The 57,241-nt window shown below is 63.9% G+C and carries 47 protein-coding genes, 1 tRNA gene and 11 pseudogenes (1 of these 59 cut by a window edge); 31 read left to right on the top strand and 28 right to left on the bottom strand.

All coding sequences use genetic code 11. From position 1 onward, the window contains the following. Both NI18_RS22785 and NI18_RS00270 read left to right on the top strand, forming a co-directional pair. On the top strand, positions 1–212 hold the 3' portion of the coding sequence (locus tag NI18_RS22785) for a hypothetical protein (RefSeq protein WP_084214899.1). It extends 4 nt beyond the left edge of the window; the window shows 212 of its 216 coding nt (coding positions 5–216); its start codon lies beyond the left edge, outside the window; its stop codon occupies positions 210–212. A 26-nt stretch (positions 213–238) separates the two neighbouring features. Continuing rightward, a complete protein-coding gene (locus NI18_RS00270) occupies positions 239–688 on the top strand; it encodes a four-helix bundle copper-binding protein (RefSeq protein WP_052148873.1) in 450 nt (149 codons plus the stop codon). Between the two features lies 1 nt (position 689). On the opposite strand, the gene NI18_RS00265 is transcribed toward NI18_RS00270, so the two are convergent. From NI18_RS00265 to NI18_RS00245, 8 genes are all read right to left on the bottom strand, one after another. Next, on the bottom strand, positions 690–989 hold the full coding sequence (locus NI18_RS00265) for a DUF1622 domain-containing protein (RefSeq protein WP_052148885.1): 300 nt from the start codon (positions 987–989) through the stop codon (positions 690–692). Between the two features lie 105 nt (positions 990–1,094). After that, positions 1,095–1,790 carry a class III cytochrome C family protein gene (locus tag NI18_RS00260; RefSeq protein WP_037527320.1) on the bottom strand — a complete coding sequence of 232 codons (696 nt, stop codon included), beginning with the start codon at positions 1,788–1,790 and terminating at the stop codon, positions 1,095–1,097. Continuing rightward, positions 1,787–2,455 (bottom strand): iron reductase, encoded by a 669-nt coding sequence (locus tag NI18_RS00255; RefSeq protein ID WP_037527189.1) that lies wholly within the window; start codon positions 2,453–2,455, stop codon positions 1,787–1,789. The genes NI18_RS00260 and NI18_RS00255 overlap by 4 nt, the downstream gene beginning before the upstream one ends. Beyond that, positions 2,456–3,025 carry a 2Fe-2S iron-sulfur cluster-binding protein gene (locus NI18_RS21885; protein WP_052148871.1) on the bottom strand — a complete coding sequence of 190 codons (570 nt, stop codon included), beginning with the start codon at positions 3,023–3,025 and terminating at the stop codon, positions 2,456–2,458. Then, positions 2,986–3,171, bottom strand: coding sequence for a hypothetical protein (locus tag NI18_RS22780; RefSeq protein ID WP_198526909.1), 186 nt, complete (start codon positions 3,169–3,171; stop codon positions 2,986–2,988). Before NI18_RS22780 ends, NI18_RS21885 begins: the two co-directional genes overlap by 40 nt. Further along, positions 3,146–3,346, bottom strand: coding sequence for an FAD-binding oxidoreductase (locus NI18_RS22775; RefSeq protein ID WP_306286136.1), 201 nt, complete (start codon positions 3,344–3,346; stop codon positions 3,146–3,148). The genes NI18_RS22780 and NI18_RS22775 overlap by 26 nt, the downstream gene beginning before the upstream one ends. Further along, the gene (locus NI18_RS21880; protein WP_052148870.1) at positions 3,309–4,181 is read right to left on the bottom strand and encodes a hypothetical protein; all 873 of its coding nucleotides are present in this window, start codon (positions 4,179–4,181) and stop codon (positions 3,309–3,311) included. Before NI18_RS21880 ends, NI18_RS22775 begins: the two co-directional genes overlap by 38 nt. A 224-nt stretch (positions 4,182–4,405) precedes the next feature. After that, positions 4,406–4,750 carry a hypothetical protein gene (locus tag NI18_RS00245; protein ID WP_128081994.1) on the bottom strand — a complete coding sequence of 115 codons (345 nt, stop codon included), beginning with the start codon at positions 4,748–4,750 and terminating at the stop codon, positions 4,406–4,408. 338 nt (positions 4,751–5,088) lie between these two features. Here NI18_RS00245 and NI18_RS00240 point away from each other — a divergent pair, with 338 nt between their 5' ends. The 6 genes and pseudogenes from NI18_RS00240 to NI18_RS00215 all read left to right on the top strand — a co-directional run bounded on the left by NI18_RS00240 (position 5,089) and on the right by NI18_RS00215 (position 10,532). Beyond that, positions 5,089–6,648, top strand: coding sequence for a PAS domain S-box protein (locus tag NI18_RS00240; RefSeq protein WP_306286114.1), 1,560 nt, complete (start codon positions 5,089–5,091; stop codon positions 6,646–6,648). Continuing rightward, a pseudogene (locus NI18_RS00235) lies at positions 6,644–7,263 on the top strand (response regulator). The gene NI18_RS00240 and the pseudogene NI18_RS00235 overlap by 5 nt, the downstream one beginning before the upstream one ends. Positions 7,264–7,431: 168 nt before the next feature. Beyond that, complete coding sequence (locus NI18_RS00230; protein WP_198526908.1) at positions 7,432–7,749, top strand: hypothetical protein; 318 nt, start codon at positions 7,432–7,434, stop codon at positions 7,747–7,749. A gap of 97 nt (positions 7,750–7,846) precedes the next feature. After that, complete coding sequence (locus NI18_RS00225) at positions 7,847–9,160, top strand: hypothetical protein (RefSeq protein WP_037527185.1); 1,314 nt, start codon at positions 7,847–7,849, stop codon at positions 9,158–9,160. A gap of 68 nt (positions 9,161–9,228) precedes the next feature. Next, on the top strand, positions 9,229–10,110 hold the full coding sequence (locus NI18_RS00220; RefSeq protein ID WP_037527313.1) for a DUF4396 domain-containing protein: 882 nt from the start codon (positions 9,229–9,231) through the stop codon (positions 10,108–10,110). An 89-nt stretch (positions 10,111–10,199) separates the two neighbouring features. Further along, positions 10,200–10,532, top strand: a complete 333-nt coding sequence (locus NI18_RS00215) for a four-helix bundle copper-binding protein (RefSeq protein WP_037527184.1) — start codon at positions 10,200–10,202, stop codon at positions 10,530–10,532. Positions 10,533–10,580: 48 nt separating this feature from the next. Here NI18_RS00215 and NI18_RS00210 read toward each other — a convergent pair whose 3' ends face one another. The 4 genes and pseudogenes from NI18_RS00210 to NI18_RS00195 all read right to left on the bottom strand — a co-directional run. Beyond that, on the bottom strand, positions 10,581–10,850 hold the full coding sequence (locus tag NI18_RS00210) for a flagellar biosynthetic protein FliQ (protein ID WP_037527183.1): 270 nt from the start codon (positions 10,848–10,850) through the stop codon (positions 10,581–10,583). A 43-nt stretch (positions 10,851–10,893) separates the two neighbouring features. Then, on the bottom strand, positions 10,894–11,820 hold the full coding sequence (gene copD, locus NI18_RS00205) for a copper homeostasis membrane protein CopD (RefSeq protein WP_037527182.1): 927 nt from the start codon (positions 11,818–11,820) through the stop codon (positions 10,894–10,896). A 4-nt stretch (positions 11,821–11,824) separates the two neighbouring features. Then, a complete protein-coding gene (gene copC / locus NI18_RS00200; RefSeq protein WP_037527181.1) occupies positions 11,825–12,193 on the bottom strand; it encodes a copper homeostasis periplasmic binding protein CopC in 369 nt (122 codons plus the stop codon). 117 nt (positions 12,194–12,310) lie between these two features. After that, positions 12,311–12,523, bottom strand: a pseudogene (locus tag NI18_RS00195) (flagellar hook-basal body complex protein FliE); the annotation flags it as partial. A gap of 155 nt (positions 12,524–12,678) precedes the next feature. Between NI18_RS00195 and NI18_RS24870 the strand changes: the two are divergent. From NI18_RS24870 to NI18_RS00170, 6 genes are all read left to right on the top strand, one after another. Continuing rightward, on the top strand, positions 12,679–12,828 hold the full coding sequence (locus NI18_RS24870; protein WP_157840459.1) for a hypothetical protein: 150 nt from the start codon (positions 12,679–12,681) through the stop codon (positions 12,826–12,828). A 437-nt stretch (positions 12,829–13,265) separates the two neighbouring features. Beyond that, complete coding sequence (locus NI18_RS00185) at positions 13,266–13,706, top strand: periplasmic heavy metal sensor (protein WP_037527177.1); 441 nt, start codon at positions 13,266–13,268, stop codon at positions 13,704–13,706. Between the two features lie 9 nt (positions 13,707–13,715). Further along, positions 13,716–14,291 (top strand): RNA polymerase sigma factor, encoded by a 576-nt coding sequence (locus NI18_RS00180; RefSeq protein ID WP_037527173.1) that lies wholly within the window; start codon positions 13,716–13,718, stop codon positions 14,289–14,291. A 271-nt stretch (positions 14,292–14,562) separates the two neighbouring features. Then, positions 14,563–15,189, top strand: a complete 627-nt coding sequence (locus NI18_RS21875) for a multicopper oxidase domain-containing protein (RefSeq protein WP_052148868.1) — start codon at positions 14,563–14,565, stop codon at positions 15,187–15,189. A gap of 12 nt (positions 15,190–15,201) precedes the next feature. Further along, positions 15,202–16,887: a multicopper oxidase domain-containing protein gene (locus NI18_RS00175; RefSeq protein ID WP_198526907.1), complete on the top strand. Its 1,686-nt coding sequence runs from the start codon at positions 15,202–15,204 to the stop codon at positions 16,885–16,887. A gap of 11 nt (positions 16,888–16,898) precedes the next feature. Beyond that, positions 16,899–17,657: a copper resistance protein B gene (locus NI18_RS00170; RefSeq protein WP_198526906.1), complete on the top strand. Its 759-nt coding sequence runs from the start codon at positions 16,899–16,901 to the stop codon at positions 17,655–17,657. A 307-nt stretch (positions 17,658–17,964) separates the two neighbouring features. Here NI18_RS00170 and NI18_RS00165 read toward each other — a convergent pair whose 3' ends face one another. The 4 genes from NI18_RS00165 to NI18_RS00150 all read right to left on the bottom strand — a co-directional run bounded on the left by NI18_RS00165 (position 17,965) and on the right by NI18_RS00150 (position 20,404). After that, a complete protein-coding gene (locus NI18_RS00165) occupies positions 17,965–18,435 on the bottom strand; it encodes a nuclear transport factor 2 family protein (protein WP_037527171.1) in 471 nt (156 codons plus the stop codon). Between the two features lie 10 nt (positions 18,436–18,445). Next, on the bottom strand, positions 18,446–19,135 hold the full coding sequence (locus tag NI18_RS00160; protein ID WP_306286113.1) for a DUF2231 domain-containing protein: 690 nt from the start codon (positions 19,133–19,135) through the stop codon (positions 18,446–18,448). A 78-nt stretch (positions 19,136–19,213) separates the two neighbouring features. Then, positions 19,214–19,981, bottom strand: coding sequence for a glutaredoxin (locus NI18_RS00155; RefSeq protein WP_037527169.1), 768 nt, complete (start codon positions 19,979–19,981; stop codon positions 19,214–19,216). A gap of 201 nt (positions 19,982–20,182) precedes the next feature. Further along, positions 20,183–20,404, bottom strand: coding sequence for a hypothetical protein (locus NI18_RS00150; RefSeq protein WP_037527167.1), 222 nt, complete (start codon positions 20,402–20,404; stop codon positions 20,183–20,185). Between the two features lie 192 nt (positions 20,405–20,596). On the opposite strand from NI18_RS00150, the gene NI18_RS00145 reads away from it, so the two are divergent. Both NI18_RS00145 and NI18_RS24005 read left to right on the top strand, forming a co-directional pair. Next, positions 20,597–20,974 (top strand): DUF305 domain-containing protein, encoded by a 378-nt coding sequence (locus tag NI18_RS00145; RefSeq protein ID WP_037527165.1) that lies wholly within the window; start codon positions 20,597–20,599, stop codon positions 20,972–20,974. 185 nt (positions 20,975–21,159) lie between these two features. Continuing rightward, positions 21,160–21,495 (top strand): hypothetical protein, encoded by a 336-nt coding sequence (locus NI18_RS24005; RefSeq protein WP_157840457.1) that lies wholly within the window; start codon positions 21,160–21,162, stop codon positions 21,493–21,495. An 80-nt stretch (positions 21,496–21,575) separates the two neighbouring features. Here the strand turns inward: NI18_RS24005 and NI18_RS00135 are convergent, their stop codons facing one another. Beyond that, positions 21,576–22,511, bottom strand: coding sequence for an NAD(P)/FAD-dependent oxidoreductase (locus NI18_RS00135; RefSeq protein ID WP_037527163.1), 936 nt, complete (start codon positions 22,509–22,511; stop codon positions 21,576–21,578). Between the two features lie 168 nt (positions 22,512–22,679). On the opposite strand from NI18_RS00135, the gene NI18_RS25395 reads away from it, so the two are divergent. Next, the gene (locus NI18_RS25395; protein WP_183937220.1) at positions 22,680–22,859 is read left to right on the top strand and encodes a hypothetical protein; all 180 of its coding nucleotides are present in this window, start codon (positions 22,680–22,682) and stop codon (positions 22,857–22,859) included. Between the two features lie 495 nt (positions 22,860–23,354). Here NI18_RS25395 and NI18_RS00125 read toward each other — a convergent pair whose 3' ends face one another. Both NI18_RS00125 and NI18_RS00120 read right to left on the bottom strand, forming a co-directional pair. Beyond that, the gene (locus tag NI18_RS00125) at positions 23,355–24,638 is read right to left on the bottom strand and encodes a glycoside hydrolase family 130 protein (protein WP_037527161.1); all 1,284 of its coding nucleotides are present in this window, start codon (positions 24,636–24,638) and stop codon (positions 23,355–23,357) included. A 78-nt stretch (positions 24,639–24,716) separates the two neighbouring features. Next, positions 24,717–25,550, bottom strand: coding sequence for an acyltransferase family protein (locus NI18_RS00120; protein ID WP_037527158.1), 834 nt, complete (start codon positions 25,548–25,550; stop codon positions 24,717–24,719). A gap of 336 nt (positions 25,551–25,886) precedes the next feature. Here NI18_RS00120 and NI18_RS00115 point away from each other — a divergent pair, with 336 nt between their 5' ends. The 3 genes from NI18_RS00115 to NI18_RS00105 all read left to right on the top strand — a co-directional run bounded on the left by NI18_RS00115 (position 25,887) and on the right by NI18_RS00105 (position 28,837). After that, positions 25,887–26,708 (top strand): IS110 family transposase, encoded by an 822-nt coding sequence (locus NI18_RS00115; RefSeq protein WP_306286112.1) that lies wholly within the window; start codon positions 25,887–25,889, stop codon positions 26,706–26,708. Between the two features lie 361 nt (positions 26,709–27,069). Then, positions 27,070–27,933, top strand: coding sequence for a flagellar motor stator protein MotA (gene motA, locus NI18_RS00110; protein WP_031394196.1), 864 nt, complete (start codon positions 27,070–27,072; stop codon positions 27,931–27,933). 1 nt (position 27,934) lies between these two features. After that, positions 27,935–28,837, top strand: coding sequence for a flagellar motor protein MotB (locus NI18_RS00105; protein ID WP_031441540.1), 903 nt, complete (start codon positions 27,935–27,937; stop codon positions 28,835–28,837). A 137-nt stretch (positions 28,838–28,974) separates the two neighbouring features. Here NI18_RS00105 and NI18_RS00100 read toward each other — a convergent pair. Both NI18_RS00100 and NI18_RS00095 read right to left on the bottom strand, forming a co-directional pair. Then, positions 28,975–29,465: pseudogene (locus NI18_RS00100) on the bottom strand (MucR family transcriptional regulator). 585 nt (positions 29,466–30,050) lie between these two features. Continuing rightward, positions 30,051–30,137 (bottom strand) — tRNA-Leu (locus tag NI18_RS00095). Between the two features lie 102 nt (positions 30,138–30,239). On the opposite strand from NI18_RS00095, the pseudogene NI18_RS00090 reads away from it, so the two are divergent. From NI18_RS00090 to NI18_RS00060, 7 genes and pseudogenes are all read left to right on the top strand, one after another. After that, positions 30,240–31,216 (top strand): annotated as a pseudogene (locus NI18_RS00090) (complex I NDUFA9 subunit family protein). A 72-nt stretch (positions 31,217–31,288) separates the two neighbouring features. After that, positions 31,289–32,097, top strand: a pseudogene (locus NI18_RS00085) (undecaprenyl-diphosphate phosphatase). A gap of 152 nt (positions 32,098–32,249) precedes the next feature. Next, complete coding sequence (locus NI18_RS00080; protein WP_037527153.1) at positions 32,250–33,692, top strand: NAD(P)-dependent oxidoreductase; 1,443 nt, start codon at positions 32,250–32,252, stop codon at positions 33,690–33,692. Next, positions 33,689–34,270: a DUF2059 domain-containing protein gene (locus NI18_RS00075; RefSeq protein WP_037527151.1), complete on the top strand. Its 582-nt coding sequence runs from the start codon at positions 33,689–33,691 to the stop codon at positions 34,268–34,270. Before NI18_RS00080 ends, NI18_RS00075 begins: the two co-directional genes overlap by 4 nt. Before the next feature lie 2 nt (positions 34,271–34,272). Further along, positions 34,273–38,786 (top strand): annotated as a pseudogene (gene gltB / locus NI18_RS00070) (glutamate synthase large subunit). Between the two features lie 325 nt (positions 38,787–39,111). After that, entirely contained in the window at positions 39,112–39,786 is a 675-nt protein-coding gene (locus NI18_RS00065; protein ID WP_031396481.1) for a glutathione S-transferase family protein, read from the top strand. Positions 39,787–39,788: 2 nt separating this feature from the next. Continuing rightward, positions 39,789–40,133, top strand: a complete 345-nt coding sequence (locus NI18_RS00060) for a tRNA-binding protein (protein ID WP_031441545.1) — start codon at positions 39,789–39,791, stop codon at positions 40,131–40,133. A 34-nt stretch (positions 40,134–40,167) separates the two neighbouring features. Here the strand turns inward: NI18_RS00060 and pepN are convergent, their stop codons facing one another. After that, complete coding sequence (gene pepN, locus NI18_RS00055) at positions 40,168–42,780, bottom strand: aminopeptidase N (RefSeq protein ID WP_037527147.1); 2,613 nt, start codon at positions 42,778–42,780, stop codon at positions 40,168–40,170. A gap of 119 nt (positions 42,781–42,899) precedes the next feature. On the opposite strand from pepN, the gene NI18_RS00050 reads away from it, so the two are divergent. Together NI18_RS00050 and NI18_RS00045 are read left to right on the top strand one after the other, a co-directional pair. Then, complete coding sequence (locus NI18_RS00050; protein ID WP_037527145.1) at positions 42,900–44,654, top strand: M28 family metallopeptidase; 1,755 nt, start codon at positions 42,900–42,902, stop codon at positions 44,652–44,654. Continuing rightward, a complete protein-coding gene (locus NI18_RS00045) occupies positions 44,651–45,487 on the top strand; it encodes an epimerase (RefSeq protein WP_031441547.1) in 837 nt (278 codons plus the stop codon). Before NI18_RS00050 ends, NI18_RS00045 begins: the two co-directional genes overlap by 4 nt. Here NI18_RS00045 and NI18_RS00040 read toward each other — a convergent pair. The 3 genes and pseudogenes from NI18_RS00040 to NI18_RS00030 form a co-directional block, all read right to left on the bottom strand. Continuing rightward, positions 45,400–46,331 (bottom strand): annotated as a pseudogene (locus NI18_RS00040) (EamA family transporter). The gene NI18_RS00045 and the pseudogene NI18_RS00040 sit on opposite strands and share 88 nt — an antisense overlap. Further along, positions 46,328–47,329 (bottom strand): beta-eliminating lyase-related protein, encoded by a 1,002-nt coding sequence (locus NI18_RS00035; RefSeq protein WP_031441549.1) that lies wholly within the window; start codon positions 47,327–47,329, stop codon positions 46,328–46,330. The pseudogene NI18_RS00040 and the gene NI18_RS00035 overlap by 4 nt, the downstream one beginning before the upstream one ends. A gap of 116 nt (positions 47,330–47,445) precedes the next feature. After that, positions 47,446–49,633 (bottom strand): annotated as a pseudogene (locus tag NI18_RS00030) (PBP1A family penicillin-binding protein). Between the two features lie 121 nt (positions 49,634–49,754). Between NI18_RS00030 and NI18_RS00025 the strand changes: the two are divergent. After that, positions 49,755–50,378 (top strand): NAD(P)H-dependent oxidoreductase, encoded by a 624-nt coding sequence (locus NI18_RS00025; RefSeq protein ID WP_052148883.1) that lies wholly within the window; start codon positions 49,755–49,757, stop codon positions 50,376–50,378. Positions 50,379–50,446: 68 nt separating this feature from the next. Here the strand turns inward: NI18_RS00025 and NI18_RS00020 are convergent. The 3 pseudogenes from NI18_RS00020 to NI18_RS00010 form a co-directional block, all read right to left on the bottom strand. After that, positions 50,447–51,932: pseudogene (locus NI18_RS00020) on the bottom strand (efflux transporter outer membrane subunit). A gap of 4 nt (positions 51,933–51,936) precedes the next feature. Further along, positions 51,937–55,121, bottom strand: a pseudogene (locus NI18_RS00015) (efflux RND transporter permease subunit). Between the two features lie 6 nt (positions 55,122–55,127). Further along, positions 55,128–56,329: pseudogene (locus NI18_RS00010) on the bottom strand (efflux RND transporter periplasmic adaptor subunit). A gap of 128 nt (positions 56,330–56,457) precedes the next feature. Between NI18_RS00010 and NI18_RS00005 the strand changes: the two are divergent. Then, a complete protein-coding gene (locus NI18_RS00005; protein ID WP_320481913.1) occupies positions 56,458–57,033 on the top strand; it encodes a helix-turn-helix domain-containing protein in 576 nt (191 codons plus the stop codon). Positions 57,034–57,241 lie beyond the last annotated feature (208 nt).

Here is a 57,241-nt window from a genome sequence, read left to right as displayed (position 1 = left end):
AACGTCTCTTTCTCGCCAGCACCCTGCCGTTTGTCTTGCTTGGAGGCTGCGTCACGACTTCGACCGCAGAACAACGTGCGAGTTGCGAAAAGATGGAAAGCGGGATGGGAACGGCTGACCGTCACGATCACAGCGAGCAAAAGGGAATGGGCAGGAGTTCCATGAACTTGACGCATGACCAATGTCGTCAGATTCTCGCTAAAAGCCGCTGATTGGCTTGCCTCGCTAAGGAGAGATCATGGCAATTGTGTCGACACCCCACCCGGACCGCCGGGCGGTCATGGTCGGTCTCACCGCTATGGTGGCGATGGCGAGCGAAACCGTAGCGCGCGCGGCGAAGCCGAGCGCGCTGTCCCCGATGGCAGCAGCGATGCGCGCCTGTATCGACGAATGCCAGAAGTGCCATACGGTGTGTCTTACCACTGCGACCGAGCTTAGCCGCGCTCCGGCGCTTCACCGGTCATCTCCCGCGCAGATCCTCGCGATGCTCGACGCTGCGCAGATTTGCGCCACAACCGCCGATTTCATGACGCGCGGGTCGGCGCATCACGCGGCGATGTGCCGTTTATGCGCCGACATATGCGAGGCTTGTATCCGCGCCTGTACCGGTATGCCCGGTATGGAGACATGCTTGGCGGCGTGCGTGAGCTGCGCGAAAAGCTGCCGGGCCATGGCAGCCATGGGCTAGGTTAGTTTGGGGGCCTGGTCCGGCGCCATGGCAGTGTCCCTTCGATCTCGACTGAGAGCGAGGCACTGAGGAACGTCCGGATCGCGATGATCAGCGCCAGAATGCCGAGGCTACGGAACGTCGGGGTCACGGCGATCGTCCCGATGATGTCAGCGGCAACCAGCAATTCAAGGCCGAGCAGCACTCCTCTTCCGATGGTTGTGCGAAACGACAGCATCGCGTCGGTCCAGTCTGCACCGCGCCGCAAAGCCCGGCCCAGCACCATTACGGCACCCAGCGCGACCGCGACGATCGTCGCCACGGCAGCAACCTCAAAGCCTACCGAAACCCCGTGAGCAACGGAGCTGACGGCAGCGGTCGTATGGTCAAGTGTCATTGCCGGAACCAAATCGTCGCGCCTTTCGTGTCAATGCATCTTCACCCAGCCGACCCCTTTGATGTTATTGAACGAGTCGGTCTGATGACATGCGAAGCATTGCTCGACACGAGCCTTGCCCTGCCCGGCGATCGTTTTGTCCATCATCGAAAAATGCATCATGTAGTGGCTTGGGGGTGCCTTGTGGCACTGGGTGCAATTGGTCGACCGAGGACTGGGATGAAGATATCCCTCGATCTTCCAGGTCTTAACGACGTGGCAAGACGCGCAATCCTGTCCAAAATATCCTTGGTGCTTGTCGCGTGTCGCGTGACAGGAGAAGCAGTTGAGCGAGCCTTCGTGACCCGTGGTCTTAGCGGCCACCTGATCCAAGATCGCATGATCCATCTTGATCGGTCGCGCAGCAGCGGGGTTGTGCTCGACGTGACAACCCCTGCATTCGCCGATGTTCGCGTGAAATGCCGTTGCAGGTTGGCTTAGAAGCTCAGGGGCAGAGGCATGGCAGGTGATACACTTGCTGGCCGCAATCCCGCCAGCCGGCACGTGGCAACTCTCGCATTTGTCGCCGATGAATGCGTGCGCCTTTGACAATGGCCCTGGACTGACGGCGGCTGTCCAACCGGGAACAGCGTTGCTGCCGAAGCGACCGACCGCTAGCGGCACCGCAATGGCGGCGAACAACGCCAAAGCCGCCAGGACGAGGTAAAAGGCACCGGGGAGCTTCAAGCGAGCCACCGCAGGCCGTAATAGATTCCGCTCCAGATGTGCAGGATCAGCAGGGCATACATCAGGATCGCCGAAACGATGTGGAGTATTACCCACCTCGCCAGAACGCGTTTGAGGGTTTCTCGCTCGCTGAGCTGAAATTCAAGGTCCGATATCGCGCCGAGCAATTCGTCGATATCGCCTGCATCCGACCGAGCGATCGGCTGCTCGCCACGGACCAACGCGTCATACCGGGTGCGAAGAGCGCCGAGCGCCTTTTGCTGGTCGCGTAGCTCCTCGCCGATCTGGGCGAGATAGTAGCGGCCAATGAAGCCGGTCCCGACCACGACCAGCATCGAGACGACCAGGGCGATGCCAAGCGGGCTTACGAACTTATGACCTGAATGCACGATGCCGAGCAGCGCGCCGATGGCGCCCGCGTAAACGTGGAACGTCAGCAGGACACCGACCGAAACGGTGTTCTTGGTGCGCTCTTTTACCCAAGGGATGCGCTTGGCGATCCAATAGCTGAGCAGGCTCACAAAAAGCAATGCGGCTGCTATTCCGGTAACGCCGCCAGCAAGGCTGCCGGGGAATCGGGGAGCGACGTGGAACAGAAACGCAGGAACGATCAGCACAAGGGCGGTCATGATTCCGCCGACGGTTACTTTTTCAGCTTCCGTCACTCAGGCCGCCACGACCAAATTGCCGGGCGACTTCGCTTGGCAGGCCAGAATCGTTCCGCCGGCCTTCTCCTCGGCGGTCAGGGCGTCCTCGACTTCCATCGTTACGGAGCCCTTGCTTAGCGGCACCTTGCAGCGCCCACAGGTTCCCACTCGACATTCAAAGTCGATGACGACGCCGATCGCTTCGGCCGCTTCGAGCACAGACTGGTCGGGAGCCAATGTTCCCGATTTGCCTGACGTGGAAAACTCGACGGTAGCCTGAGCCGAAGGTGCGCTAACCGCTGCGGCGCCAGCTCCGGTCGGTGCCGCAGCGACTGCGCTTGCCGGCGTCGGCTCTTCCGGTTCGTCCGCGGGAACCGGACCGCCCTTTGGCGGCGCAAAGTCTTCCGTCTTGATTTGATCGGGCGGGACTTTGAGTTGGGCCAGCGCATATTTGACCGCATCCATCATTGCCGGCGGTCCGCAGAGATGAACCCGGCGTTCCGCAATGTCCGGCGCGCATTTGACGATGAAATCGGGTGTGATGAACCCTACCGGACCCGTCCAGTCCGTCCCATCCGCCTTCGACACGATCGAGGCGATCGTAACATTTGGATGCGCCGCGCCAGATAAGCGATCTCCTCTCGGAAGATCAGATCTTGGGGTGAATTGGCAGCGCAGATGAGGTGAACTCGGTGCTCATACGATCGGTCAGTTAGGTCGCGCAGCACGCTCATCATGGGCGTGATGCCCACCCCCCCCGGCAATCAGCACGATACCTTTGGCTTCCGCGCCGGTAAAAAAGAATTTGCCCGACGGAGCAGTGATTTCAAGCAGATCGCCGGTTTTTGCGTGATCGTGGAGGTGTCTCGATTCAAGGCCGTGTTGTTCGCGCTTCACCGTCAGTTCGATGTACTCCCGCTGCGTCGGTGCCGAGGAGATCGTGTAGGAGCGCCGGACCTTTTTGACCGTCGATTTCGGAGGTGATCGTGGCGTACTGACCGGGCAGGAACACGAAAGGGAACGGGCCTAGATTGGCCTCCATCAACCGAAAGGTTTTGACCGTTGGTGTCTCGTCGAAGATCGCTTTGATCCTCAGCACCCCCTTCCACGGCCTTTGTACCGCGGGAGGTGCGGAAGGCGGAGGAGCGACGCCTTGACCGCCAAGCGGCCCACTCGCCACGCCCGCTGTTTGTTTGCTATCGCCATTCGGAGTGAGCCGATCAGCCAGCGCGCCAATGCGTCGCAAGCGCTGCCAGCGCAGGAACAGCATCGTTCCCAGCGCGGCTGCCAGGATCAGCATTGCGGCGACGTGGAGCCATGAAAGATCGCGAAAGCCGCCGTCCATTATCATGTCTCCGTTGGGGGCTATGGCGGTCTCGTTCTTGAACCAGGTCAATGCGATCCGTCGTGGCGGCCACGACTGGTTGAGCGCCTGCAATGCGCTTATGCCACTCTCGGCCAGCGATAGACCTTCGCGGGTTGTAGCGACCGCGCTTTGCGCGCTGGCGAGGTCGTTCTTCGATTGGGCATGATGCAGGTCGAGTTGCCCTGCCGAAAGCATCTGACCGCCGGAACCTAAACGCGCGATTGCCTCAGTACGAATGGCCTGTCGGGCTTCGCGCGTGAGTGCCGGCAAGTCCATCATCGCTGGATAGAATGGCTTGCCGCCCCTGGCACCGCAGCATCCTCCAACCGTCGCCGGTGCGCCAATCGCCGCCGGCGACGGCTTCATCATGTCCATCATTCCGGCAGGACCAGCAGGCGGCGCGGATGCAGCGACATAGGGGCATTGCTGGGCCGGGCCGGGGCTCGCGGCGCCGGATGGTGCGCGCGTGCTCCGACGGCGCCACTTGCGCCAACGCCGCCGACGACCCGGTGGTCATCAGCAGCGCAGCTAATCCCAGCAGAAAAGAACTTTTCGCTCGGTTTATCGGAGCCCTACCGGTCTTCATGCCAGTCCTACTAGGATCACATGTCGTCGGACATCGGCTTTGCCATCGGCGCCTTCGGAGCGGGCTTCGCCGCTGTCGGCTTCGCCTTGGCACGATGGCTATGCGGCTTAGCCTTCATCGGCATCGGCGCTGGCTTGGCGGCCATGCCTCCCATGCCGCAACAACCGGGCTTCTTCGCGGGCATCTTCATGCCACCCTCCATCTGTCCGTCGCCCATCGGCATCATCTTGTCATCACCCATCGGTGCAGGGGTCGATGACGGTGCCGGCGCCATTTGCGCAGCGGCAAGCGCTGGAGTGAACAACATCGCGGTAAATGCTAGGCCGATGGTCGATGCGCGAGCGCTGAAGTGTTGTTTCATTGCGATATCCTTAGTCTCGAGGAGCCCAGTGCGGCGGCAACTACATGCTCCGCCAAAAGGCGGCGCTGCGGGTCGCGAACCAAACTCCATCAAAGATGGACCGCTAGGAATGACACCGCCATCATCGGATAATACGCAGGCCACGCACCGACCCCTCGTTGAGTGCGACATTTATTCGGCATCCCGAGAGCTTGCCGCCTGGTAGGGGATTAAGTGGCCTAGCCTGTGATTTGCGCTTAGTGTCGGATAGGCCGGAGCTGAACGGCGACCTTCAAGACCATCGGAGGTGCGGCGTTGATCGACTTTGCCTACGCATTGAATTGGGCTGCGCGCCTCGCATGACGGAGGCGCTGCCCCCGAATGACGCGAACGCCGTTGCGGCAATGGCGCGGAGCAACTCCGCCATGGCCGAGGAACTTGGCCTGCTCATCGACGGCGCGACCGGCTACGCGATCTATATGCTAGACCCGCAGGGTCGCGTGACGATCTGGAATCTTGGCGCCGAGCGCATCAAAGGATGGGCCGAGGCAGAGATCCTAGGCCGCGACTTTTCAATTTTCTATCCCCCGGAAGACGTGGCTCTAGGAAAACCACAGGCCGACCTCGCGCTCGCCAGCGCTCTCGGTCGTGTAGAGGAAGAAAGCTGGCGGGTGCGCAAGGACGGCTCGGAGTTCCTCGCCAGCGTAACGATAACAGCACTCCGCGACGATGCAGGCGCGCTTCGCGGCTTTGGCAAGGTGATCCGGGAGATCACGGATCAAAAGGCGTCGGAAGCGGCGATCCTGCGGCGCGAACAGCATCTTCGCTCGATTCTCGCGACCGTGCCCGATGCCATGATCGTCATCGACGAAAGCGGGATCGTCTCCTCATTCAGCGCCGCTGCCGAACAGTTGTTCGGCTACGTCGAGGCCGAGGTTGTGGGACGCAACGTCGCCATGTTGATGCCCGATGCGGAGAAGCACGATCATGACACCCATCTCCGGACCTACCAGGAAACCGGGATAAAACATGTGATTGGCCATGTGAGGCCGCAAACGGCCATCCGCAAAAATGGCGAAACTTTCCCGATCGAACTCGCGGTAGGCGAGGCATCCATCGCCGGCGAACGCATCTTCACTGGGTTCATTCGAGATCTGACCAAACGACACGAAACCGAGCGACGCTTGAAAGAGCTTCAGTCCGAATTGGTCCATGTGTCCCGTGTCAGCGCGATGGGCACAATGGCCTCGACGCTCGCACACGAAATCAACCAGCCCTTAACTGCGATCGCGAACTACCTTGAGGCGGGTCGCGATATGATCGGCGTTACCGACGACGCCATGCTCAACGAGCTTGCTGAGGCACTCGATCTGGCGACCGCTCAATCACTCAGAGCCGGCACCATCGTTAAGCGGCTAAGGGCATTTGTGGAGGGCGGCGACACCGGATTCCAGATCGAGCAACTCGACGCGCTTGTGGAAGAGGCGACTAGCCTTGGCCTGCTCGGTGCGCACGAAGCCGGGATCACGGTTACGATGACGATCGCCGCCGGCCGCGATCGCGTCATGGTCGATCGCGTGCAGATCCAGCAGGTGCTGGTGAACCTGATCCGCAATGCGATACAATCAATGGCCGCCACGACCTGTAAGAATTTGACCATCGCGACCGCGCCCGACCGGAAGGGGTGGATGAAAATAACGGTCGCTGACACGGGTGCCGGCATCGACGAAGACGTCCGGGAGCGACTTTTTGAAGCGTTCGCGACCACCAAGGAGGACGGTATGGGGCTCGGCCTATCGATCTGCCGGACCATCATCGAAGCGCATGGCGGTCGTATTTGGGCGGACGCTGTCGTCACTGGCGGCACGGCGTTCCATTTTTGCGTGCCGCTAGCCGCCGATGGCGACGCCAATGATTGATGACCCACGAACCGTGCATGTCGTCGATGACGACGAAGCGATCCGGCAATCCATCAGCTTCTTGTTACGCAAGGCCGGATATACCGTGGAAACGTACCCCGCCGGTACGGCTTTTCTCAAAGCCGTCACCCGGAAAAGCCAAGGTTGCGTCCTGCTGGCGTCCGGATGCCAGATATCGACGGCCTGGAGGTTCAGGCCAGGCTTTCACAGCAAGGTATTGCGATGCCGGTCGTCATGCTCACCGGGCATGGCAACGTGACCCTGGCGGTTCGAGCGATCAAGGCAGGAGCTATCGAATTTCTCGAGAAGCCCTTTGAGCGACTAGTGCTGATCGACGCCATTGAAGCAGCCCTCAGACACGCTGCACGGACTGGACGTGACCATTTGGCGGCTGGCGATGCGGTCGTTAGAATCGCGGCGTTGACGGCGCGAGAGCGAGACGTCCTCGATGGCATGGTGCTCGGCAGGCCGAACAAGCTGATCGCATTCGAGCTGGGTATCGCAACACGCACGGTCGAGGTCCACCGGGCAAGCCTTATGGAAAAACTTTCCGCCCGCAGCTTGTCGGACGTGCTGCGCATTGCGTTCGCTGCGGGGCTGGGCGAGGCGGTGTAGCCTCGCCTTCTACGTACATACGCAGTCACTCGGACATGCAATCGCTTATTCCAACAAGGAATTTGCATGCCCGCTCGGACCGCCCTGAACCCCAACGCCAGTGTCGGTGTCTCGCTCGTTAACGGTGATTCCGCGACCAGGCATGCCCGCCAGATTATGCTGCGATCCTTGGGTTACAACGTCCGATCCTATGCCACATGCGTCGCCCTTCTCACCGATCCCCGCCCGCGCGATCAACAATGCATCATCATCGACATCGATACCCCGAAGGTTGACGGAATTGATCTCCTGCGCGCGATGCGGGCAGGCGGCTGGCGAGGTAAGGGCATCCTGTTGGCCCGTATCCCCCCGGAGAGCGAGGTTTTGCGCGAGGCCGAGCGCCATGGTGATAAGGTATTGGACCACGCCATTGGCGATGGTCGGCTGATCGCGGCGATTGCCACTTCTATAGGAAGCGGGCTGGAGGAGTGGAGCGCCGGAGTGTGAACGCCCGGATCAGCTTTGCCCTTCCCGCGGAAAAAGATATCTACCCGTCGGACTAAAACCGCAGGTGACAGCGCAGCGGCGAGCGCACGGGGGAATAATGGCGGCTCAACTCAGCTTGCGGACCATTGATGAAGATCACGACGGCCTCGTTCGACGCCTCATTGCACGATGGCGCGATGATCCGAGCGCAACCTATCGGAGCTGGTTCCTTTGGAATGAGCGACTGAAGAACTTCCGCTCGATCGGGCGCGGCATAGGCCAGGTGGTGGCGGAGATCGAACGCGGTACGTTCGGTGTCGCCTACCGTGGATCGTCGCTCGAAACTGTCGTCCATTCCGTTGCCGAGCAGCGCCAAATCTTCAAAGGCGCCGATCACGCCTTCCTGTGGAAGCCCAAGCTCCGCATCCCCGATATTTACGAGAGCCCGGAAAACCAGCGCGCGTTCGGCCGCTTGCTCGACGCCTGTTCGTGCTGCGATACGGCCGAGGAGATTATCGGCCATATCCACACGATCGACCGCTTGAAGATCAAGGGGCTTGGGCCAGCGGTGGCAAACCTGCTCTACTTCCTTCACCCGACGCTGGTGCCGCCCTTCAACACGGCGATCGTGAAGGGATACAACGCGCTGACCGGCGCGAACGTGAAGCTCGGGAGCTGGGAGCATTTTCTGGCAATGAGGTCCGGCGTTCTCGACTTGAACGATCGGCACCGCGACCTGCTATCGAACGACCTGGGCGCGATCGGCGGGTTGCTGTTCGACATCGGCTCCGATCGGTACCCGGCCCCTCCCCTCGACGGCAGCGGCGCGGCGCTGGCGAGCTGGGGGGAAAGGCTTGAAGCAGCGCGCGAGGAAGCGCGTACGCTCAGCAAGGCGGCGCTGCGCGAAGGCGAGAACGAGCGCACCCATACCGAAATCCAGGCTTGGCTTCGCGATCTAGGGCTGGCGCTCGGTTATGACGTGTGGATCGCATCGAACGATCGCAGCCGACCCTTTAACGGTTCGCCGTTGGGGCATGGGTGCCTTGAGCGCCTGCCCACCTCGATCGCAACCTCAAAAGGGGCGGACTCCATCCGCCTGATCGACGTGCTGTGGCTTGAGCGGGGTGGCGATCATGTCGCAGCGGCGTTCGAGGTGGAGCACTCGACCTCGATCTATTCGGGGATCGTGCGGATGCTCGACCTTGCGCTCAGCGGTAGCGACCTTCACGCGACCGCGGGGCTGTTCCTCGTCGCACCCGACGCCCGCGAGGCGGACGTTCGCGCACAGTTGCAGCGGCCAGCGTTCAGTCGCGTCGCCGACCTCGACATATCCTACCTGCCCTACAGCGAGTTGGAGAAGAACCGCGAGGCCATAGCCCGGTTCGGATCGGGACTGAAAGCGATCAAGGCGGTGTCGAGCAAGCTCGCATGACATCCTCCGGCGAGGGTTAGGAACGGAAGCCGCGTATCCTCTTAGAGTGGAGGAGAGCTGCCGTGACGATGATGCCTTCCCCGGTCCCCTGGCTCGATACGGTGCTGGTCGTATGGTTCGCGCTGACTGCGCTTTCCGTCGCTTACGTCGCCTGGGATGCCTTCATGCACAACCCCGAGCTTAAGGTGATGAAATGGGGTTGGCTGTTGGTCACGCTCTATGGCGGACCGATCATGGCCGCAGCCTATGTCCTGTCCTGCCAGGAGCCGGCGACAGAGCGGCATGAAGACTTCATTCGGCCGCTTTGGAAACAGGCGTTCGGCTCGGCTATTCATTGCATGGCTGGGGACGCGACCGGCGTCATCGCCGCTGCGGCGATCACGACGGCGCTCGGCTTGCCGATGTGGCAGGACGTGATCGCGGAGTATGTGTTCGGCTTCGCGTTCGGGCTGCTTATCTTCCAGGCGCTGTTCATGCGCGACATGGCGGGCGGCTCCTATGCCCGAGCGCTCCGAATGTCGTTCATCCCCGAATGGCTGTCGATGAATGCCGTGATGGCCGGCATGATCCCGACGATGGTGGTGTTGATGAGTCGGGACATGGCCGCGATGCACGCCAGCTCGCTTCGCTTTTGGGGCGTCATGTCGCTGGCGACGCTCGTCGGCTTCGCCGTCGCCTATCCGATCAATCTATGGCTTGTCGGCGTCCGGTTGAAGCACGGCATGGGGACGGTGCGAGCACTTGGGCATGGCGGGCACGAGGTCGCGGCGGAGCCGCGATCGACGCCACCCATGCCCGGCATGGAACACGATACCATGCAGGGGATGAGCGACATGGCGATAGGTTCGCGCGCGACCAGGCCGCAGATCATCGCGATGACGGTGCTGACACTCGTCATGCTCGGCGCGGGGGTCATCATTGCGACGCTGTTCGGCCGCTGGGCCATGTAGCTTTGCCGCGATCGACGAAATTGCGGCAAGGGATGATCGCGCGGGGCGCGTATCTATGAGCAGGCGGGGGCTCACACGGAGATAGACCGATGCACCAGATCGACCTCGCCATGAAGGCGTGTATGGACGCCTGCCACGACTGCCATGTGACCTGTCTTCAAATGGCGATGAACCATTGCCTCGAGATGGGCGGCCAGCACGCGGCGCCCGAGCATATCAAGATCATGGCCGACTGCGCGCAGATTTGCGCGGTCGCGATCGACTTCATGGCGCGCAAATCGGCGCATCACCAGCATATCTGCCGCGAGTGCGCCGAGATCTGCCGGGCGTGCGCGGCTAGCTGCGAAGGGCTCGAGGGCATGGAGGATTGCGTAGCGGCGTGCCGCAAGTGTGCTGACGCCTGCGACAAGATGGCGGGCTAATCCCCGCTCGCGCGGGCGGCTCGCCGCCCGCGCGCAAGGACCGATTTGCTAATGCCCGATCCGAGCGATCACGTCGAAAAGCTCGACGGTAAATTCCGTCAGCAGTTCGATCGCCGCGCCTCCAAATACCAGCAGGCAGACCCCCAGGGCGATGAGCTTTGGCACGAAGCTCAGCGATTGTTCGCTGATCGAGGTAGCGGCCTGAATCATGCTGATGATCAAGCCGACGATCATCATGGGCACGAGCAGGACGACGCAGATGAGCGCCAAGACCGCCAGCATCCTGCCCGACTCGTCGAAGAGGATCGACTGATCCATCAGTGCGAAAGGCCGGGAGTCGGGAAGACCACCCGGCCAATCATCACATCGCCGAGGCAGGTGGGGCGAGCGTCCCAAGCCAGGCGACCAGCCCAAGGATGACGACGACACAGGCGGTTTCGGCTGCCAGGCTCCCCCGTAGCGCGCCGAGCGCGCCACGATGATCGGCATTGGCGATCGACTGCTCGAACGCTGGTGTCAGCCGAAAGCGATTGAGCGAGGCAAGGCCCAGCATTAAGACAAACAGCGCCAGTTTGGCGAGCAAGAGTTGACCGTAGAGCGTCGTGGCAAGTGCTGCGACGTTGTCAATCCCGACCAGCATCCATGCGTTGACCAGACCGGTAACTACGACCGTGGCGACCACAATCGTCCCGACCGTGCCGAAACCGTGCAGCGCCCGGTGCGTCAGGCCGAGATGCGCTGCGTCGACCTCAGCAGCCGGACGTGACACGAGCAAAAGCAGGCCGAGCAGCGCGCCGACCCAGGCACCCGAGGCGATCAGGTGGAGAATGTCGGCGATGAGGTGGACCCAGCCCATCGCGGCTTCGTCCATCGCCCCGTGTCCGGTCCATGGCAGCGTTCCAAGGGCAATGCCTGAGGCAAGCATAACGCCCGACAGCCACAGACTACGCTGAGCGGCGAACATCGCAGCAAAAGCAGCCACAACGAGCGCAACCATCCGAAGCTTCCAGGCGGCACCGATAGCGGAACCCGTGAGCAGCCCGCCAATCGCTTCCTGGTCGAGCGGCCAAAGCGGCGTTCCGGCCATCGAGGAAGCCATGAGGACGAGCCAGCCGATTGAAAGCAGCAGGCTCAAGATCGCACTGCCAACCAACCATAGGGGCAGCGCGAGCGCGTTGCTGCGCTCGCGTGCCCGTAGCCCATAAAGGCTGAATGCGGATAAACCGAACAGCGCCGCCATCGCAAAATAGAGCGCAAAGCGGACGCCGATCAGCGACCAATCAGACATCGGCTCACTTTACCGTAAAGGCGTAATTGCCAGCGACCTTGTGCGTGTCGGTCGAGACGATGTGCCAGTCGACGGTGTACCGCCCAGCGGCCAGCCGCCCCTTGGGCGTAACCACCAGCGTACGACCATCCGCCGCAAGCGCCGCAGTGCTCGGCATCTTCATTGCTGCCATTCCGGGCATCGCCGCCATCGTGAGGTCAGCTTTGGAGAACGCTGGCATCAGCTTCTCGCTGAACTGGAGTTTGATCTGTGCGGGCTTCGCTACGGTCGCATTGGCGGCCGGGCTGGCGGAGAGCAGCTTGGGATGGGCATTGGCTGCGCCTGCAAAAGCGACGAGTGCGGTAGCAGCGATCAGGAATGGTAGGCGACGCATGGAGGTCTCTTTCGTGTTGGTTGTCCTTCTCCTTCATACGCGGCTTCGTCGGCTACCCCTCAGATCGCTTCATCGCAGAGCGTCTCGCTCGAAAATTGGTCGTGAGATGCGATGGCATCAAATCGGCATGCTCATGATATCCTTGTAGGCAGAAAGCAGCTTGTTGCGCACTTGCAACGTCGCCTCGAAGCCGATCGAGGCTTCCTGGCGAGCGAGCATCACCTTGGCGATGTCGGTTTCCTCCCCCCGCTCATATGCTACCGTCAGAGCGCCGGCCCGCGCATTCACCGCATTCATTTTTTGCAACTGGGACTGGAATGTCGACGCGAAGCCGCCCTGCTGCGCCGTTCCGACCGGCGCCACTCCCCCCGGGGCCATTGTCGTTCCGGATGGAGTTCGGATCCGCGACTTTCTGAAGCGCAGTGTTCATTGCGGCTTCAAAGGTTGGCTTGCCCGCGGCACCGGGACCGGTCAACGAGAGCGGGGTGCTCGCGACGTTGCGAAGCGCAGCGTTCTTTTCGAGAACCGCGCTGCGGATGGCCATGATGTTGTTGATCGACATGCTGCTCACGATCGCCTCTGTGGGTGGAGACAGATCGGGCACGGTAGCGACGCATAAATTAGAAATTGGTTAATACCGGTTATTCTCAATTGAAAAATTATTAAAGGGTACATTTCCTCATTGGGTTCGGCCAGCAAGCGTCTCGCTCGTACGTCCCGCGGCTCGCTAGCACCGGCTGGGCACCATGAGGGGTTAGGGCTTCGCTCGCGTAACCTATGCTAGAGGGTGGAGTGAACGACATGGACGACCTCGACGCGATGTTGACCAGGCTGGCGCAGGCGCCCTTGCCGAGTAGCATTGACGGAATAGAAGCAGGGTGCTCGCGCGTATCGCTGCGCGGCCTGTAGCGAGCGCCAGCATGGGGATGGGGGCGATAACGGTTGCTGCGGCGCTCGTGTTTGGCATTGTTGGCGCAGGCATTCCCGCACGCGAGGCTCGTGCAATGACACCCCTGTCACCCTTGGGACCGACGTCGCCACTTGCACCCTCGACCTTACTTGTCGGAACTCCATGAACGGGCGCGCCCGGCTGGCGGTAGGTGTGATTGCGTGCTTCATCGCCGCGATCAGCGGTGTGTTCGTCGGGCGGGCGCTGCTCCCTTCGCAGATTCAGCCCGGAAATGAACTGCATGAGGTGCTGCATCACAAACTGGCGCTAAACGCGAACCAGCAGGCCCGCGTCGAAGCGTTGGAGCAACGGTTCTCGGTGCAGCGGCGGGCCTTTGAGCTTGAACTGAGGGCCGATAATGCGCGGCTGGCCGAGGCGATCGAGACAGAGCATGGTAACGGCCCCCGCGTCGCCGCGGCGGTCGATCGGAGCCACGCCGCTATGGGCGAGTTACAAAAGGCGACGCTCGCCCACGTATTCGCCATGCGGCAGCTTCTCCGGTCCGACCAGACCGGCCAGTTCGACCAGGCGGTGGTCAAGGCGCTCACCGACGATCATCATTAAGCCTGGGCGGTGAGCCTCGACTGGAAAACGCTGTCCGAAGCGGAGCTTGCGACACTTTGTATTGCCGGCCGAGAGACAGCGTTCGCTGAAATCATGCGCCGAAACCGGCGGCCGGTGTTCCGGGTGATCCGCGCTTGTGTGGGTGACACGGACGAGGCGCTCGACCTGTTGCAGGAGACGTTCATCGCCGCGCACCAGGCAATGCACCGCTACGACGGTGAGCGATCAATGCGCACCTGGCTATCGACGATCGCGATCAATAAATGCCGTGACTGGGGACGGAAGCGAACTGTTCGGCGCTTTCTGTCATTGGCTACGCCGATCGGCGCCGAAGCGGAGGCCGTGGGGGACAATCAGGTGGCACCCGATGACGCGGTCGGCGATCGGCAGGAGTTGAATCGAGTAGCAAGGGCTATTGCCGCCTTGCCTATCACATTGAAGGAGCCCTTGGTGCTTCGCACAATCGAAGGGCTCAGTCAGGCCGAGACGGCCGCCATATTGTCGATCAGCGAAAAGGCGGTGGAGACCCGGCTATATCGCGCCCGCACAAAGCTCCTGGAGAGTTTGGGCGGGCGCACCAGGTGACGCGCTGCCAAGCTTGCCAAAGGGCAGCTCCATCGGGCAGCTAGCCCGCTTCGCCCGCGCAATTCAGGTTTCCGAAATTCGATTATCCGGTCACCTTCGCGCACCAGTGCGAAACGTGGATGAGGGGTCAGGCTGCGTCGCACGTAATAGAATGTGAAGCGCCCTTTGGGGTGCTCGCGTCGTTTATGCATGAGCCCGAACTGACCATTAAACTCAGCGACGGCAGGACTTTCTAACATACGGCAGGACTTTCTAACATAAAGGCATCGATATGCGTCGGACAGCTGTTTTCCTCCTGGCCACCACCATCCTTTTTGCCGGCACGGCAGAAGCGCGGACGTATGACCTCGTCCTCGACCGGCAGAAAGTTGAGGTCGAACCAGGTCGAAAAGATATGGCCATCACGGTCAATGGCGGAATTACGGCACCGGTGTTGCGGTTCACCGACGGTGAGACTGCGACTATTCGGGTCACCAACCACCTGAAGGAAACGACCTCGATCCACTGGCATGGCCTGCTGGTGCCAGGATCGAAGGACGGTGCGCCCGGGTTCAATGGCTTTGCCGGCATCAAGCCCGGCGAGACCTACACCTACACCTTCAATCTCCGGCAGACCGGGACCTATTGGTATCACGCGCACTCGGCGACCCAGGAGCAGGAAGGCCAATACGGGGCGTTCATCATCGATCCCAAAGCCGGCAGCGATATCGCGGTCAAAGCGGACCGCGATGAAGTCGTGCTGCTTTCAGAGCATACGCGCACCGCGCCGGAGCGGATATTGCGCAACCTGAAGGGTGATTCGGGATATTACAATTTCTCCAAGCGAACCACGCCCGAGCTGTTTCGCGATGTTGCGAAATTCGGCTTGAAGAAGACCTTGGCGGACCGTGCGGCCTAGAACAAGATGCGGATGGATCCGACCGATATCGCCGACGTTGGCAACTACACGCTGCTCGTGAACGGGCAGCCGAGCAGCCGCAAACCTTACCTTCCGTTCACGCCCGGTGAGAAGGTGCGGCTTCGGATCATCAACGGCTCGGCGATGAGCTTCATGGATGTTCGAATCCCCGGATTGACGATGACCGTCGTTGCGGCCGACGGTCGGGCCGTCGAGCCCGTCACGGTCGATGAGTTCCGCATTGGTGTTGCCGAGACGTACGACGTGATTGTCGAGCCCAAGGCAGGCCAGGCCTATCCGCTGTGGGTGGAGACGCTTGACCGCAGAGCGTCCGTGCTGGCGGCGATTGCGCCTCGGGAAGGGATGGCCGTGACGGCACCGGCGCCGCGTCCGCGCCAGGTCTTGTTGATGAGTGAGATGGGCAGCATGGGCATGTCGATGGGCGGCGATGGCAAGCCGATGGCAGGCATGGATCATTCCAGCGGCTCGATGCCCGGCATGGACATGAGCGGCGGGAAATCGATGGACATGGCTGGAATGAACCAATCTGGAGGCTCGATGCCGGGCATGAACATGAGCGGCAATGCGGGCGCTTCGGCGAAGTCTTCAGCCAGTTCGAAGGCAGGGTCGAGCCATTCCACCTCGGGCGCCATGGCCGGAATGGACATGGGCGATAGCAAGTCGATGGCTATGGCTGGAATGGACCACTCGGGCGGCTCGATGCAGGGCATGGACATGAGTAGTAAAGCTCCTGCGTCGTCAGACCACACGAAGATGCCAGGAATGGCTAGTGCATCGATGATGGCCAGCAACACCCCTGCGCGATCGGGGAGTGCGGTCCAGGCGACCTCATCCGGCAAGAAGGAGACGCCGTTCCCCCGCGTCGATTACGGCATGGGGTCCGATACGACGGCTGGCATGGACGGGATGGCGATGACCGATGGCGGCATGCCGGGGATGACCGGCAATAGTCAGGCAATGGCCGGCGTGGACATGGGCAGCGGCAAGATGGCCATGCCCATGCAGCATACCGGGATGGCCGGGATGGCCGGCGGTAGCGGGTCTATGGCTGGAATGGATATGAGCGGTGGCGGAGGCAGCATGGCTGGCATGGCGGGCATGTCGATGACATCGCTTGCCGACGAGGGCGACACTGACGGATCGGGGCGAGTCTTCGGCTGGGCCACAGGCGCTCCTTATGGAGCGCGCGTGCTTTCGGTAAAAGACTTGCGAGCACTGGCCCCGCAGCGTGACACCCGCGCACCGACCCGGACGATCGTCATCAAGGTGTCGGGCAACATGGAGCGCTATATCTGGACGCTTAACGGCGCCAAGTTCGGCGAGGCACCGCCGATGAAGGTTGCATTTGGTGAGCGGGTTCGCATTACCTTCGTCAACGAGACGATGATGGCGCATCCGATGCACCTGCACGGGATGTTCTTCCAGGTCGAAAACGGGCAGTCGGCAGATCGGCTGCCCGACAAGAACGTCGTGACGATCGCTCCCGGCAAAACGCAGTCGATCCTGCTTACCGCAGACGAAGCCGGGGAATGGCCGCTTCACTGCCACCTGCTCTACCATATGGAGAGCGGCATGATGCAGAAGCTTATCGTGGCGTCGGTCAGTCAGCCAAACGGGATGCCCACGCCTGCAATGCAGTCGATGCCTGGGATGGATCACGGGACGGGAACGAATTGATGTGGTTCATCATGGCTGCCGCAGCTGCGGCAGCGGCAAGCACGCCGGCCGCACCTCAGACCGTGGAGGTCCCGGCGGGTCCGCCTGCACCGCAGGAAAAAGACGTCATGGAACGCCAGATCGAGATGGGCGGAATGGGTCATGAGGAGCGGACCTTTACCTACAATCGCATCGAGGCGGACTATTCACGCCAGCGCGGCAAGAACGTCGGCAATTATGATGCCGAGGGCTGGGTCGGAGGCGACCGGGACAAGTTCTGGTACAAGAGCGAAGGGGAGAAGAATGGCCCGCGGACCGAGCAGCTGGAGTTTCAGGCGCTCTACAGCCGCAACGTCTTCACCTATTTCGATGTCCAGGGCGGCGTGCGCTACGACGTCGAGCCCGATAGCCGGGGGTATGCGGTCTTTGGTATACAGGGTCTGTCGCCGTACCGGCTCGAAACCCAGGTGCATGCTTTCGTCGGCTTCAAGGGCGACGTCAGCATCAGGTATAAGCAGAGTTTCGATCTGCTCATGACCAACCGACTGATCGTGGCACCCACGCTGGAGACCGACTTCTATCTGAACGACGCGCCTAGACGCCGGGTGAAGTCCGGATTTTCGGTCATCGAAACGGGCGTGCAGACGCGCTATGAATTCAGCCGCAAGTTCGCGCCCTACGTCGCGATCGTGTACGAGAGCAAGCTTGGCGGGACCGCCCGGTTAGCCCGGTTGGACGGCGAGAATGCGGGGGGCTGGGCGCTGAGAACAGGTATCCGTGCATGGTTCTGAGTCGCCCCCTCGCAGCGGTCATCAGCGCATTCATGAATTGCGGGGACATTGTGACATGAGAAGAACACGGGTTATCTCGGCCATGCTCTTGTTGCCTCTAGCTGTAGCGGCGTGTGGCACCAAAGATGAAACGCCGAGCATTTCTGAGGACCAGATGAACCATTATGCGGGTGTCCCCGAACACGATCACCCGACGAATGCTGCAACAAGCACGACTCCGGAGCCGACTACGCCGGAATCAGCAAAGAAGCGGTAGAGACCACGTCGTTGATCCCCAGCAAGCTTCGGGATCAACGACGCTGACCGCTCAGGCACCTTTCGGCTTGCGACCGCTATTGTGCATGCTGACGATCTTCCAGCTGCTCCCTACGCGCCTCAAGACGCTGGTGGCGACGCCAAGACGTTCAGCAACAGCTCCGGTCTTCGGCTCGATCCTGAAGCGATAGCTTTCGGTCGCGAGCGCGACCGGACCTTCGAAGCGGACGCTGACCTTGTAGTCGGAGAAGTTGAACGACCTGAACGCCGCCAGCTCGGGCCCAAGATGATGGGCGAGATAGGTCGCATAGGTGCCCTCCGATCCGCCCGTTTCAAAAATCTGGGAGTCGGCCGCGAAGAGACGTTCTGTCCCGGTCGCGTCGAGCTTTTCGATCGCCGCTTTGTACTCAGACAGCACCGCTTCCACGGCCTTTGTGTCCGCCATGCGCGACGGAGACTGCGCAGCGACCGCAATCGGCACTACCAGCGACGTGGCCACAGCCACCCTCAGTCCAAGCATCATCTTTTTCCCCTTAGAACGCCAGATGGTTGAGGCCGCCATGCATGAAAGTGCCCCCCAGGAACCCCTGTACCGATATCGCCAGCGTCATCAAACCGAGCAGCCCCCAATATGCAGTGCGAGATCGATCGGGCGCTCTGCGGTGCGCTGTAGCCAGGTAGGCGAGGCCTATCCCGAATACCGCGATCGAGGTGCCAAGCCAGCGATGGGTCATCAGGATCGGATTGCGGTCCCATAGATAGAAGCCGCCAGCGAACCAGCCGAGGAACGCCGCCACGATAGCCCCCAGCGCCCCGACCACGAGCATGACGTGCGCAGCGCGCTGGTAGTCGCGATTTTGGCGCCATAGCCCGAACAGCTCGACCGCGAAGGCGCCGATGAACATCGCGATCGGGAAATGGATGACCATCGTATGGACGCGGCCAAGCCAGCTCACGAGGCGCTCGCCGAAGCTCTTGTTCTTGTTGGCGCCCTCGTCGTGCATGCCGCCCATCGCCATGTCGTCGCCGGCGATATTCGCGTTGAGGCTCGTCATCGAACCCATGGCCATGTGATCATCTGCCTTGGCAGGAGCCGCGCTATTGGCCGCCCCGGGACCTGCGCCCAGCGCGTCATGATCCTCATGCGCGAATGCGAGCGAGCCCGTCGACAGTGCTACAAAGCCCAGCACTATTATCGTAAACCGCTTTGCCGATCGCGTCATCGCATTACCTCGTCTTGAGTGATTTATTGCTCGTGGTGTTTTGGATTGTTGCCCATCGGCAGTGATCTGAACGAGGCTCTAACCCGTCATCTTCAGCATGCCCGGAGCAAGCGCCATCCACATCGCCATGGCCACCATCATCACGTTCTCGGTCAGCGAGATGAAGCCGAGGGGCACGTTGCTATCCCCGCCCACGCAGGCGCATTTCAACTCCCGTTTGTCGATATAGACCGCTTTGAACACCGAGGCCGCGCCAATGGCGCCAATGAACAAGGCGACGGGCACTGACAGCCAGGTCAGCGCACCGGCGATCATCAGCACGCCCGCGCCACCTTCTGCGAACGGGTAGATGTACGAATAGGGCACCCAGCGTTTGGCGAGCAGATCGTACCCGAGGAACATACTGGAAAAGCTCTCGATGTTCTGGAGCTTCAGCAGCGCTAGGACGCACATCGAAAAAGCAATGAACCATTCGCCCGCGCGGATCGTGAAAGGGGTGCCGAACACGGCGTAGCTCGTGGCGAGAGACATCAGCGCCGTCATCGCAAAGACCGCAATCACGGGGCGGTAGGAGACGGCTTTGGGGTCGCTGACTGTCTTGCCGAAAAAGCGGCGCAGATCGTCATAGCCGCCTATTCGCTCGCCAGAGATAAATGTCTGGGGGGTCGTTTTGACCCCATACTCCGCCTTGAAGGCATCGGTTTCTTCGCGGGTCGTAAGCCAATGATCCTCGACCGCGTAGCCCTCGCGCCGCAGCAGATTCTTTGCTTTAAGACCGTAAGGGCACGTGTGTTCCGCCATCACCATCCGGTAGATGGTTGCCTGCTTGGCGGGGCCGGTAGCCATGTGCTTCTCCGCTTCTTTTCTCCGCTTGCAACAGCACGAGCGAATTACCCTAGGTCATCAGTTGAACCGTCCAGGGCGCAAGCTCCTGCGGAACGCCTTTCCACGGTTGCCAAGAGCACATTCAAGGCCCCTGCCCATGCGTCACGGATGCGAGAGGGTTGCCAGGAACGCTCCCGACAACCCGCTGGCAGCTATCGACGTTTACTTGTGCTTGGCTGCCGCCTTGTGCCCACCCTTGTGATGAGCGGCCTTCTTCGGGGCGGCCTTCTTGCTCTTCATGTCCATTTTCGATCCGGGCGCCATCTTCATACCGGCCATCGAGCCGCCATTTGACTGCGCCGATGCGACGCTGATGCCGGCAGTGGCGATACCGATGGCAGCTGCGGTCTGAAGGAGCCTCACGGCGATTTTCAACTTGGTCATAACGTCTCCGATCGTGCCTAGGGCAGCGGCGGTGCAACCGTCGTGCCTACAAGATGATACGCGCCACGAGCCGTTTGCCCTCGGGGGCCAGAAGCATGACAATCGCAAGCAACCATTGCGGCCTAAACCGCTCCAGGTGAACCGGACTGCCGCTTGCTCGTTGAGGATCGAACCACAAAGAAAGGAACCAGCATGACCCGTCTTCTCGGTATGATGAGCATCGCCGCAGTGACCGTCGCCGCCACGCCGGCACTTGCCCAGCACTCGCAGATGGGCGGAATGGCGATGCCCGGGATGCAGGGCATGCAGGGCATGCAGAACATGGGGCCAGCGCAAAAAGAGCTTTCGGCCGCGATGGACCGCATGAACCAGGCGATGATGCAGGGAATGATGGACCCCGATCCCGCCAAGGCATGGATGAAGAGCATGGCCGCTCACCACCGCGGCGCGATCGAGATGTCACAGATTATCATGCGTCACACAAAGAACGCCGAGGTGTTGGCAGAGGCTCGGAAGACGGTCGATGACAATCAGCGGGCGCTCACCGAGCTGCAAGCGAAAATGCGCTGATACTCAGCTGTCCCAGCGGGCCGGTGAGGGGTAGCGACAACGCCACCTTTCACACGTGCGGCTCTGCGAGACAAGATGACAGTCTCGACACTGAAACTCTCGTGAATGGTCGCTGACAGATGCATTCAGAACTGCTTCAACCAGGACGATCTACCAAGACCTCACGTAATGGAACGATGAGGAGAATGGAAATGTTTGGCAAAATGTTTGCGGCTGCCGCACTGGTTGCATCTACAGCTGCTGTTCTAGCACCAAGTGCGGCGCTCGCCCGGGATCGCAACCACGGTGGTTGGCAGAATCAAGATCGTCATTCTCAGGGCGGGTATGGCAACCATGGGTACAACCGTGGCAATGGTGGCCATCGGTATAATCGTGGCGGTGGCCATGGTTACAATGCCGGCAACGGCTATTATAATAATGGCTACTACCCTCGCCAGCATGGCTATCAGCAGCAGCATGGGTATGATCGTGGGTATAACCAGCATTACCAAAGCGGCCACGACAACTATCGCGGCCATTGACCTGGGTTCGCATCCCGAGACTTGACCGGATCGGGGTGCGAGCGCCGCGACTAGCCCTTACAGTAAATATCTCAATAGGGTCACCTGTCCCCGCTACCGCGCAGCAAGTTGTGGATCGCGGTCGCTGCCTGCGCGGCTTGGCCCATTGCGACACTGATCTGATCGAGACTTTCGACAACATCGCCCGCCGCGAACAAACCGCTAACCGAGGTCTGCTGATGCGCGTCGGTGACAACGCAACCGCCTTCGCTAAGCTTCACCCCGATCTCTGCGACGAGTTGCGTGTGCGGTGAAGAGCCAAGCGCAGGATACAGGGTGTCGAACGAGAGCTGGCGTCCATCTGCCAGTCGAACCGCGAGTTGATCGCCATCGATCGATATTTGATCGACCGCTTCTTTGATTATTTCGACACCGAGCCCAACTAGCCGCGCCTCGTCCGGCCAGGAGAGTTCGGGCGAGCGTTGCGTCAGCAGCGTCACGCGTGCGCCGTAGGGGCGTAGGAACTCAGCCTCGGCAGCGCCATGATCGTCACAGCCGAGCACAGCGATATTGGTGCCCTTCGCCTCATAAGCATCGCACACTGGGCAGTAGCGGATCAGGCCGCGCGCCAATGCGTCGTCGTGCGTCTCCTGAGGCATCGAGGGCCGGTGATTTCGAACGCCGGTCGTCAGGATCACGGTACGGCCCTGCCAGCTTGTCGTGTCCGTCGCGACCGAGAACCCGTCCTCGACGATCGCCAGGCGAACCACCCTGCCCTGCTGGATTGTTGCGCCGTACGCCTGCGCCTGCCGTTTCATACGCGACAGCAGATCCGCACCACCAATCCCGTCTGGGAAGCCTGGCAGATTGTGTGACCGCGGGATCGAACTTGCGCGGCCCGCCCCCGCGTCGATCACAACACAGTTGCGTAGAAAACGCCCGAGATAGGTCGCGGCCGTCAGCCCGGCGGGGCCACCTCCGATGATGATGCAATCCACGTTGTTCTGCGACGTCGACCCGTCAGCTGCCGTGCTCATAAAGCCATTCCCCCAAGCCGGCTCTAGCGCGCGCTCTATTCACGTTTACGCGTGCACGGCGATCGTCCCTCACGTCGGGTGTCACGCAGGATCATTCCTGTTCCGCATACGCCCATTGGTCGTCATTTGAGCAAAGTTGGATGGTGGTTCTGCGGCCGAGCTTCCCGCATGAACAAGCCCGAACAGATCGGCGCTTCAATGGCCCCCGTGACCGCCGTGACCACCACCGCCGCCGTGACCGCCGCCACCGCCATGGCTGAATCCACCGCGATGGCCAAAGCCGCCGCCGTGTCCATAACCACCGCCGTGGAGTCCGAAGCCGATCCCAACCGAACCGTAAAAGGGTGACCCATAGCCCGGATAGCCATAGTAGGGGTCGTAAGAGCCCCCGCCGCCCCGATAGCGACCGTTATACGCGAGATTTTGGGCCGGCACTGCAATCAGGCAAGATCGTACACCTTGCGTCTGGGCCGCTGGGACCGGCGCGGCTGGAGGCGCGTCCGGAGCTGACAAGGGCTGCGCTACGAAAGCTCCTGGTGTGTTACACGGCACCGCGAAATAGGCGATATTACGACTCGGAGGACCATACGTCGCGCAACCGCCAAGTGCCGCTGCGAGACCGGAAATTGCCGAAAGTTTCAAAATCTGCGGTGACATGTGGAGCCTCCATCGATTGAGCGTGGATCACGACTGTCGCCGAGGCTGCAAGGCGCATGCACGGCCTCAAACGCTGCTGCCGACCCCAGGCGCCGGCCGGACACACCGGCTGACCAGACGCGCCAGAGCCGCCAATATTAATAGATACGCATCTGGCGCGGAAATCCCTCAAAGCGCGCCGCCTGCTCACTCCATCACTGCGAGCAGATCGTCAACCGTCGTGGTCGCGAACGCGGTAAAGCTGTCCGCGACTGCATAGGGGAGCAGCAGATCGCGGCCGACAACGAGCGCGCCGCAACTGTAGACGACATTGGGGACATAGCCATCGCGCTGCTTGGGGCTGGGAGCCAGAACCGGGCGAGGTGTACGCGCCAGAAGCTTTGAGGGGTCGCCCTTGTCGAGCAGGCAGGCGCCGATGCAGTAGTTGCGGACCGTGCCAACCCCGTGCGTCAACAACAGCCATCCCTCGTCTACCTCGATCGGTGAGCCGCAATTGCCCATCTGGACAAACTCCCAGGGATAGCGCGGCTCGATCAGCTTGGCGCCGCCGCCCCAGCGGAGGATGTCGTCAGATCTCAGCAGCCAGATATTCTTGTTGTCCTGGCGGCCCAGCATCGTGAACAAGCCGTCGACCCGACGGGGAAAAAGCGCCATCCCTTTGCCCGTCGAGGCATCGCCGGTAAGCGCGCGCATCTCGAAGGTGCTGAAGTCGGTCGTGGTCAGCAGCTCCGATCGCGCCTCTGCGCCGCTGAACGCGGTATATGTCCCATGGTAAGCGACCGTGCCGTCACCTTCGTCAAAGCGGACCAGCCTGAGATCCTCGATACCCTGGCGTTGGCTAGGCAACACCGGAAACAGCACGGTTTCCGACAAAGTCTCGCTGCCGCCATAGCGGAGGCGGACCGCGTCGTCGGTATCGGCACGCTCGATGATCGGCTGCATCGACACCGAACTGGGATCATCCACGATCAACGCGCCGCCCGGTTTCCATCGCCCCGTGCGAAACGTTACCGAGGAAAGGTGGCCCTCGCCGATCCCGCGCAGCGACAGGATGATCCGAACCTCGCCATCGACAACGCCGCTTTGGTCGGGATGTAGGACGGCGCCGGGATTGAACAACGCTGCGCTCTCATAGGCATATTCCTGGCTGAAATAGGCTCCGATCAGTCGGCGTCGCGCGTCGTCGCAGCGATCGGCACCTTCGAAGTGATCCGCGACCTCGTCAAAACGCCGCCGCAGCATCGCGTCGACGTCGCGGTGGTTCTGGTCGAGTGACGCGGTGACGCCCTCCAGCTGACGGGTCAATTCCGCCTCGTCTAGCGATAGGATTAAGTCGACCGTCTCCTGAGTGCGTGTCGTGCCAGCGTCAAAGCCACGCGGATAGCCGGGCTCGAATGGCCTGACCAAGGTACGCGACGGATCGGGCCGTAGCGTGACATGAGGAAAACGGAGCTTCGCGCGCTGGATCATGTCAGGCTTTCTCGAATTGTGGCATGTGAATAGGCAGGCTTGGCCAATCAAAGGTCATCCCTATGCATCATGAAGCCTCTACCCAGGCTGGAGATGCCGCAGCACCGCAGCGTTCATCCGGCGCCGCGCCGGGATGTCGACGCGCGCGGCCATAAACCACGAGGCGATGCAGAGTGCAGACAACAGGACAAACCCTGACCATGGCGCAGGTAACTGTGGAAGACCTGGTAGAAGTTTGGGCAGGCCCATCACCCCAAGCGTAAAGACGGGGATTTGCAAGACATAGATGGGATAGGAAATCTCCCCCAGAAAAGCGCTGATTCCTCGACTTGGAACCGGGTTGCGCCCAGCCGAAGCGGCTACAATCAGCGGAAATAGAAACAGCACGCAGGCCGCATCAAATAGCCCCCGCAAGGCAGGTGGTATGGGCGCACCAAGGGCGCCGATCGTGATCACGATGATGATGGCCTGGGGTAGCTTGACGGAAGTCAGCGCTGCTAATCTTCCCTCCTCCCGAGCGCGGTGAATCAAAACTCCGACAAAGAAGGAAAAGGTGACCCTGATTGCGGCTAGATGAGCATCAGGCCAATATGCTCCTCCATTAAGATTGCCGCGAATGAGTACCAATGCCAAAAGGACCAAGCCCGATATGCTGGTGATCTTTCTCAGTCGTTCGACAGTCAGAAATCTGAAACCAAAGCCGTAAACAGCGTTGGCGAGCAGCTCGAATGACAGAGTCCACGCTACAAAGTTCGCAGGAAACAGCGGTTGATACGGGATACCCACCGGTGGCGAAGGCAACATCGCGACGTTGAATATGCCGGAGAGCATTATCTCCGCTGCGAGATGATCGTTTCGATAGTAATAAGCGAGTTCAACGATGCCCAGCGCCAAGGCCAGCAGATAGAACATGGGGTAATCGCGGATCGTACTGAACCCTTTTACGACTTGGACGGGCGATATCGGTGCCATCAAAGTTCGGCGCTAAGATGAAGCGCTGGTTGGGGAAGTAGCCCTGATCCTGCCTATGACGGAGGACGACCATGAGCGCGTATGTCGGTTTGGACGTTTCGTTGAAAGAGACAGCGGTATCGGTGCGACGGGGCGGCAAACGCATCTGGCGTGGAAAATGTGCGTCAGATCCGAAGGTTTTAGCTGATTTGATCCGCGCACGCGCGCCGGACGCCGAGCGGGTCGTATTCGAAACCGGTCAATTGTCGACGTGGTTCTACCATGCGCTCAAGGCCGATGGTGTTCCTGCCATCTGCATTGATGCGCGGCACGCGAACTGCGCTGGATATGGCCGCGAACAAGACAGACGCGAACGACGCGGATGGTCTGGCGCATATTGCAGAAGTCGGCTTCTACCGGGAAGTTCGGGTAAAGGGGTTCGAGAGCATGCTGATGCGTACGCTGGTCGCGGCGCGAGATCAGATTCTCAAAGTGATCGTCCAGATGTCGAACCAGATTCGCGGACTGATGAAGACCTTTGGCCTAGTCGTGCCGAAAAGTGCTGGTGGTGCTTTTGAGGGCCATGTCCGTCGATTACTGGCGGATAATACCCAGCTTGAACGGATCGTCTTGCCGATGCTCGATGCCTGGCGAGGGTTGCGTATGCAGGCTGCTAAACTTGATGGGCAACTTCGTGCCGCCTCGCGGTTGGATCAACGATGCGCTCTACTCATGTCCATTCCTGGCATCGGTCCGGTCACGGCGTCTTCGTTCGTCGCAGCCGTGGAAGAACCTGGCAATTTCAAATCATCTCGTGCGGTAGGCGCTTGGCTTGGTTTGACGACTAGGCGCTACCAGTCCGGCGAAGTCGATTACGGCGGCCACATATCCCGTCGGGGGAGATCCGCGCCTCCGCGGCCTGCTTTACGAGGCCGCTGTCGTGATCCTGACGCGTCGACGGGCGAAAGCACTTTGAAACAGTGGGGTGTCGGATTGAGGGAACGTCTCGGCTTCAAGAGAGCAGCCGTGGCGGTCGCTCGCAAACTTGCCGTCATCATGCACCGTATGCTGCATACAGGAGAGCTTTTCGACCGGACCGCTGGCGCTGCCGTCAGCTGACAACAGCTTGACCGAAATGCCAGCCTGAGGATGCCCCTGCCGGGGCGTAGGCCGGATCATTCCGCTATGTCCGTTGCGAGAGGCGACACTGCCTGAATGCGCATAGAACATTGGAAGATCCGCTTTTACGAAAACCCATCCTGCGGCGCCAAATGGCGACCGCGTAGACGACCATGTACCGGCAGAAGCAGTCATCAGATGATGTTTTTAACAGGTAGGAAATGCGCCCGATGAAATCTCCTTGACCCCACCGCGATTAGACGACGGATCGAGCGGGTCCGGTAACCGGATGGCTACGAAATCCGGTTAATCCTCCGGTGACAGGGCCGGCATTCCGGGCTTTGGGGGAATTTCCAACACCATGTTTCCGATTATCGGCATCGTCGTCCTGCTCGTCATGGTATTCGGCGGCTTCGCGTTTACCGGCGGGGCGCTCGGCCCCGTGCTCGAGGCGATCCCGCACGAGATGCTCATCATCGGCGGTGCGGCCGCCGGCGCGCTGATCATCGGCAATTCGGGCAAGGAGCTCAAAGGCCTCGGCGGCGGGCTGATGAAGGTCTTCAAGGGCCCGAAATATAAGAAGCAGGATTATCTCGACGTCATTTTCCTCGTCAGCAAGCTGATGAAGATGCTGCGCGTCGACGGGCCGATCGCGCTCGAGCCGCATGTCGAGGACCCCAATTCCTCCGCGGTCTTCGCCGAATACCCCAAGCTGCTGAAGGACCATGCGCTGATCAACCTGATCGCCGACACGCTGCGCCTCGTCGTGGTGTCGAGCGGTACGCTCGACGTGCATGCGGTCGAGGAGGTGATGGACCAGTCGATCAAGACGCATCATCACGAGGAGGAAAGCGCGCACGGCACGCTGACCAGCCTCGCCGACGCGCTGCCTGCGCTCGGCATCGTCGCGGCGGTGCTCGGCGTGGTGAAGACGATGGGATCGATCGACAAGCCGCCGTCGGTGCTCGGCTCGATGATCGGGTCGGCGCTGGTCGGCACGTTCATGGGCGTGCTGCTGGCCTATGGCATGGTCGCGCCGCTGGCGAACCGGCTGAAGCAGGTGCTCGACGCCGATGCCTCGATCTACGGCGTGGTGAAGCAGATCATCATCGCCTCGCTCCACGGCCATCCGCAGCCGCTGGTGATCGAGGCGGCGCGCTCGGGGATCGCGCATCGCAACCAGCCGGGCTTCGCCGAAGTCTTTGACGGGCTGCGCGGGAAGTAGGATGGCACGCGCGCCGCACGGGGCGAACCAGCCGCCCAAGATCATCGTCAAGAAGGTCTATATCGAGGGCCATGGCGGCCATCATGGCGGTGCCTGGAAGGTCGCCTATGCCGATTTCGTGACCGCGATGATGGCGTTCTTCCTGCTGCTGTGGATCCTCGGCGCGACGACCGAGAAACAGCGCAAGGGCATTGCCGACTATTTCGCGCCGACGCTGATCGACACGCACACGCTGGGGATCGGCGGCGGGGCGCTGCTGGGTGGCGAGTCGATCCTGTCGAAGAACAAGATCGGTCCGCAAGCGGGGCAGACCAGCCTGCCGCAGATCGCCATTCCGAATGCGGGCGCGGGCGGCGCGGACACCGGCACCGGGCCCAAGGGCAACAAGAAGGGGCTCGACGCGCTGAATGCGGAGGATCGCCGCAATTTCGACGCGATGCGCCGCAAGGTGCTCCGCCAGATCGAACAGTCGAAGAACCTGTCGCGTCTGGCGAGCCACATCCGCTTCGTGCCGACGCAGGACGGGATGCGCATCGACCTGATCGACGATGCCGATTATTCGATGTTCGCGCTGGGCACGACGGCGCTCGACGCCAGGGCAGGCGATCTGATCGGGATGATCGCGGGATCCATTGCAGGGTCGGCGAACCCGATCATGATCCGCGGGCACACCGACAGCGTGCCCTATGGCGATCCGCGCGCGATGAACAACTGGATGCTCTCGTCGGGGCGCGCCGAGGCGACACGACGGCGGCTGCTCGCCGGCGGCACGCCCGAGGCGCGCTTCGAACGGATCGAGGGTGTCGCGGACCGCGAGCCGCTGATCGTCAAGAACCCGAGCGATCCGCGCAACCGGCGCGTCGCGATCACCTTGCTCTACCGTCGGGGTCGTTTCGGCAGCTAGCCCGGCGCGACGACCCGGCCGGTGTCCGCCGGGGTGGTGAGGGGCGGCAACGGCGCGTGCGCCCTGCCTAATGCGAAAAGGGGCCGGTGGCGAACCACCGACCCCTGTAGTCGCTCAGATCGGTCGACCCGCGTCGCTTATTCGGCGACAGCCTCGACCTTGCGCTTGCGCTGCGGCGCGGCAGCCGGGGCTTCGGTCTTGCGGGCGCCGGGCTTGCGACCGAGACCGATCTTCTTGGCCATGGCACGGCGGCTTTCCGAATAGGTCTCGGCGACCATTGGATAGTCCGGCTTCAGCCCGTAGCGTTCGCGATATTCGATCGGCGTCATGCCGTGCGTCGCCAGGTGACGGCGCAGTGTCTTGTACGGCTTGCCGTCGATCATCGAGATGATGTGATCTTTCGATGCCAGCGATTTCCGGACCGAGACTGCGGGGTGTATTCGGCGACGGGCTCGACCACGGGCTCCTCCGTCGACGTGCCCAGCAATGCAGACACGGTGTCGTGCATCTTGCCGAGGAACGACGGAACCTCTTCGGCGGACGTGCGCGTATTGGGGTTTGTCAGCCACGCGATCGTCAGTTCGGTCGCCAATTCAACAGCGTTCAGCTCAATAATGTCTTCGGACATGATATGCTCCAGTCTTTGATCGACGCCTACGCCTATAGCACCCTATAATCAACATCCGATTTGAACCTATTATGCCATTTGCTATGCATTTTTCTTCCAAAAGCCGTGCCGCACGGTATCAAGACGCAATTTCCCGGCTTGGATGCAGTCTCGAGGAAGATCGGGAAGTGGTCTGGGCAGACACTTACTATAGGGGATAATGTCCGATATCTTCATTAACTATGATGCAGATCAGGCCTGATTGATCCGTGGAATGAATATGGGACCGATACCATGGACCTGAATGCTACTGCGGAGGAAGGACGGTCGACCCGAACCCGTCACTGTCTTTGACGGTCCTTCCGAAGTCTGGGGCGGCGTGTGGCTGAGGTCGGCCGGCTGAAGCCGGACGCGTGTGCCGCAGTGCATCGAACCCGGGCAGCAGGCCTAGCGCTGGAGCGCTGATCTGACGGGGGCGGACCGGGCTTCGGTTGCCGAGGTGGTCGGTAGTGTGTGAGCTAAGATCTGATTGCTTGGGGCATTGCCGATCGGCCGCCCGACGGATCGCCTTAGGCGCTGACCGTCGTCTCACCCACCTGGTGAGAATGGTGCCCGGAAGAGGACTCGAACCTCCACGACCTTGCGATCGCCAGCACCTGAAGCTGGTGCGTCTACCAATTCCGCCATCCGGGCACGGGGTAGGAGGGCGCCTCTAGTGGAGGGTTGCGATGCTTGTCAACAACCCTCTTGCTGGGGCAAAGGGCGGGCAGGCATAAAGAATTGGACGGACGGGCGATGAACGACAGACTGGTGACGCTGATCGGGGGCGGAGGTTTCGTCGGCCGCTATGTCGCGCAGGCGCTGCTGGCGTCGGGTGCGCGGGTCCGGATCGCACAGCGCGATCCGCGGCAGGCGTTTTTTCTCAAGCCACTTGGCGGGCTCGGGCAGACGCAATTTGTCGGCGCGACGTGACCAAGCCCGCGACGATCGCGCAGGCGGTGCAGGGTGCGGACATCGTCGTGAACCTGGTCGGGGTGCTGGCGGGTGATTTCCACGGCGTCCAGGCGCTCGGCGCGCGGACCGTGGCGGAGGCAGCCGCCAAGGCGGGGGTCGGCGCGCTGGTCCATGTCTCGGCGATCGGTGCGGACGCCGCATCGGACTCGGCCTATGGCAAGTCGAAGGGCGAGGGCGAGGCGGCGGTCCGCGCGGCCTTCCCCAACGCGACGATCCTGCGGCCGTCGATCATCTTCGGGCAGGAGGATCAGTTCGTGAACCGCTTCGCCGGAATGATCGCCAAGGCGCCGGTCGTGCCCGTGCTGCGCGCTGGAGCCAAGTTCCAGCCCGTGTTCGTCGGCAACGTCGCGGACGCGATCGTCGCCGCGGCCTCGGCTCCCGAGACGTTCGGCGGCAAGACGCTGGAGATTGGCGGGCCGGACGTCATCACCATGGGCAACCTGATCCGCTGGATCGCCGCCGCGATCGGCCGCGAACCGTCGATCGTCGAATTGCCCGATTTTGCCGGGGCACTGATCGCCAAGGCCGGGTTCCTTCCAGGCGCGCCGATCACCCAGGATCAGTGGCGGATGCTGCAGAGCGACAATATCGTCACCGGGGTCGACGGGCTGAAGGCGATGGGGATCGAGGCGACGCCGATGTCGACGGTCGCGCCGGGCTGGCTCGTCCGTTTCCGCAAGGCTGGGCGGTTCGGTCGCCGTGCCGCAACTCGGGCCGACACCCAGGTGGACACGCATTCGGCGACCCACGTGGTCTGATCCCGATGCGGGTCCAGCCGCCATCGACACTGATCGACCAGTCCTGATTCACCGCGCTGCGGGAGCTTTTGCGTGTCCGAACTTCTTACCGTCATCCTTCTCGGCATCGTCGAGGGGATCACCGAATTCCTGCCGGTCTCGTCGACAGGCCATCTCATCCTCGCGACGCGGCTGCTCGGCTATGATGCGGGGCGCTGGGAGGTGTTCAACGTCATCATCCAGCTCGGCGCGATCCTTGCGATCGTGGTCCTGTACTGGCGGACCTTCTGGGCGGTGGGCATGGGCCTCATTCGCCGCGAGCCGAAATCCTGGCTGTTTCTGCGCAATCTGGTGGTCGCCTTCATCCCTGCCGCGGTGATCGGGCTGGCGCTGCACCATTATATCGAGGCGCTGCTCGGCAATGCGAGGTGGTCGCGATCGCGCTGGTCGTTGGCGGCTTCGCCATTCTAGCGGTCGAGCGGTTCGCACCGCGCAGCGACATAAGCGGTGTCGCTGACATCCCGCTGCGCACCGTCGTCGGGATCGGCCTGCTCCAGTGCCTCGCGATGATCCCTGGCGTCAGCCGCTCGGGCGCAACGATCCTCGGGGCGCTGGCACTCGGCGTCGAGCGGCGCACCGCCGCCGAGTTCAGCTTCTTCCTCGCCATCCCCACGATGCTGGGGGCGAGCGGGCTCGAACTGATGAAGAACCATGCGGCGCTGACCAGCGGCGAGGGTGTCGGCCTGCTGTCGATCGCGATCGGCGCGCTCGTTTCGTTCGTCGTCGCGTTGCTGGTGGTCAAATGGTTCGTCGGAATCGTCACCAAGCACGGGTTTGTGCCGTTTGCATGGTATCGCATCGCCGCGGGCTCCGCCGCGCTGGTATGGCTCCTATCGAAATAGGTCCGAGTCGGGATATATTCCGTGAGATTTGTGAATATATCCCCCGACCTGCGAGATTTGGCGTAATATATAGGTCAGTTTAGCTGACATAATAGGCGTTTTTGCCGTGACAAACCTTCGACGACGCAATAACGCGATTGTCGGAGGCATAAATGGCGAACGATTCGATGCTCAAATTCGTCGGGCGGGAGCAATCCTATCCCGACAAGCGTAATGCGGTGGAACGCGCGGACGATTTCCGCGAGATCGCCGCGCGCTATGCAGTCGAACCCGCCGAGGAGCAGGCGGGGCGCTGTTCGCAATGCGGCGTGCCCTATTGCTCGGTCCATTGTCCGCTCCACAATCATATCCCCGACTGGCTGCGCCTGACCGCTGAGGGCCGGCTTCGCGAGGCGTATGAGCTCAGCAACGCGACCTCGACCATGCCCGAGATCTGCGGTCGCATCTGTCCGCAGGACCGGCTGTGCGAGGGTAATTGCGTCATCGAGTTCACGGGCCACGGCGCGGTCACGATCGGCTCGGTCGAGAAGTTCATCACCGACACCGCCTGGGAGAATGGCTGGGTCGAGCCGCTGGTCCCCGGCAAGTCTCGCGGCCAGTCGGTCGGCGTGATCGGGGCAGGGCCTGCCGGGCTGAGCGCCGCCGAATATCTGCGCGGCCACGGCTATGACGTGCACGTCTATGATCGTTACGACCGCGCGGGCGGCCTGCTCACTTATGGCATTCCCGGGTTCAAGCTCGAAAAGCCGATTGTCATGCGTCGGGTCGAGCGACTGAAGACCGCGGGCATCGTGTTCCACGAAGGCTTTGCGGTCGGTGACGACGCCAGCCTCGACGAGCTGAGGCAGCGCCACGACGCGATCCTGATCGCGACCGGCGTGTACAAGGCGCGCGCGATGGACCTGCCCGGTGGCGGTTCCAATGGCGTGGTGGCGGCGCTCGACTTCCTCGTCGCGTCGAACCGCAAGGGTTTCGGTGATGCGGTCCCCGCGTTCGACGACGGCAGCCTGAATGCCGAGGGCAAGGACGTCGTCGTGATCGGCGGCGGCGATACCGCGATGGACTGTGTCCGCACCGCGATCCGCCAGGGCGCCAAGTCGGTGAAATGCCTCTATCGCCGCGACCGCGCGAACATGCCCGGGTCGCAGCGCGAAGTCGCCAATGCCGAGGAGGAGGGCGTCGAATTCGTCTGGTTGTCGGGCCCGCAGAGCTTCGACGGCGGCGAGAGCGTGTCGAGCGTCAGGGTGCGCAAGATGCGTCTGGGCGCAGCCGATGCGAGCGGTCGCCGCACGCCCGAACCCGATCCTGCCGGTGACTATTCGGTCGATGCCGACCTGGTCATCAAGGCGCTGGGCTTCGATGCCGAGGACCTGCCGACCTTGTTCGCGACGCCCGAACTGGGGGTAAGCCGCTGGGGTACCGTGCTGGTCGATGGCAAGACGCTGATGACCAGCCTCGACGGCGTGTTCGCAGCGGGCGACATCGTCCGCGGCGCAAGCCTGGTCGTGTGGGCGATCCGCGACGGCCGCGACGTGGCCGCGACGATGCACAAGTATCTCAAGGCGAAGGCGGCCAGCGCGAAGGTCGCGGCATGAGGCTCGGGTTTCTCGGGGCGGTGTTGCTGGCGGGTGCGGCAGTCCCGTCGGCGGCGCATGCGCAGGCAGCGCCTGTTGCCGCCGCGGCACCTGATCCGGCCCGACTTGCAGCAGCGCGCGAATTGATCGACGTCTTGATGCCTCCCGAATCGCGCGCGCGGATGATCGAGGGCATGATCGCGCCGATGTTGGGCAATCTCCAGCAGGGCATGGCGCAGAGCCCGATGTTCAGCAGCGCAATGGCTAAAAATCCGCAGATGCAGGCGCAGTTTGCCGCCTTCATGAACCAACAGCAGACTCGCACGCTGACGTTGATGCGCGACGGCATGCCGGGCATGTTCGATGCGATGGCGCGTGCCTATGCGCGCCGCTTCGACGTCGCCCAGTGTCGCGACATCAAGGCGTTCTTCGCGACGCCGAGCGGACGCCTGTACATGCAGCAGTCGCTGACGATCATGGCCGATCCTGACGTCGCCGCGTGGCAGCGGTCGATGATGGAATCCTCGATGCGCCACATGCAGGCCGATGTCGCCGAATTCGCCAAGCAGGTTGCCACGCCCGAGCAAAAGAAGAAGTGACGATGACCGACTCCAGCACCGATCAGCGCCAATATCTCGCCGAGCACGGCATGTACCGTCCCGAATTCGAGGGTGATGCCTGCGGCGTGGGTCTCGTCGCCGCGACCGATGGCCGCGCGTCGCGGCGCGTCGTGCAGTCCGCGGTCGATGCGCTGAAGGCGGTGTGGCACCGCGGCGCGGTCGATGCGGACGGCAAGACCGGTGATGGCGCAGGTCTTCACATCGACCTTCCGCTCAAGTTCTTCGACGATGCGGTCGCCGCTTCGGGGCACAAGGTGCGGCCGAACCGGCTCGCGGTCGGCATGATCTTCCTGCCGCGCACCGATCTGGGGGCGCAGGAGGATTGCCGGACGATCGTCGAGAGCGCGATCATCGAGGCGGGCTATACCATCTATGCTGGCGCCAGGTGCCCGTCGACGTGTCGGTGATCGGCCAGAAGGCGCAGGCGACGCGCCCCGAGATCGAGCAGATCATGATCGCCGGGCCGCTGCCCGAAGAACAGGACGCCGCCGAGTTCGAGAAGACGCTGTACCTGGTCCGCAGGCGTATCGAGAAGCGCGTGATCGCGGCGCAGATCCAGGGCTTCTACATCTGTTCGCTGTCGTGCCGCTCGATCATCTACAAGGGGCTCTTCCTCGCCGAATCGCTGTCGGTCTTCTATCCCGATTTGTGCGACCAGCGGTTCGAGAGCCGCGTCGCGATCTTCCATCAGCGCTATTCGACCAACACCTTCCCGCAATGGTGGCTGGCGCAACCGTTCCGGTGCCTTGCGCATAACGGCGAAATCAACACGATCCGCGGCAACAAGAACTGGATGCTCTCCCACGAGATCCGGATGGCGAGCCTCGCGTTCGGCGATAATTCGGAGGACATCAAGCCGGTGATCCCGGCAGGCGCGTCCGATACCGCCGCGCTCGATGCGGTGTTCGAGGCGATCTGCCGCTCGGGCCGCGACGCGCCGACCGCAAAGCTGATGCTGGTGCCCGAGGCCGCGAGCCCCGACATGCCGCCCGAGCACCGCGCGATGTACCAGTATCTGGCGTCGGTGATGGAGCCATGGGACGGCCCGGCCGCGCTGGCGATGACCGATGGCCGCTGGGCCGTCGCAGGCATGGACCGCAACGCGCTCAGGCCGCTGCGCTACACGTTGACCGTCGACGGGCTGCTGATCGTCGGATCGGAAAGCGGGATGGTTGTCGTCCCCGAATCGACGATCATCGCCAAGGGGCGGCTCGGGCCGGGCGAGATGATCGCGGTCGACCTCGACGAAGGACGGCTGTTGCAGGACCGCGCGGTCAAGGATCGCATCTCCGGCGAGGCCGACTATGCCGCGATGATCGGCGAGTTCCACACGCTGGCAGACCTGCCGTCGGTCGAGGACGCCGTGGTCCGCTATGATCGCGCCGAGCTGGCGCGACGCCAGGTCGCGGCCGGGCAGACGATCGAGGACATGGAGCTGATCCTGTCGCCGATGGTCGAATCGGCCAAGGAAGCGATCGGATCGATGGGCGACGACACGCCGCTCGCGGTCATTTCGGACAAGCCGCGGCTGATTAGCCAGTTCTTCCGCCAGAATTTCAGCCAGGTGACAAACCCGCCAATCGACCCGCTGCGCGAGCGGCACGTGATGTCGCTCAAGACGCGGTTCGGCAATCTCGCCAACATCCTCGACGTGCGCGACCAGCGCGAGCGCGTGCTGGTGCTCGATTCACCGGTGCTCACCGGTGAGCATTGGGCGCGGCTGAAGGCGCATTTCGGCGGCGCGGTCGCCGAGATCGACTGCACCTTCGACGCGGGCGGCGGCCCGGAGAAGCTGCGCGCGGCGATCCAGCGGATCCGCAACGAGGCCGAGCAGGCGGTCCGCCAGGGCAAGAGCGAACTGTTCCTGACCGACGAGGCGATCGGCGAGGACCGCGTCGGCATCGCCGGCGTGCTCGCGGTGGCGGCGGTGCACACGCATCTCGTCCGTCGCGGCCTGCGCTCCTATGCGTCGATCAACGTGCGCACCGCGGAATGCCTCGACACGCACTATTATGCCGTGCTGATCGGCGTCGGCGCGACCACCGTGAACGCGTATCTGGCCGAGGCCGCGATCGTCGATCGCCAGAGCCGCGGGCTGTTCGGTGATCTCGATCTCGCCGAATGCCTCCGCCGCCACCGCGTCGCGGTCGAAGAGGGGCTGCTCAAGATCATGTCGAAGATGGGCATCGCGGTCATATCGTCCTACCGCGGCGGCTATAATTTCGAGGCGGTCGGCCTGTCGCGCAGCCTGGTGAACGACCTGTTCCCCGGCATGCCCGCGAAGATCAGCGGCGAGGGCTATGCCTCGCTCCACGTCAACGCGACCGATCGCCACGAAGCGGCGTTCGATCCGGCGGTCGCGACGCTGCCGATCGGCGGATTCTATCGCCAGCGCCACACCGGCGAGACGCATGCCTATTCGGCGCAGCTGATGCACCTGCTCCAGACCGCGGTCGCGACCGACAGCTATACGAGCTATCTGCAATTCTCGCGCGGGGTGTCCGACCTGCCGCCGGTGTATCTGCGCGACCTTCTCCAGTTTAACTTCCCGGCCGAGGGCGTGCCCGTCGACCAGGTCGAGGCGATCACCGAGATCCGCAAGCGGTTCGTGACGCCGGGCATGTCGCTCGGCGCTCTCTCTCCCGAGGCGCACGAGACGCTGGCGATCGCGATGAACCGGATCGGCGCGAAGGCGGTGTCGGGCGAGGGTGGCGAGGACAAGTCGCGCTTCGTGCCGTACGCGAACGGCGACAATGCGAACTCGACGATCAAGCAGATCGCCTCCGGCCGGTTCGGCGTGACCGCGGAATATCTGAACGCGTGCGAGGAGATCGAGGTCAAGGTCGCGCAGGGCGCCAAGCCCGGCGAGGGCGGCCAGCTGCCCGGCTTCAAGGTGACCGAGTTTATCGCCAAGCTGCGTCATGCGACGCCCGGCGTGACGTTGATCTCGCCGCCGCCGCACCATGACATCTACTCGATCGAGGATCTGGCGCAGCTCATCTACGACCTGAAGCAGATCAATCCGCGCGCGCGGGTCTGTGTGAAGCTCGTCAGCTCGGCGGGCATCGGCACCGTGGCGGCGGGCGTCGCGAAGGCGCATGCCGACGTGATCCTGATCGCGGGGCATGTCGGCGGGACCGGCGCGTCGCCGCAGACGTCGATCAAATATGCGGGCACGCCGTGGGAAATGGGGCTGTCCGAGGTCAACCAGGTGCTGACGCTCAACGGCCTGCGCGGGCGCGTGCGGCTGCGCACCGATGGCGGGCTCAAGACCGGACGCGACATCGTGATCGCCGCGATCCTCGGCGCGGAAGAGTTCGGGATCGGCACGCTGTCGCTGGTGGCGATGGGCTGCATCATGGTCCGCCAGTGTCATTCGAACACCTGTCCGGTCGGTATCTGCACGCAGAACGACGCGCTCAGGCAGAAGTTCGTCGGCACGCCCGAGAAGGTCATCAACCTGATGACGTTCATCGCCGAGGAAGTCCGCGACATCCTCGCGCGGCTGGGCGTGAAGAGCCTCGACGACGTGATCGGCCGTACCGAGCTGTTGCGGCAGGTCAGCCGTGGTGCCGAGCATCTCGACGATCTCGATCTCAACCCGATCCTCGCCAAGGTCGACGCGTCGGATGCCGAGCGGCGCTTCTCGCTCTCGACCTTCCGCAACGAAGTGCCCGACAGCCTCGACGCGCAGATCATCAAGGATGCCGCGGCGGTGTTCTCGCGCGGCGAGAAGATGCAGCTGACCTATTCGGTGCGCAACACGCACCGCGCGGTGGGCACGCGGCTGTCGAGCGAGATCACGCGCAAGTTCGGCATGTCGACGCTCGCCGACGATCACGTCACGATCCGGTTGCGCGGCTCGGCGGGCCAGTCGCTCGGTGCGTTCCTCTGCAAGGGGATCACGCTCGAGGTGTTCGGCGATTCGAACGACTATGTCGGCAAGGGACTGTCGGGGGGGACGATCATCGTCCGGCCCGCGGTGAGTTCGCCGCTCGCCAGCCAGGACAACACGATCATCGGCAACACCGTGCTCTATGGCGCGACCAGCGGCCGGCTGTTCGCGGCGGGGCAGGCGGGCGAGCGGTTCGCAGTCCGCAACTCGGGCGCGACCGTGGTCGTCGAGGGCTGCGGCGCGAACGGCTGCGAGTATATGACCAACGGAATCGCGGTCGTCCTCGGCGCGGTGGGGGCGAACTTCGGCGCCGGGATGACCGGGGGGATGGCGTTCGTCTATGATCCCGAGGGTCTGTTCGCAAAGCGCGCCAATCCCGAGAACATCACCTGGGACCGGGTGAAGTCGCTCCACTGGGCGGACGTCCTGCTCGACCTGGTGCGCGACCATGCGGATACGACCGACAGCAAATGGTCGAAGGGCCTGCTCGAGGACTGGGACCGGGTGGCACCGCATTTCTGGCAGATCGTGCCGAAGGAAATGCTGACGCGCCTGCCGCATCCGCTGGACGACAGCGCGGAGCTGGTCGCGGCGGAATAGCGGTGCTTCCACCACCCCGGCGAAGGCCGGGGCCCAGTTGAAAAGGTCGCAGTAACGGAGCGCGGTGCTTCGTTACCTACGGCCCCCAATTGGGCCCCGGCCTTCGCCGGGGGAGGGGGGAAAGAAGGGGGTTCACGCGGAGACGCGGAGACGCGGAGCTTGAATCCCCTCGTCGCTTTTCGATCGCGAACGGTGATGAAGGAGCTTCGCTCACAGCGAGCGCAACACCTCCGCGCCTCCGCGCCTCCGCGCGAACCCAATCTTCTTACGCACCGGCAAACCCGCGCTAGTGACACACCCGCCCGATGCCGCCTAAACGGACGCTATGTGGCAGCTTTATCAATTCCCCTTATGTCCCTTCTCGCGAAAGGTGCGCTTGCTGCTGGGTGAGAAGGGCATCGGCTACGAGCTCGTCCGCGAATCGCCCTGGGAACGGCGTGACGAGTTCATGGACATGAACCCCGCGGGGCAGACGCCGGTGATGGTCGATGCGTCGCGCGGCGTCGCGCCGCTGATCGATTCGATGGCGATCTGCGAATTTTTCGAGGAAACCGTCGAGAAGTCGGCGATGATCAACGGCACCGCGACCAACCGCGCGGAGATCCGCCGGCTGGTGACGTGGTTCGACACGCATTTCTATCGCGACGTGACCGGCCCCTTGCTCCACGAGCGGATGGTCAAGCGCCTCGCGCACCGCGCCGCACCCGATGCCAAGGGCCTGCGCGAGGCGATGAAGGCAGCGGTGGGGCATCTGGACTACACCGATTACCTGCTCGATCACCGCAACTGGCTCGGCGGCGCGACGATGAGCCTCGTTGATCTGGCCGCCGCGGCGCAGATCTCGGTCACGGATTATCTCGGCGGGATCGACTGGAAGGGGCACGACCAGACGGCACGCTGGTATCGCGGGTTCAAGAGCCGGCCGAGCTTTCGTCCCTTGCTGAGCGAGCGCATGGAATTGATCGCGCCGCCCGCGCATTACGACAATGTGGACTTCTGACGATGGCCGAGCCCGGAATCGCGTTCGACGACTTTGCTAGGGTGGATATCCGGGTCGGGACGATCATCGCGGTCGAGCCCTTTCCCGAGGCCCGCAAGCCTGCGTTCAAGCTGACGATCGATTTCGGTGACACGATCGGGACCAAGCGATCCTCGGCCCAGATCACCGACCATTATTCGCCCGAGACGCTCGTCGGCCGCCAAGTCGCCGCGGTGGTCAATTTTCCACCGCGGCAGATCGGGCCGATGATGTCCGAGGTGCTGACGCTGGGCTTTCCCGATGCCGACGGCAAGGTCGTGCTGATCGCACCGTCCGAGCCCGTCCCGAACGGCGGCCGCCTCTTCTGACGCGGCGCCGTCCGGGCCGAATACGGCCCGGATCCTAGCCCTCGAGGCTTTTCGAGCTCTGCTCGACCATGTCGCGCGACAAGCCGGGCGTGTTCAGGATCCGCTCGAGTTCCGCGCGCATCAGCCCGGCGCGTTTGGCGTCGAACCGGCGCCAGCGACCAAGCGGCGGCAGGAGCTTTGCCGCCGTCTGCGGATTGAGCCGGTCGAGCGCGATCAGATGATCCGCGAGGAAGCGATAGCCGCTGCCGTCGATCGCATGGAAGGCGCGCTGGTTCGCCGCGAACGCGCCGATGAGCGCGCGCGCGCGGTTCGGATTGGTCAGCGTGAAGTCGGGATGGCGGGCGAGCGCCGCGACGACCGTGCCGGTATCGTCGCGCGACGACTGGGCCTGGGTCTGGAACCACTTGTCGAGCACCAGCGGATTGCTGCTGTAGCGCGCGTAGAAGCGGTCGAGCGCCGCGTCGCGCTGTGCCGCCGTCGAGCTGACGAGCGCGGTCAGCGCGCCCTGGCGGTCGGTCATGTTGTCCGCCCCCTCGAACTGCGCGAGTGCCAGTTCGGCGGCGTCGGGGGCGTCGCTCGCCATGATATAGGCGAGCGCGACCGAGCGCAGCCGGCGCAGGCCCTTGCCCTCGGGCGTATAGGCAAAGGGTGCCGAACCGGCGCGCGCATGCGCCTGGCGCCACTGGCGTTCGAGCTGCGTGCCGAGATCGCGACGCAGGCCGTCGCGCGCGCGGAAGATGGCGTCGGGATCGACGATCCGCATCTGGTCGCCGATAAAACTCTCGGAGGGGAGCATCACCGCTTCGGCGATGAAGGCGGGGTCGAGATCGGGATCCTCCAGCGTCCGGGCGACCGCGGCGATCACACCGTCATGCTCCGCGCGACCCGTGCTCGCGCTGGCCACGAGCGTCTCGAGCATCAGCTGCTGCATCGCCTCGTACCGCGCGAAGGGATCGTCGTCATGCGCGCTGAGAAAGGCGAGATCCGCGGCGCTGCGATCGCTTTCGACCACGACCGGCGCGGAAAAGCCGCGATTGATCGACAGGACCGGGCGTTCGTCGATCCCCTCGAACCGGATCGTCTCGCCCGGCCCGTCGAGCAGGACGAGCCGTTCGTCGATCAGCGCGGTGCCCGTGTCGGCGCCGAACAGCTTGATCGCGAGCGGCAGGACCATCGGCGCCTTGTCCGGCTGGCCCGGCGTGGCGGGTACATGCTGTGCCAGGGTCAGCGTCGCGCTCTGCGCCACGGGATCATGCGACAGGCTCGCCGAGAGGCGCGGGGTGCCCGCCTGCGAATACCAGAGGCGGAACTGCGTCAGATCGATCCCGCTCGCCTCTTCCATGCTGGCGACGAAATCCTCGCAGGTCGCGGCGGTGCCGTCGAAGCGGTCGAAATACAGATCGGTCCCCGCCCGGAAGTTCTTCGGCCCGAGGATCGCCGCCATCATGCGGATCAGCTCGGCGCCCTTGTTGTAGATCGTCGCGGTGTAGAAGTTGGAGATCTCCTGATAGGATTCGGGGCGGACGGGATGCGCGAGCGGCCCTGAATCCTCGGGAAACTGCGACGCACGCAGGCCGCGGACGTCCTCGATCCGCTTGACCGCACGGCTGCCCTGGTCGGCGGAGAAACCCTGGTCGCGATAGACCGTGAAGCCCTCCTTCAGCGACAGCTGGAACCAGTCGCGGCAGGTGATCCGGTTGCCCGACCAGTTGTGGAAATATTCATGCGCGACGACCGCGGCGATCGCGTCATAGTCGTAATCGGTCGCGGTATCGGGGTCGGCCAGGATGTAGCGCGAGTTGAAGATGTTGAGCCCCTTGTTCTCCATCGCGCCGAAGTTGAAGTCGTCGACCGCGACGATGTTGAACACGTCGAGATCATATTCGCGGCCATAGGTCGCCTCGTCCCAGGCCATGGAGAGCGCCAGCGCCTCGAGCGCATGATCGGTCTTGGCGAGGTCCGCCTTGCGCACCCAGATGCCGAGCGAAACCTCGCGCCCCGACATCGTCGTGAAACGGCCCGAATTGACCGCGAGATCCCCGGCGACGATCGCGAAGAGATAGGAGGGCTTGGGGAAGGGGTCGTTCCATTCCGCCCAGTGGCGGCCATCGGCGAGATCGCCCTGTGCGACGGGGTCGCCGTTCGCCAGCAGCACGGGGAAGCGCGCCTTGTCCGCCGTCATCCGCACCGAATAGCGGCTGAGCACGTCGGGGCGGTCGGGGAAATAGGTGATGCGGCGAAACCCCTCCGCCTCGCACTGCGTGCACAGATTGCCGCCCGAGGCATAGAGCCCCATCAGCTGGGTGTTGCGGTCGGGGGCGATCTCGACCTCGGTCTCGACGACATGCGCGTCGCCCGACAGGGGGATCACCAGCTGCTCGCCCTCGAAATGCCAGTCGTTGACCGCGACGCCGTCGACCATGATCGACAGCGGTCGCTGGCCTGCCCCATCGAGCTTCAGCGGATCGCGGTGGTCACCGTTGCGGGTGACGGACAGCGTCGCGATGACGCGCGTCGCGGACGGATCGAGCGTGAACTCCAGCCGTGTCGTCGGCACCAGCCAGGCCGGCGCCGTATAATCCACCCGGCGAATGGCGACCGGGGCAGCGATGTCGGGCTGGGCGAGGCTGTGTTGGATGTCGAGCATAGACGTCGAATATAGGGGCCGTCGCGGGCTCCGCCAGCCAAAGCTTGCCGGGCTGTGCTTGCGTGTCGCGGCCGGCGTGCTACCCGGCTGCAACACGTTCGTCTTGCGAGGATTTCGGCATGTATCGGTTCATCGGCGCGCTCTCGGTGCTCGCCCTCTCCACGGCGACGCTGGCGCAGACGTCGGCCCCGCAACCGAAAGCCGCCGCGCCGACACCGGCAGCCGCATCGGGGTCCACCCCGGCGGCCACCCCGGCGGCAAAGCCCGACCCGGCGATCCTCAATGCACGGCTCGCAGCGCCGCTGCCGGCGGATCAGGCGGCGATGAAGGCGCACGTCCTGTTCCTCGCCTCCGATGCGATGAAGGGGCGCGAGGCGGGCAGCCCCGAGTTCGACATCGCCGCGCAATATGTCGCGGCGCAATTCTATGCCGCCGGTCTGCGGCCAGGTGGTGACGATGCCGGCTATCTGCAGCGCGTGCCGCTGGTCAGCTACAAGGCCGCGGACAAGGGCAGCTTCACCTGGACGCCGCAGTCTGGCGCCGCGCAGCCGCTCGTGTTTGCGGCAGATTATGTCCCCGCCGCCAACGGTGCGAAGGCGGATACCGCGGTGTCGGCGCCGATCGTGTTCGTCGGTTATGGCATCGACGCCCCGCAATACGGCCAGAACGACTATGCCGGCGTCGACGTGCGCGGCAAGATCGTCGCCTATTTCGGTGGTGCGCCGGCGCGGTTCAGCGGCGAGGAACGTGCCTTTTTCGGATCCGGCGGCACCAAGGCCCGGACCGCCGAAAGCAAGGGGGCGGTCGGCGTGATCACGCTCGAAAGCCCGCGCACCGCCAAGGCCCGCCCGTTCGCGCGATCTGCACAATTTTACGACGCTGCCCGGATGACCTGGGCCAACCCCGACGGCACCGGCAAGGTCGACGCGCCCGGCGCGCCGTCGCTCGGCACGCTGAGCGTCGCAGGCGCGACCAAGTTGTTCGGCGCGTCGTGGAAGGCGATCGCCAAGCAGGCGCGGTCGGACAATGCCAAGTTCAGGTCCGCACCGCTTGCGGGCACGCTGACGGTCGCGACCAAGACGAGCTTCGCGCCGGCGGCAAGCAGCAATGTCGTCGGCGTCATTCCCGGCACCGATCCGGTGCTCGGCAAGGAGGTCGTCGTGCTGTCCGCGCATCTCGACCATATCGGCATCACCCGGCCCGCGAACGGCGCGAAGGACGGCGATGCGCTCAACAACGGCGCGCTCGACAATGCGATCGGCATCGCCAGCCTGATCGAGGAAGCCAAGCGCTTCACGACCAGCGGCAAGGGTTCGAAGCGCACGTTGATCTTCCTCGCGGTCACGGGCGAGGAAAAGGGGCTGGTCGGCAGCGATTATTTCACCAACCACCCGACCGTGCCGCTCGCCAATATCGTCGCGGACGTGAACCTCGACATGCCGATCCTGACCTACAAGTTCGAGGACATGGTGGTGTTCGGCGCGGAGCGATCGACGCTCGGTCCGATCGTCCAGACGGCGGTCGCGGCGATCGGTGTCGGCCTGTCGCCCGATCCGATGCCCGAAGAGGGAATCTTCGTCCGCTCGGATCATTTCCGCTTCGTTCAGAAGGGGATCCCGGCGGTGTTCCTGTGGCCGGGGCAGAAGGGGCCGGGCAAGGCCGCGGTCGCCTATTTCATGGCGAACAATTATCACAAGCCGTCTGACGATCTGTCGCAGCCGATCCTGTGGGATCAGGGCGTGCGGTTCGTTGATGCGAACTACCGGATCGCGCGTGAGATCGCCGATGGCGCGGAGCGGCCGGTCTGGAATGCGGGCGACTATTTCGGCACGCTCTACAAGGGCCCGATGGGTCGGGCGGCGGCCGCGAAATGAGCCGGCTGCTCGTCTTCGGCCTCGGCTATACCGCGTCGCGGATCGCACGCCGCCTGGCCGGGGACGGGTGGCATGTCGTCGGCACGTCGCGCGACGGTCGCGACGGCACGATCCGGTTCGACGACGCCGCCGCGGTCATGACGGAGATCGCCGCGGCGACGCATATCCTGTCCTCGGTCCCGCCCGAGCATGACGCCGACCCCGTTCTGGCGCGCTACGGAGCGGCGCTGCTTAGAACGCGCGCCTGGCTCGGCTATCTGTCGTCGACCGGCGTCTACGGCGATGCCGGTGGTGCCTGGGTCGACGAGACCGCGCCGATCGGCGGCGGACGCCGGAGTGCGCGCGCGGCGGCGGATGCCGACTGGCTCGCGATCGGCGCGCGGACCTTTCGCCTGCCCGGCATCTACGGCCCCGGCCGGTCGCCGCTCGACCGCGTGCGCGAGGGCAAGGCGCACCGGATAGACCAGCCGGGCCAGGTGTTCAGTCGCGCGCATGTCGACGATATCGGCGCGGGCGTGATCGCGGCGTTCGATGCGCCGGCGGGCGCCTATAATCTGGCGGATGACGTTCCGGCGTCGCAGAACGACGTCGTCGCCTTCGCCGCGGCGCTGCTCGGTCTGCCCGCGCCGCCGTTCGTGACGATCGAGCAGCTGTCGGCGATGGGCCGTGGTTTCTATGCCGAGAACCGGCGGGTCGCGAACGGCAAGGCGAAGCGCGTCCTGCGCTGGACCCCGACCTGGCCGGATTACCGGGCGGGTCTGCGGGCGCTGAGCGCGATGACGAGTCCTGCCCCTGCGAGTACCGCACCGGCCACCGCCAGCGTCGACCAGTGATAATGCTCGAAGATCGTCGATAAGATCATCGCGATGACCGGGACGATCACCCCCGAATAGGCCGCCTTGGCAGGCCCGATCGCGCGGATGACGTTGAAATAGAGCGGGAAGGCGAGCGCGGAGGCGAAGATGCGAGATAGAGGATCCCGGCGATATAGCCCAGCCGCAGCTCGAACACCGGCGGCCCGGTGGTGATCCAGGCGAAGGTCGCGTCGAGCGTCGCGCCGATCAGCATCGCGATCGCCAGCATCGGGGCCATCGGATAGCGTTTCGCAAACGCGCTGCCCTGCATGACATTGGCGATCGACGCGGCCAGGACGCCGCCCAGCGTCAGGGCGATGCCGATGGTCGCGGACTGCGGACCATGCGGATCGACCCGCGCCTCGTTGACGAACAGCAATGCGACGCCCGCCATCGCGACGGCGCACCCGAGCATCAATTGTCGCCCGAGCTTCTGCCCCAGGAAGATGCGGCCGAACACCGCGTTGGGGACGAGCAGCAACGCGAAGACCACCGCGACCAGCCCCGACGTCACATAATGCTCGGCACGGTAGACGAAGTTGAAGTTGAACGTGAACAGCGCGGTGCCGATGATCGCGGCAAAGGCGTAGCCGCGGGCGTCGAGCAGGAGGCTTTCGCGCTTCACCCGCGCATAGATGGCCATCGCAATGCCGGCGATGAGGAAGCGGTAGCTGATCGACCAGCTCGGCGGCACCACCGCGATCTGGTCGCGGATGACGAGCCAGGTCGACCCCCAGATCAGCGTGACGATCCCGAACGGGACCAGCACCGCCGCGCGCGTCGACTGGATCGGGGGTTGCGGCGAACCGGACGGCCCGGTCATAACGACCGGATCGCGTCCGCGAGCTGGTCGACCGGACCGACCGGTGTGTCCCACGCGGTCACCAGCCGGATCTCGCCCGCTGCCCAGTCATAGAAATCGAACCCCTGCGCGCGGAGCGCGGCGGCCTCGTCGGGGGTCGCGCGGAGAAAGACCTCGTTGGCCTCGACCGGATGGACGAGGCGGTCGCCCGCGGCCGCGGCCAGTCGCGTGGCAGCCTGGTTCGCGGCCTCGCCATTGGCGAGCCAGAGGTCGTCCTCGAGCATCGCGAGGATCTGTGCGGCGAGGTATCGCCCCTTTGACAGGAGCAGGCCCGCCCTCTTGCGGCGATACTGGGTGACGGCGGCGAGCTGGGGTTTGAAGAACACCAGCGCCTCCGCGCTCATCGCGCCGTTCTTGACGAAGCCGAAACTCAGCGCGTCGACGCCTGCGCGCCACGTCATGTCGGCGGGCGAGCATCCCGCATGGACCATCGCATTTGCAAAACGTGCGCCGTCCATGTGGAAGCCGAGGCCGCGCTCACGCGCGAGCGCGCCGATCTCGGCGACTTCGTGGGGGCGGTAAACCTGGCCATATTCGGTGGCGTTGGTGATCGAGATCGCGTGCGGCTGGACGCGGTGGACGTCGTCGGGGATCGCGTCGAGAACGGTGCGGATCGTCGACGGTGTCAGCTTCGCGCCCTCCCCATCGGCGAGGAACAGCTTGGCGCCGTGGGTGTAGAATTCGGGCGCGCCGCCCTCGTCGTTCTGGATATGCGCGTCGCGGTGGCAGACGATGCCGCCATGCGGCGGGCACAGCGCGGCGAGCGCGAGGCAGTTGGCGGCCGTGCCGGTGGGCACCCACAGCACCGCGACCTCGGTCTCGAACAGCGCCGACAGGCGGCCGTCGAGCTGCTGGCTCCATTGATCGCCCGCATAGGCGGTGTCGAGCGTATCGGCGGCGGCGATCGCGGCCATGACCTGCGGATGGATCTTGGCGGCGTTGTCGGAGAAAAAGCGCATGGTGAGGACATGCTGCGATGCAGTGATGGCGTCAACGGGCGCTTCGCCTGGGTCGCCCCCTTCGACGTCGTTATCCCGGGGCCTGACTTTCGTCAGGATGACGGCGGGGGATCGAACTACTGCCCCTCGTCAAATCCCGGTTCCTCCTCGGGCGGCCGGCGATCGTCGCGTGGTGGCCCATCCTCCGGTCGATCGCGGCGTGCGGGGCCGACCGAGATCGTCCCGTCCTCGCCCATCTTCAGGTTGAAGCCGAGCCCCTCGATCTCGCCGCCGAGCGGCAGGACGCTGTTGTCCCCGTCTTCGGGGGGCAGTGCATCGGGGTCGATTTCCTCGACCGGCGGCGCGGGGGCGGCGACGGGGGCGATGCCCAGCGCGGACTGCATGAAGTCGCGCCAAATCCGCGCCGGGATGCCACCGCCAGACAGGCCGGGATTCGAACTATTGTCGTCGTTGCCGACCCATACGCCGACCACCAGGTCGCGCGCGAAGCCGACGAACAGCGCATCCTTGTTGTCCGACGTCGTCCCGGTCTTGCCGAACGCATCGACCGTCAGGTTGGCGCTCCGCCCGGTTCCGTTGCGGATCGAGGCGGCGAGCAGATCGAGCATCTCGTCATGGATCTTCGGCGGCAGGGCGGTCGAACCGCCGGTCAGCGACTGATACCAGCCCTTTTCCCGAACATCGGCCAGCCCGCGCGGCTGCACCGGATAGGTCTCGCGCGCGATCGCGGCATAGGCGGCGGTCAGTTCGAGCAGCGACACGGTCGAGGTGCCGAGGCCGATCGTCGCCTCGTTCGGAATGGGCGTGGAAATCCCCAGGTCGCGCGCGGCCTTGATCACCGCCCGGACGCCGACCTGTTGCGTCAGCCGGGCGGCGGCAACGTTGGACGATCGGGCAAATGCCTGGCGCAGCGTGATCGTCCCCTGATAGCGGCCGTCGCTGTTCTTGGGCGTCCAGTCGCCGATCGTCACCGGGCGGTCCTCGATCGTCGAATCGGGTGTCATCCCCGCGCGCATCGCGGCGAGATAGACGAACAGCTTGACGTCGATCCGGGCTGGCGACGCGCCTGCGTCGCGCGGTTGAACGGGCTCTTGCGGTAATCCTTGCCACCGACCATCGCGACGACCCGGCCGTCGGGGCGCATCGCCACCAGCGCGACCTGCGCCTCGCGCAGTCCGCGCGCGCGACGGTGCGTTCGGCGGCGCGTTGCAGCCGCGGATCGAGCGTGGTCCGGACGGTCGTCTCGGTCTTCACCTCGCCCGCCTGGTCGCGCGCCTCGGGCAGGATCCAGTCGGCGAAATAGGTGCCGTTGGGGAGTTGCGTCGGGCGGTTCGCCAGCACGCGTTGCGGGCGGACCGCATCGCCCTCCGCTTCGGTAAGGAAGCCTGCGGCGACCATCGCGCCGACGACGACGGCTTCACGCTTGCGCGCACCCTCGAGGTTGGAGGTCGGGGCGAGCCGCGACGGCGCCTTGACCAGGCCGGCGAGCATCGCTGCCTGGCCGACGTTCAGCGCCGCGGGTGTCCGGCCGAAATAATGCTTGGCAGCCGCGCTGATCCCATAGGTGTTGTCGCCGAAATACACGTTCGACAGATAGCGCGAGAGGATCTCGTCCTTCGACAGCCATGCCTCGAGCCAGACGGCGATCATCGCCTCGCGGATCTTGCGCGTCGCGGTGCGATCCGAATCGAGGAACGCGTTCTTCGCAAGCTGTTGCGTGATCGTGCTGCCGCCCTGACGCACCCCGCCCGACCCGAGATTCGCCCAGGCCGCGCGCGCGATCCCGCGCGGGTCGATACCCCAGTGCGAATAGAAGCGGCGGTCCTCGATCGCGAGGAACGCCTCGCGCACGTGCGGCGGCAGCGTCGCCGCGTCGACCGGTTTGCCGATGATCGCGCCGCGCCGTGCGATCGGCGTGCCGTCATCGGCGGTCAGCGTGATCGAGGGCGGGGTCGGCGGCTGCAGTGATTTCGACAGGGGCGCGGTGATCGCCAGCCAGATGATCGCGATCACCAGCAGGATGATGCCGATACCGGTGCCGCGCACGATCCACCGGCCGATCCCGCCCCGCCTGCGCCGCGGTGTTGCGGGCTGGGGGTAGCCATCGTCCTGGCGGGGATCGTAATTGCCGTCCGGATCTTCGCCCAGTCGCTCGCGCTCATATTTCTCGCGCAGGCGTTCGCGCTCGGTGATCAACCGTTCGCGTTCATAGGCATAGGGCTCGCGTTCGCCGGACATGCCGGAGCCGGATCGGGCGGGGTCGAAGGGATCGGGGCGCATCGGATCGTTCCAGCGGTCGGGCATCTGGTGTGTTATCGTTCTATGACAGTTCGGACAAGCCTATGCGCACGCTTAACGTGTACGCGCGCTGAGCGACAGCATTGGCCTGTTGTCATCACCGGGCGAAACGGGGAAGAGCATAATGATGACGTTCGAACAGGGTGACACCGTGGCAGCTACCGACTCTCTATCGCCCTCCCTGCCGCTTGTCGTCGGCATTGGCGGGACGATCGGCGGCGTGTCGTCGACCGAGCGCGCATTGCGGATCGCGCTCGATTCGGTCGAGCGACACGGATACCGGACACAGATGTTCGGCGGCGCGGACATGGCCCGGCTGCCGCTTTACGATCCCAAGGCGACCGAGCGGACCGAGGACGAGCGTGCCTTTGTCGCGGCGGTGCGCGCGGCATCGGCGGTGATCATCGCCAGCCCGGGCTATCATGGCAGCATCTCAGGCGTGGTGAAGAATGCGCTCGACCTGCTCGAGGAAACCGCACGTGATGCCGAACGGCCCTATCTGGCGGACATGCCGGTCGGGCTGATCGCGACCGCCTATGGCTGGCAGGCGACGGGCAGCACGATCGCGGCGCTGCGCTCGATCGTCCACGCACTTCGCGGCTGGCCGACGCCATTCGCAGCGGCGATCAACACACAGGTGACGAAATTCGATGCCGAGGGCGGGGCGAGCGATCCCGCGGTCCTCGAGCAGCTTCGGCTGGTCGGCCGGCAGGTCGCGCGGTTCGCACCTTTGTCCGAACCGGCAAACTGACCGCGCGTCGCACCGCCGCGTCACCCGGGCCTGGCCCGGAATGACGCGGTGGGCGGGACGGGCCGGTGTTAGCGCAGCCCGCCGCCGAGCGCGCGATAGAGCTCGACCGCATTGGTATCGCGGACCAGCCGCGTCGCCAGCAGGCTCTGCTGCGCGGTGTAGAGCGACCGCTGTGAATCGAGCGTGTTGAGGAACGGATCGATCCCCGCGCGGAAGCGCAGTTGCGACAGGTTGAACGCGCCCGCCGCATTGTCGCGCAGCGACGTCTGCGCTTCGAGCTGGCCGTTGATCGTACCGCGGCGCGCGAGCGCATCGGCGACTTCACGGAAGCCGGTCTGGACGCTCTTCTCATAGGTAGCGAGCATCGCGTCGCGCGAGGCCTTGGCGTAGTCCAGATTGCCCTTGTTGCGACCGAAGTCGAAGATCGGCTGCGTGATCGACGGCGCGACCGACCAGGATTCGCTGCCCTTGCCGAACAGGTTCGACAGGCCGAGGCTCAGCGTGCCGAGCGACGCGGTCAGCGAGATATTGGGGAAGAACGCCGCGCGGGCCGCACCGATATTGGCGTTCGCCGCAATCAGCTGATGCTCGGCGGCCGCGACGTCGGGGCGGCGCAGCAGGACTTCGGAGGACAGGTTGGCGGGCAGGTTTTCCAGCGTCGGCGTCTTCTCCGGCATCCGGGCCGGCAGCAGGTCGGCGCTCAGCGTGGTGCCTGCGAGCAGGTTGAGTGCGTTCTGGTCCTGCGCGATGAGCGTCGTCGCGTCGGCGATGTCGGAGCGCGCCTGGTCATAGGTCGTCCGCGCCTGGCGCACTTCGAGTTCGGACGCGATGCCGATGCGGAATCGATCCTGCGTCAGCTTGAGCGTTTCCCCAAAGGCCCGTTCGGTGTCCTGCGCGATCTTCAGCCGATCCTGGTCCGCCGCCATCGTCAGCCAGGCTGTCGCGGTTTCCGCGATCAGCGACACCTGCGCGGCGTTGCGGTTTTCCTCCGCGGCGAAATAGGCCTGCTGCTGCGCCTGGGTCAGATTGCGGACCCGGCCGAACAGATCGATCTCCCAGGCCGAGACGCCGAGATTGGCCGAATAGATATCGAACCGGCCGCCGCCGGCGACCGGCCCCGGCACCGGTGCCGCCGCCGCCGTTGCCGCCTCCAGTACCGCCGCCCGTCGTGCCGCCCGTACCGCCACCGACGGCGCCGAAGGGGGACTTCTGATAGGTTGCGCTGCCCGTCGCACCCAGCGTCGGGAACAGGTCCGCGCGCTGGACGCGATATTGCGCCCGCGCCTGCGCGACATTGGCAACCGCGATGCGGACATCGCGGTTGTTGTCGAGCGCGGTGCGAATGACGCGGCGCAGGCGGTCGTCGGTAAAGAACGCCTCCCATGCGGTGTCCGCGGGCATGATCGCACCCGCCGCATCGGTCGCCGCATAAGCCGGTCCGGTCGGCGTTGACGGAGCCACCGGAATCTCGGGCCGGACATATTTCGGGGCCAAGTTGCAGCCGGCGAGCGTGAGCCCGGCGGCGAACGTCAGAGCGATTTTGCGCGAGAACATCGGATCAGGCCTCCTGCGGCCGCTGGTCGTGGGTCGTGGTGTCGCCGTCACGGGTGTCATCACGGTGGCGGTCTCCGTCCTGCTGGCCGGGCTTGTCCTGCTTGAAGACGCGCTTCACGAGCAGGAAGAACAGCGGCACGAAGAATATCGCGAGCACAGTCGCGGACAGCATGCCGCCCACCACCGCCCAGCCGATTGCGTTCTGGCCGCCCGCGCCCGCACCGCTCGACAGCGCGAGCGGGAGAACGCCGAAGATGAACGCGAACGAGGTCATCAGGATCGGGCGAAGACGCAGCTTGGCGGCCTCGACCGCGGCATCCGCCGCATTCATCCCGTCACCCATCTTTTCCTCGGCGAACTCGACGATCAGGATCGCGTTCTTCGCCGCCACGCCGATCGTCGTGATCAGGCCGACCTGGAGATAGATGTCGTTGTTGAGCCCCGCGACATCGCCGCGAGCACCGCACCGAGCACGCCGAGCGGTACGACGAGGAGCACGGCGATCGGGATCGACCAGCTCTCGTACAGTGCGGCAAGGCACAGGAACACGATCAGCAGCGACAGCGCATAGACATAGGTCGACTGCCCGCCCGAAAGCTGTTCCTCATAGCTGAGGCCGGTCCACTCATAGCCGATGCCGGGGGGCAGCTTGGCCGCCATTTCCTCCATCGCCTTGATCGCGGTGCCGCTGCTGACGCCGGGTGCGGGCGACCCCATGATCTCGAACGAGGCGACGCCGTTATAGCGTTCGAGACGTGCGGGACCGTAGGTCCAGCCGGTGGTCGAGAAGGACGACATCGGCGTCATCGCGTTGGTCGCGCCGCGGACATAGAAATTGCCGAGGTCTGCGGGCGACTTGCGGAACGGCGCATCGGCCTGGACGAACACCTTCTTCACGCGACCGCGGTCGATGAAGTCGTTGATGTACGATCCGCCGAACGCGGTGCTGACGGTGGTGTTGATGTCCGCCTGACTCAGGCCGAGCGCGCCTGCCTGGGCCTGGTCGACGTTCAGTTTGAGCTGTGGCGCATCCTCCAGGCCGTTCGGACGGACCTGCATCAGGCGCTTGTCCTGGCTGGCCATGCCGAGCAGCATGTTGCGTGCCTCGAGCAGCTTGTCGTGGCCGACGCCGGCATTGTCCTTCAGCATGAAGTCGAAGCCGTTGGCGTTGCCCAGTTCCTGCACGGCGGGCGGCACGAAGCCGATCACCATGCCGGCGCGGATCCCGGCGAGGGCCTGGTTCGCGCGCTGGGCGACCGCGGCGACGGTATTCGCGTCGCCTTCGCGATCCTCCCACGGCTTGAGCTGGATGAAGGCGAGACCGACATTCTGACCCTGGCCGACAAAGCCGAAGCCACTGATCGTGAAGATGCCCGCAATGTTGGCCTTCTCGTCGACCAGGAAGTGATCGCGCAGCTTGTCCATCGTCCGCGCAGTCTCTTCCATCGTCGTGCCCGTGGGCATCGACACCTGCGCGAACATCAGGCCCTGATCCTCTTCGGGAAGGAAGCCCGAGGGCAGTCGCAGGAAGACGAACAGCATCGCGCCGACGATGACCGCATAGACGATCATCGTCCGTACCCAGCCCTTTTCGACGCGGCGCAGGCCCTTGCCATATCTGTCGACGCCGCGATCGAAGGTCCGGTTGAACCAGCCGAAAAAGCCCTTCTTGTCGCCGTGATCCTGCTTGGACGGCTTCAGGATGGTGGCGCAGAGTGCGGGCGTCAGGATCAGCGCGACCAGCACCGAAAGCACCATCGACGAGACGATGGTGATCGAGAACTGGCGGAAGATCACGCCGGTCGAGCCGCTGAAGAACGCCATCGGCAGGAACACCGCGGACAGCACGAGGCCGATGCCGACCAGCGCGCCGCTGATCTCGTCCATCGATTTCTTGGCGGCCTCCTTGGGGCTCAGCCCCTCTTCCTGGATCAGGCGTTCGACATTCTCGACGACGACGATCGCGTCATCGACGAGCAGGCCGATCGCCAGCACCATGCCGAACAGCGTCAGCGTGTTGATCGTGAAGCCCGCGACCTGAAGCACGGCGAGCGAGCCGAGCAGCACGACCGGCACCGCGATCGTCGGGATGAGCGTGGCGCGGAAGTTCTGGAGGAAGAGGAACATCACGAGGAAGACGAGGATGATCGCCTCGATCAGCGTGTGGACCACCTGTTCGACCGACAGCCGGACGAACGTCGAATTGTCGACCGGATAGGCGATCTTGACGTCGGCCGGGAACTGCTTGGCGATCTTCTCGACCTCGGCCTTCACCAGCGTGACGGTGTCGAGCGCGTTGGCGCCCGGCGCCAGCTTCACGCCGAAGCCTGCTGCCTGCTTGCGGTTGTAGCGCGCCTGGAAGCTGTAGTTTTCCGAGCCCATTTCGACCCGGGCGACATCGGCAAGGCGCACGGTGGCGCCGCCGGTGGCCGAGCGAATGATGATCTGGCGGAACTGTTCCGGAGTCTGCAGACGCGACTGCGCGGTGACGGTCGCGTTGAGCGCCTGGCCCTTGACCGCGGGAAGGCTGCCGACCTGACCGGCGGAAACCTGTGCGTTCTGCGCGGTGATTGCCGAGGTGATGTCGGTGACGGTGACGCCGAGGTTCGACATCTTGAACGGATCGACCCAGATCCGCATCGAATATTGCGCGCCGAACACCTGCGTGTCGCCGACGCCCTTGATCCGGCTGAGCGGATCCTGGAGCTTGGAGGCGATCAGATCGCCGAGATCGACCTGGTCATGGCTGCCGTCCTGCGAATAGGCGGCGATCACGAGCAGGAAGTTGGCGGTCGCCTTGGTCACGCGAAGCCCGGCCTGCTGCACTTCCTGCGGCAGGAGCGGGGTCGCCTGTTGCAGCTTGTTCTGCACCTGGACCTGCGCGATGTCCGCGTCGGTGCCCTGTTCGAAGGTCAGCGTGATCGCGAGATTGCCCGCGCCATCGCTGGTCGATGCAAAGTAGCGAAGGTTGTCGATCCCCTTCATCTGCTGCTCGATGATCTGCGTCGTCGTGTTCTCGAGCGTCTGCGCGTCGGCGCCCGGATAGGACGTTGCGACCGTCACCTTGGGCGCGGCGATCTCGGGGAACTGCGCGATCGGCAGCGACCGGATCGCCAGGACGCCGGCCAGCATCAGGATGATCGCGATGACCCATGCGAAGATGGGTCTATCGATGAAATAGCGTGACATGAGGCGTTACTTCCCGGCCTGCGTGGAGGCGGCGCCGCCAGCTGCGGCATTCCCGGCAGCGTCCTTGCCACCGGCCTTGCCGACCTGCTGCGGAGCGGCGGGCTTGACGGTCGTGCCGGGGCGCAGGTTGAGCAGCCCCTCGACGATCAGCTTGTCGCCGGGCTTCAGCCCGCTGGTGACGATCCACTTGTCGCCGATCACGCGGTCGGTGACGACATTGCGCTGCTCGACCTTGTTCTGCGCGGTGACGACCATCGCGGTCGCCTTGCCGCGCGGATCGCGCGTGATGCCTTCCTGCGGGGCCATGATCGCCTGGCTGCGGATACCCTCGACCAGCTTGGCGCGGACATACATGCCCGGCAGCAACAGCCCGTTGGGATTGGGGAAGCTGGCGCGCAGCGTGACCGCGCCCGTCGCGGGGTCGACGGTCACTTCCGCGAATTGCAGGCGACCCTCGATCGGATAGGTCTGGCCGTTGGGCAGGATCAGCTGGACGCGTGCGGTACCGTCGCCGCGCGTCACGCCGCCCGACGCCATCGCCGCCTTCAGGTCGAGCAGCTGCGCCGCCGACTGGGTGACGTCGACATAGACGGTGTCGGTCCGCTGGATCGTCGCGAGCGCGTCGGTCTGCCCGGTCTGGACGAGCGCGCCGGCGGTGAAGATCGAACGGCCGATACGACCCGAGATCGGCGCCTTGATGCGGGTGAAATTGAGGTTCACGCGCGCGGATTCGACCGCTGCACGCTGCGCTGCAACATTGGCACGCGCCTGTTGTGCGGACGCGGTGGCGTTGTCCGCCTCCTGCTTGCTGACCGCGTTCAGCGCGACGAGCTGGCCGTAACGCTGCGCCTGGAGTCGGGTCGCATTGATCTGCGACTGCGCGGCGCCAAGCTGGCCCTGCGCAGTGCCGAGCGCGGCGCGATAGGGGGCGTCCTCGATCTCGTAGAGACCTGGCCCGAACGGACCATCGCGCCCTCGGTGAACAGGCGACGGCGGATGACGCCCGACACCTGCGGCCGCACTTCGGACGTCTCCACCGCGGCAATCCGCCCCGGCAACTCGGTGGTGAGCGTCACCGCCTCCTGCGCGACCGTCACGACGCCGACCGTGGGCGTCGGCGGGGGCGGGGGGGCCTCTTCCTTGCTGCACGCCGCCATCAGCGCCAGCGCGGCCAGGGCCACCGATCCCTTGAGATTCAATCGCTGCATGTTGAGCATCCCGACGTCCGTGCAGAAGAGTTCACCGGAATGAACGTTCATTCCGCTTGCGCCGCCGCTATGGACGTGCGAACGCCGGGTCAAGTTAAAACGTCGTCCGGAGTGGAATTTTGAGTGCAGTGCAACATGAGAAGTCGGCGCGTTCGCACATCGTTGATGCGGCCCGGCATCTTTATGCGACGCAGGGATTCCATCAGACGTCGATGGCCGAACTGGCTGCCGCTGCGGACGTCAGCGTCGGCCAGATCTACCGCCTGTTTACCGGCAAGAACGCGCTGATCCAGGCGCTGATCCTCGAGGATGCCGAGGCCAAACTCTCAGACCTGCGCAAGCTGACCGACGACGTGTCGACGGGGCGGCTGTCGATCGAGCGCGGATTTGTCGAGCTCGCGCGGCGGTCGCTCGCCAAGGGGGATGAGGCGTTGTCGTTTGATATTATGGCGGAAGCGCATCGCAACGGCGAGGTCGCGGACACGATCGGTTCGCTGTGCGCGGGGTTTCGCGCGGTGGTGCGCGATCTCGCCTGCGTCGCCAATCCCGCGTTGTCGGCGGATGCGCTCGACGGCGCGGAGGAGCTGGTGCTGGCGTGCATGTTCGGGCTGGGGCATCGGACACTGTCCTGTCCGCGGCTGTCCGAGACCGAGACCGCAGAAGTCACCGGGCGCATGATCCTCGCGGCGCTCCACGCGCTCTGAGACACGACACGGTGTCCTGACGACGGGGCAGGCGGCCCCGTTTGGCGGGCGGGCGGCGGTGCGGGGCATTACCGATTGTTGCACTGCGGCGCGCGAAGTCGGATAAGCGGTCCATGACCGAAACGACACGACGCGACATCATGATGGCCCTTGCGGCCACGGGCCTGTGGCCGGCGGCGGCACTGGCACAGACGGGGGCGGGCACCCC

The sequence above is a fragment of the Sphingomonas sp. Ant20 genome (assembly GCF_000783375.1).
Taxonomy (GTDB): domain Bacteria; phylum Pseudomonadota; class Alphaproteobacteria; order Sphingomonadales; family Sphingomonadaceae; genus Sphingomonas; species Sphingomonas aerolata.
Note: the sequence above shows the minus strand (reverse complement) of the source record. Positions and strands in the feature narration are given on the sequence as shown.

What these genes read in the sequence shown, in the direction of transcription:
- NI18_RS00270 (WP_052148873.1), top strand. Translation starts at nt 239, where the DNA reads ATGGCAATTGTGTCGACACCCCACCCGGACCGCCGGGCGGTCATGGTC.
- NI18_RS22780 (WP_198526909.1), bottom strand. Translation starts at nt 3,171, where the DNA reads ATGAGCGTGCTGCGCGACCTAACTGACCGATCGTATGAGCACCGAGTT.
- NI18_RS21880 (WP_052148870.1), bottom strand. Translation starts at nt 4,181, where the DNA reads ATGATGGACATGATGAAGCCGTCGCCGGCGGCGATTGGCGCACCGGCG.
- NI18_RS00245 (WP_128081994.1), bottom strand. Translation starts at nt 4,750, where the DNA reads ATGAAACAACACTTCAGCGCTCGCGCATCGACCATCGGCCTAGCATTT.
- NI18_RS00240 (WP_306286114.1), top strand. Translation starts at nt 5,089, where the DNA reads ATGACGGAGGCGCTGCCCCCGAATGACGCGAACGCCGTTGCGGCAATG.
- NI18_RS00225 (WP_037527185.1), top strand. Translation starts at nt 7,847, where the DNA reads ATGGCGGCTCAACTCAGCTTGCGGACCATTGATGAAGATCACGACGGC.
- NI18_RS00220 (WP_037527313.1), top strand. Translation starts at nt 9,229, where the DNA reads ATGATGCCTTCCCCGGTCCCCTGGCTCGATACGGTGCTGGTCGTATGG.
- NI18_RS00215 (WP_037527184.1), top strand. Translation starts at nt 10,200, where the DNA reads ATGCACCAGATCGACCTCGCCATGAAGGCGTGTATGGACGCCTGCCAC.
- NI18_RS00210 (WP_037527183.1), bottom strand. Translation starts at nt 10,850, where the DNA reads ATGGATCAGTCGATCCTCTTCGACGAGTCGGGCAGGATGCTGGCGGTC.
- copD (WP_037527182.1), bottom strand. Translation starts at nt 11,820, where the DNA reads ATGTCTGATTGGTCGCTGATCGGCGTCCGCTTTGCGCTCTATTTTGCG.
- copC (WP_037527181.1), bottom strand. Translation starts at nt 12,193, where the DNA reads ATGCGTCGCCTACCATTCCTGATCGCTGCTACCGCACTCGTCGCTTTT.
- NI18_RS00185 (WP_037527177.1), top strand. Translation starts at nt 13,266, where the DNA reads ATGAACGGGCGCGCCCGGCTGGCGGTAGGTGTGATTGCGTGCTTCATC.
- NI18_RS21875 (WP_052148868.1), top strand. Translation starts at nt 14,563, where the DNA reads ATGCGTCGGACAGCTGTTTTCCTCCTGGCCACCACCATCCTTTTTGCC.
- NI18_RS00175 (WP_198526907.1), top strand. Translation starts at nt 15,202, where the DNA reads ATGGATCCGACCGATATCGCCGACGTTGGCAACTACACGCTGCTCGTG.
- NI18_RS00170 (WP_198526906.1), top strand. Translation starts at nt 16,899, where the DNA reads ATGGCTGCCGCAGCTGCGGCAGCGGCAAGCACGCCGGCCGCACCTCAG.
- NI18_RS00165 (WP_037527171.1), bottom strand. Translation starts at nt 18,435, where the DNA reads ATGATGCTTGGACTGAGGGTGGCTGTGGCCACGTCGCTGGTAGTGCCG.
- NI18_RS00160 (WP_306286113.1), bottom strand. Translation starts at nt 19,135, where the DNA reads ATGACGCGATCGGCAAAGCGGTTTACGATAATAGTGCTGGGCTTTGTA.
- NI18_RS00155 (WP_037527169.1), bottom strand. Translation starts at nt 19,981, where the DNA reads ATGGCTACCGGCCCCGCCAAGCAGGCAACCATCTACCGGATGGTGATG.
- NI18_RS00150 (WP_037527167.1), bottom strand. Translation starts at nt 20,404, where the DNA reads ATGACCAAGTTGAAAATCGCCGTGAGGCTCCTTCAGACCGCAGCTGCC.
- NI18_RS00145 (WP_037527165.1), top strand. Translation starts at nt 20,597, where the DNA reads ATGACCCGTCTTCTCGGTATGATGAGCATCGCCGCAGTGACCGTCGCC.
- NI18_RS24005 (WP_157840457.1), top strand. Translation starts at nt 21,160, where the DNA reads ATGGAAATGTTTGGCAAAATGTTTGCGGCTGCCGCACTGGTTGCATCT.
- NI18_RS00135 (WP_037527163.1), bottom strand. Translation starts at nt 22,511, where the DNA reads ATGAGCACGGCAGCTGACGGGTCGACGTCGCAGAACAACGTGGATTGC.
- NI18_RS25395 (WP_183937220.1), top strand. Translation starts at nt 22,680, where the DNA reads ATGAACAAGCCCGAACAGATCGGCGCTTCAATGGCCCCCGTGACCGCC.
- NI18_RS00125 (WP_037527161.1), bottom strand. Translation starts at nt 24,638, where the DNA reads ATGATCCAGCGCGCGAAGCTCCGTTTTCCTCATGTCACGCTACGGCCC.
- NI18_RS00120 (WP_037527158.1), bottom strand. Translation starts at nt 25,550, where the DNA reads ATGTTCTATCTGCTGGCCTTGGCGCTGGGCATCGTTGAACTCGCTTAT.
- NI18_RS00115 (WP_306286112.1), top strand. Translation starts at nt 25,887, where the DNA reads ATGGTGTTCCTGCCATCTGCATTGATGCGCGGCACGCGAACTGCGCTG.
- motA (WP_031394196.1), top strand. Translation starts at nt 27,070, where the DNA reads ATGTTTCCGATTATCGGCATCGTCGTCCTGCTCGTCATGGTATTCGGC.
- NI18_RS00105 (WP_031441540.1), top strand. Translation starts at nt 27,935, where the DNA reads ATGGCACGCGCGCCGCACGGGGCGAACCAGCCGCCCAAGATCATCGTC.
- NI18_RS00080 (WP_037527153.1), top strand. Translation starts at nt 32,250, where the DNA reads ATGGCGAACGATTCGATGCTCAAATTCGTCGGGCGGGAGCAATCCTAT.
- NI18_RS00075 (WP_037527151.1), top strand. Translation starts at nt 33,689, where the DNA reads ATGAGGCTCGGGTTTCTCGGGGCGGTGTTGCTGGCGGGTGCGGCAGTC.
- NI18_RS00065 (WP_031396481.1), top strand. Translation starts at nt 39,112, where the DNA reads ATGTGGCAGCTTTATCAATTCCCCTTATGTCCCTTCTCGCGAAAGGTG.
- NI18_RS00060 (WP_031441545.1), top strand. Translation starts at nt 39,789, where the DNA reads ATGGCCGAGCCCGGAATCGCGTTCGACGACTTTGCTAGGGTGGATATC.
- pepN (WP_037527147.1), bottom strand. Translation starts at nt 42,780, where the DNA reads ATGCTCGACATCCAACACAGCCTCGCCCAGCCCGACATCGCTGCCCCG.
- NI18_RS00050 (WP_037527145.1), top strand. Translation starts at nt 42,900, where the DNA reads ATGTATCGGTTCATCGGCGCGCTCTCGGTGCTCGCCCTCTCCACGGCG.
- NI18_RS00045 (WP_031441547.1), top strand. Translation starts at nt 44,651, where the DNA reads ATGAGCCGGCTGCTCGTCTTCGGCCTCGGCTATACCGCGTCGCGGATC.
- NI18_RS00035 (WP_031441549.1), bottom strand. Translation starts at nt 47,329, where the DNA reads ATGCGCTTTTTCTCCGACAACGCCGCCAAGATCCATCCGCAGGTCATG.
- NI18_RS00025 (WP_052148883.1), top strand. Translation starts at nt 49,755, where the DNA reads ATGACGTTCGAACAGGGTGACACCGTGGCAGCTACCGACTCTCTATCG.